The organism is Steroidobacter agaridevorans, from assembly GCF_009932555.1.
Classification (GTDB): Bacteria; Pseudomonadota; Gammaproteobacteria; order Steroidobacterales; family Steroidobacteraceae; genus Steroidobacter; species Steroidobacter agaridevorans.
In genome coordinates this window covers 136,962-194,632 of the sequence record NZ_BLJO01000004.1, presented here as the reverse complement: position 1 = coordinate 194,632, position 57,671 = coordinate 136,962, and the positions used below count along the sequence as shown (strand labels likewise).

The following is a 57,671-nucleotide window of genomic DNA, read 5'->3' as shown; positions in this document are numbered from 1 at the left end:
GCGGCAACCTTCGACTCCCTGGACAAGAACGGCGATGCGCAGCTGAGCAAGACCGAAGCGGCCGCCGACAAATCGCTGGCGGACAGCTTCGCCTCGGCCGACACCAATGGCGATGGCTATCTGAGCAAGACCGAATTCACGGCCCGCACCAAGAGCTAGAACGCTCTGCCATTCGTTCAGCAACCGGCCCTATCGCGCCTGGAGATGACGGTGCGGTAGGGCCTCGTCGTCTCTGCTACTCTTGATCCATGGCCGTACCCTGGTTACAGATCGTGCAGCTCGTGCCCTCCATCGTGGACGTGTCGCGCGAGCTACTGAAACGCACCAAACAAATGCCGCCGCCGGAAGTGGCGCCGGTGCCCCAAGACAGCGATGAGCTGATCCGGCGCGTGCTGCGCCTGGAAGAAAATGAGCGGCGTCAGGCCGAGCTGGTCAACGAGATGGCGCAGCAGCTCGCGAACATGACGCGAGCGCTCACCTCACTGCACCGCCAGTCGCTATGGCTGGGCGGCACCGCGGTGGTGGCCATCATCGTCGCCGTGATTGCGATCGGGATGGCCGCCAGCCAGTAGGTTACTTCGCGGCCGCCTGATACAACGGCAGCACCAGCGGCACATTCTTTTCGAGATCGCGAATGCGCGACTCGCCGGACGGGTGGGTGCTCAGGAATTCCGGCGGACCGCCGCCGCCCGCCTTGCTCATCTTCTGCCACAGCGTGACGGCCGCATTCGGGTCATAGCCCGCGCGCGCCATCAACTCCAGGCCGATGCGATCGGCCTCGGCTTCCTGCTCGCGACTATGCGGCAGCGTGAATGTCACAGCCGAAACCTGACTTGCGATTTGCATCGTCGTCGCTTCGGCGCCCGTGGCCACAGCAACACCGGCGAGCACCAGCTGTTCGGCATAGGCGCGAGACAAACGTTCGCGTGAGTGTTCACGCAGCGCGTGCGCGATTTCGTGACCGATGACGGCGGCGAGCTCCGCATCGGTGGGTTTGATCGTATCGATCAGGCCGGTGTAGACCATGATCTTGCCGCCGGGCATGCAGTACGCGTTCACGTCCTCGGACGACTGCACGTTGACCTCCCACTTCCAGCCGGGCGCGTCGGGACGAAACGTCCTGGTCTGCGGGATCAAGCGCTGCGAAATCTTCTGCACCCGGTCGTAGACCTGTTTGTCCTTGTTCAACGCGCCGGCCTGGCGCGCCTTGTTCACTTCCTGGTCGTAAGCAACCTTGGCGCCCTCGTCCACCTGCTCGGATGAGACCGCCATCATCTGCTTGCGAGTGACGCCGATCGCGCCGGGCTGAGTTGTCTGCACGGACTGACAGGCAGTCACCAGCACGGCGACAGCGGCGACGATCAGGGAGCGTATGCGCATGGGAATCCTCCGGGACGGGACAGATTTTAAATCTGTCCCCTTAAAATTCACTACTGCTTGGAGGGTTCCTGCTTGGGCGCTTCAGGATTGCCGTTGGTCACGTAACGCGCCAGGCGTTGCAGCTGCCCGCCGAGCACTTCGTCGACGATGGGAGCCCAGTCGGCCAGCGGCCGGTCGGCGAACCCACCGACGTTGTATGTGAACGTGATCCGCGAGCCGCCCGCCGCCGACTCGATCTGCCAGGTCATCACGCCGTTGACGCCGAATTCCTGCAATGGCCCGAGCGCGCCGTTGACTCGCAATGTTTTAGCAGGCTGCGCATACACGACGGTGCCGTGCTCGATGCCGGCATACAAGCTCAGCTTTTCGCAGAAACAACCGCGCACATAGGGCTCGAGCGAAAGATTGCGCGCATCGCCCGAGTAGGTGTGCTCGGGATCCCACCATTTCGCGACATCCGCGAGCGCAGCCCAAATGACCGGCGGCGCGACATTCGGTGTCTCGGCCGTGTGGCGCAGATTGAAGCCGCTGGGCCCGGCGCTGACGATCTCGGCGCGCGCCACGCCGGTCGCCGATAAAGCGCCCAGGACAGCCGTCGCGATCAGGCATGCACGCATTATTGTTTCCTCTCCAGGGACTCACCGCTGCAGGCGCGCATGGTAATGCCTGCGGGTGAAGGATGGTAACCTAGCGTCCATGAGCCAGAAAAAAAGCCATCGCGCCCGGAAATCCGCCAATAACGGCCTGCCCGAGGCCCATGTGCAGACTCCGACGGTGAGCGAACAGGACGCGCGTGAGGCGGTCGAGACGCTGTTGCGCTGGGCGGGGGAAGATCCGTTGCGGGAGGGCCTGCGTGACACGCCCAAGCGCGTCGTCCACGCGTATCGTGACTGGTTTTCCGGCTATCTGAGCGACCCGGCCGACTATCTGCGCCGCACCTTCGAGGAAGTGGCCGGTTACGACGAGATGGTGGTGTTGCGAAACATCGAGTTCGAATCCCACTGCGAGCATCACATGGCGCCCATCATCGGCCGTGCGCACGTGGGCTACCTGCCCACCAACAAGGTCGTGGGCATCAGCAAGCTGGCCCGTGTCGTCGACGGTTACGCACGGCGCTTCCAGGTCCAGGAGAAGCTCACCGCGCAGATCGCCCGCTGTATCGATGACGTGCTCAAGCCGCGTGGCGTGGGAGTCGTGATCGATGCGATCCATCAGTGCATGACCACGCGCGGCGTGCACAAGCGGGGCGTGTCGATGATCACGAGTAAGATGCTGGGCGACTTCCGCGAAGACGCGCGCACCCGCAACGAATTCCTGCGCTTCATCGACATCAACGGCGGGTGAGATTTAACACTCGACGTCGGGGACTCCCGCAATTCCTCACGGGCACGCCGCGAGTGTGACGGCGTTCTCGTTTGCAACTTCGTCACAGTCCTAGCATCCGAGGCCGGTCCCTTCGAAGAACAACGACGGTCGGATGCAGAGGTCAGATGTGAACGCGGTGGCAGACACGACGATGCAGGAGCCCGAACCCCGCCCTGTCCGCGTACGCGCAGAACACATATCCCTCGATACAGGTCATGACGACGACGGCCTCGTCGCGCCGAAGAAACGTCCCCATCGCCCGACGCGTATGAGCTATACGCTCGCCAGCAAACTGCGCGGGTGCACTACGCAACTGGGCTTGCTCGACGAACATTTCCTGTCCGTGCAGCTCACGCGGCCCGACATCGAGCCGCGCAAATACGATTTCGATCTGCGTTTCGCCAATGCAAAGCCGGTGATCGTGCGCCACATCGCCTGGTTCTGGCTGGCGCTCGCGATCAGTCTGGCCGCGCTCGCCACTTGCGCGCTGTGGATGCTATGGCCGGAGAGCGCGGCCGAATGGATTCATCCCGTGCCGCTGACCGCCGCAGCCGCCCTGCTCGCCTCGCTCGGCTCGGTGCTGATGTTTTTGCGACGGACCACCGAATCGCTCGAATTCACCAGTGTTCACGGCGGCGTGACATTGGTTAGCGTGACCGGTGCAATCGGCAGTGCGCGTGAAGGCAAGAAATTTTTCGTCGAGCTCATCAAGAGCATCAACGCCGCGAAGGCCGCCCGGCCGCAGCCGCCTCATCAGTTCCTGCGCGACGAAATGCGCGAGCATCATCGACTGCGCGAGCTGGGCGTACTGACAGAAGAGCAGTACGAAACGAGCAAGTCGCGGATCCTCGCGTCACATTAAGTCGGCGCGCGCAGGGCGAAGCGCTCCACATCGATCTCCGCTCGCAGCGGCAGATGATCCGATGCTCGCTTGGCGAGCGGCGTGCTGTGCGCTTTCACCGAAACGATGGCCTGCACCGGCCGCACCCAGATCCGGGTCAGCGCCAGGAACGGCCAGAACGACGGAAACTCCGGCGGCGCCAGCGCTTCACCCAGAATCTTGTGCGCGTCTCGCAGCGTGCCCGCGCGCGGAAACCATTCATTCATGTCGCCGAGCACGACGGTGGGATGTTCGGGCGGTGACGCAGCGATCGCCGCCAGCAACTGCCGCCATTGGAAGCGGCGCTCCGATCGGCTGAGCCCAAGATGCGTGGCGATCACACGTAACGCGCGGCCACCGACATCCAGCTCGACATCGATTGCGCCCCGCGGCTCCAACCATTTGCCATAGCTCAGATCGTGTCGGTGCACGCTGACGACGGGAAATCGAGTCAGCAACGCGTTGCCGTACTCGCCACTGTGTCGCACGATGCGCAGCCCGGGAATCGCGGCCATGTGCATCGCTTCGGATAAATATTCCAGCTGTTTCGAGTCCTCTTCGTCGCCGGGCTCGTTATCGACTTCCTGCAAAGCATAGATGTCGCAGTCCAACTCTCTGAGCACATCGGCGATGCGCGAGGGCGAGCGGTGCCGATCGAGTCCCACGCAGCTATGAATATTGTACGAGCCGATGGAAATCCGGCGCACGCCGGGCGCGGGCGCCTCGACCGCTTCGGCCGGGACTTCGGCTTCAGACAGCGCGCGGGTCGCTGACGCCATGTCGCGAGGACGTCGAGGCTGCCGATAGCAGCCAGCGCCGCACCAGCCAGGTGGCGCCGCCGAGCAGAATCAGCACCAACGCGATCGCCCAATAGTTGATGCGGCGAGGATCATCCAGCCAGGTCGAGAGCTGATCGCCGAACACCGTCGAGGTGAGCGTGCCTGGCAGGATACCGATCGCCGTCCCTAGCAAGAACTCCCACAGGCGCATGCGGATCGCGCCCGCCACCACCCCTTCGACGGCGAAGGGCGCCAGCGGCACCAGCCTCAGCGCAGTCATCGCCAGCAGGCCGCGACGACGCAGCACCTGCAGAATCTTGTCCAGCTTCGCGCCGGCCATGCGTCGCACGGTCACGGGATCGAGCCGCTTGCCCGCAACGTACGACGACCACGCGGCGACCTGGATGCCGGTCATGGCGATGACGAACCCCCAGATGGGTCCGTACGCAATGACAGCAAACAAAGTGATGAGCGGTCTTGGAAACATCACATACGACGCCGGCGTGAACGCGAGCACCGTCAGGATCGGCACCCACCAGGTCTGGCCGACCTCTCGGGCCCAACCCATGATGCGATTGCCTTCGAGATACACGTGCAGCGGCGTGAGCTTCCACAGCGCGGTCAGTGCAATCACGACGAGCGCGATTCCGGCGATCTTGCCCCACGCAGGGCCGGCGCCGAACTCTTCCGACGGCTCGATCTGTTCCGAACGATCGGTCACGAACGCGCCAGGATTTGCGTCCGCCATGCTCGCCTCGGGGCTGCGCGGACTGAAGATCTGCGCCAGGTCCGCGAGCCCGACCGGCTTTTCCGGATCGGCGACGCTGATGACATTCAGCAGCGTGTCGGAAACCTGCGGCAATTCATTCAGCGGTTTCAGCGTGCGGTCCTCGCGATGCAGCCGATCCATCGCATCGCGCAGGTTGCCGGCAGTCGCGATCGCTTCACTCACCTGCTGCACTTCGAAGCCCAGGTGCTCCGCCAACAGCAACGAACGCAGACCGCGGATCTGCTCTTGTATGTCTTTGCGCCCGCGCGCCTCGATAGTCAGATCGCACTCCGTATCCATGCCCATCGAACGATTCGCCAGATTCGCGGAGCCGATCCGCACCAGGTCGTCGTCGATCACGATCATCTTGGAATGAACGTCGATGCAGGTGCCTTCCTTCAATCCGGCGATGAAGGGATAGCAGGCGCGGAAACGATTGTATTTATCGGCCTCGCGCAATTTCTGGACCAGGCGCGTGCGCAGCGTCTGCATGGTGAGCTCTTCCAGCCAGCCATGGCTCAGCTCGCGCAACACGACGATGATCTCGGGACCGTCGGGCTCGGCGAGCCGCGCGGCCAACGCATCGCCGACCTTGTCGGCGGTGAAATACTGATTCTCGATATAGATGCTGTTCCTGGCGGCAGCGATCATGTCGAGATACAGCGCTTCGATTTCTCTGACGCCGGGATCGCCGTTGACCGCGGGCGCCGTGCGAGAGATGCCGACCTCTACATCGTTGAGATGTGCCGCCAGCGACTGCGGCCAACGCGATGTTTTCATTTCCTCCGCGGCCGCTTTGCGGCGGAACACACGCCGCTGCGCCGCCGGCGGCTGCAGCACCTCGCCCGTCGCCTTGCGCCAGCGTTCGCGCACGATATCGCCCAACGACCTCGCAACGTCGCCTTCCACCGCCATCATCAAATCGTGAAACGGCGGATAAGCGGTGCCTTTGACCTGTCGATACTCGTTGTCGGGCGAGTGATCGTTGGTATCCCAGCGTCGATAGGTCAGATCGATGCCGCCGTTGAAGGCGACCGCGTCGTCGATCACCACGATCTTCTGATGATGCGAGCCGCCGGTGGGATGGGTGTTGTCGTAGCGGAAATGCACGCGTCGGTACGGCTTCCAGCCCAGGCCGTAGAACGGCGCCCACTCGCGATCCAGTCCGAAAATCACCGGGTAGTCCCAGATCAGGATGTGGATATGCAGGTGGCGGTTGCGACGCGCCAGCTCGTTCAAGAAATCGCCCAGCTCCAGCTCGCAATCCTTCCGATCACGGCACAGCAGGCGCGTGCGGCTGTGGAAATCCCAGCCCGAGATCAGGATGGAGCGCTTCGCCTTGCGCGCGGCTTCGACGAAGGCGCGGAAGTAATCGTCGCCGTCGACCAGAAACGCCGCGCGCTGCGCCTTCTCCACGCGCCAGCAATTGCGGCCGGGCTGGAGCAAAGTCGATGGGGCAGCGGGCAGGGTCATGATCGCTGGCGGGGCTGGCAAAAATGCAAAAGGGTGCGATGTCGGCGAAACGCTCGCACCACGCAGCCGGTTCCGAAGAGGAGCGCTATCGGCGCTCAATAGCCTCGCGTTACGTCGACCACCGACAGCATCTTGTCGCCCGCCGAATACCGCTTCAGATTCTCGCGCACGACCGCCAGCTGCGCGCCGCTGCCCAGGTCCGAGTCGGCCGACACGTGCGGCGTGAGGATGAGATTCGGCGCCTTCCACAGCGGATGCCCGGCGGGCAGCGGCTCGGGATCGGTGACATCGAGCGCGGCGCCCGCAATTGTCTTGTTGTTGAGCGCATCGACCAGATCCGAGGTCACGACACTGCCGCCGCGCGCAATGTTGATGAAGTACGCCGTCGGCTTCATCTTCCCGAAGAAGGCCGCGTTGAACATTCCTTTGGTTTGCGGCGTGAGTGGCGCGGTGTTCACGACGAAATCAGCTTCGGCGGCGAGCTTGGGCAGCTCGTCCGATAAACCGACATAGCTCACAAAGTCAGGACCGCTGCGGCCGCTGTTGCGCGTCGCTGTGACTTTCATGCCGAGCGCATGTGCGCGCTTGGCTACTTCGCTGCCGATGCCGCCGAGACCGACAACCAACATCGTTTTGCCATCGACGGTGGTCGCGCGACCGGGCGGGAGGCGCGGAATCCATTGGCCTTGCGCTTGCGCGGGAATGTACACATCGAGGCCGCGAGCGAGCGCCATTGTCATCGCGATCACATGCTCGGCGATGATCGGGCCGGCGATGCGCTGCATGTTGGTGACCAGGATGTTTCTTTCCTTGATGGCCGGCAGGGACACGCAGTTCTCGACACCGGCGGTCACCATCTGAATCCATTGAATGGATTTACCGGCGCTGAGCGTGTCGGCGTCGCAGAAACCGAAGACGGCGTCGATGCTCGCGATCTTGGCTTTGGCCTCGGGCGTGCCCGCGGCGATGAATTCAACGTCCGGCGCAGCGGCTTTCAGCTCCGCACCGAGCCGCGACGCCATGCCGCCAACCAGAATGCGCTTGGGCTTGCGCCAGCCCTTGCGCTCCTTGACTGGAGTATCGGCCTCCTGCAGGTCGTAACGCTCGATCACATTGGCAGCGGAGCTCTCCGCGGCCTCGAGCGACGTTCCGAGCAATACCGACGCACAAGCGGCAGCCACGAGCCAGCGACACTTCATCCGAATCCTCCGCCGAAGCAGTTACCGATCAGGCCACGCCGTTCTTCTTGAACCACGCCAGCGCTTTTTGCCAGGCGTCCTTGGCATCGGCTTCGACGTACGACGGCCGATAGTCGGCGAAGAACGCATGCGGCGCCTCCGGATACACGACGATCTCCGAGGGCACCTTGGCCTTCTTGAGCGCCGTGCGCATCTGCTCGACGGTGTCGAGCGGAATGCCCTGATCCTTGCCGCCGTACAGACCGAGCACCGGCGCTTTCAAATCGGCGGCGATGTTGACCGGATGTTTCGGCTGATTCTCGCTGGGATCGCCGACCAGCCGGCCGTACCAGGCCACGCCTGCTTTGAGCTGCTTGCTGTGCTCGGCATACAACCACACGATGCGCCCGCCCCAACAGAACCCGGTGACGCCGAGCTTCGCGGTATCGCCCTTGCCGGACTTCTGCGCCAGTTCCACGGCCGCGTCCAGGTCCGCCATCACCTGCGCATCGGGCACTTTGGCGACAATGGGCCGGATCTCGTCGATGGACTTGAGCTTGGAAACATCGCCCTGGCGGTAATACAGCTCGGGCGCGATCGCGAAATAGCCCTGCTTGGCGAAGCGACGGCAAATATCCTTGATGTGCTCGTGCACGCCGAAGATTTCCTGCACGACCAGGATGACCGGGAACGGTCCGCCCTTGGCCGGCATGGCGCGATAGCCCGGGATAGTCTCGTCGCCGACCGGAATCTTCACGTCGCCCGCATCCAGGCCGGTCGTGTCGGTAGTGATGGTGGCTGCGCCGATCGGCTGCACGGCGAGCGCGAAACCGGCGGCCGCCAGGCTGCTGGCCATCATGTGGCGTCGGTTCAGCTCCATGCGCGAGAACACGTTGGCGATATCGGATTGCAGATCCCGGCTCATGGCGTTCCCCTGTTCGATGAAGGCAAGCGTCGGAGTGTAACGACGCGCTCCCGGCCTGCAAAGAATCGGCCCTTATCGCGACGCGCGCGAAAGTCAACAAACCCGCACCGAAGAGACCGCCCGCGACGCAGTCCGCGATGCCCCGCAATTGACTCCGCAATGACTCGTTCGAGCACCGAATAAGTGCACTGATTTTCTTGAAAACGAGTCGCGCAGGTTGCGACGTTCATGTCTCGCATTGGCTCGAATGGCAATTATTTCCATGTTGACAGCGTTGGCCAATTGCCCCATGTTCGCGCCGGCTCGAACAATGGAATGTCTCTCAGGGGGTCGTATCATGGAAGGACGACAAAGGTCCGAAGGACCTGCTGCGCGCTGGTTTTTTGCCCTGCTGCTGATCTGCAGTCTCGGGCTCACTTCACAAGCATTCGCTCAGGCAGCTGGCTGCCAGGTCACTTACACCAAGAGTTGGGAAGGCGGCACCGGCTTCGGCGCCAACATCGCCATCCTGAATACCGGTCCGGCGATCAGCAACGGCTGGACGCTGCAATTCACGTTCGCCAACGGCGAGCGCATCCAGAACGGCTGGCCCGTCGCGTTCGTGCAGCCTTCCGGCAGTGCTGTGGTGACAGTCTCCAGCAACGCCGCGTGGAATCAGAGCATCGGCAGCGGCGCGACCTTTACTGCCGGCTTCAACGGCACGTTCACGACGACGAACTCGACGCCCACCAACTTCACGCTGAACGGCACGGCCTGCAACGGCGGCGGCACCGGCAACACGGCGCCCATCGTCAGCCTGACCAGCCCGACCGGCGGTCAAACATTTCCCGCCGGCTCGACCGTCACGCTCGCCGCTAACGCCAGCGATCCAGGCGGCGCGGTGAGTCGCGTCGAGTTTCGAGTCGATGGCAACCTGGTGAATACGGACACCAGCTCGCCCTACAGCTTCAACGTGAGCGGCCTTGCTTCCGGCAGCCACACCGCGCAAGCCACCGCATTCGACAATGGCTCGCCGGCGCTGAGCACGGCAACGGCTGCTGTGCCATTTACGATTCAAGGAACGGTTCAGCCCACGATCACAGCGAGCCCCACGTCGCTGACAGTCGCAGGAGGCGCAAGCGGCACGGCAACGCTGCGACTCAACGCCGCGCCCACGAGCAACGTGACAGTCGCCCTCACCCGCTCGGGCAGCACAGCGATCACCGCGAGCCCGACGTCCATCACGTTCACCAGCAGCAACTGGCAAACCGGCGTGACGGTGACGTTTAGCGCCGCCAGTGGCACAGCTGCCGCAACCTCGACGTTCACCGCCGCGGCAACTGGCTACACATCGGCGACAGTGGCTGTAACACGCAGCGGCGTCGTGACCGGTCGCGTTGACAATCCTTATCTCAGCTCGGGCGTTTATAACAATCCGCAGTGGCGCGCGAATGCCGCCGCATCCGGCGGCAGCGCCATCGCCATGCAGCCCACCGGCGTGTGGATGGATCGCATCAGCTCGATCGCCGGCAATGGCAGCCCGACGACCGGCAGCATGGGCCTGGCCGATCACTTGAACGAAGCGCTGACGCAGGATCAAGCGAACGGCGCGACGCCCATGGTCATCCAGATCGTGATCTACAACCTGCCCGGCCGTGACTGCGCCGCGCTCGCCTCCAACGGTGAGCTCGGGCCCAACGATCTGCCTCGCTACAAGGCCGAGTACATCGACGTGATCGCCGGCATCCTGCGGCGCCCGGAGTACGCGAACCTGCGCATCGTGTTGATCATCGAGATCGATTCGCTGCCGAACCTGGTGACCAATGTCACGAGCCGCCCGACCGGCACCGCGCAATGTGACACGATGCTGCAGAATCGCGGCTACGTCGACGGCGTCGGCTACGCGCTCGCGACCTTCGGCGCGATCCCGAATGTTTATAACTACGTCGACGCCGGCCACCACGGCTGGCTCGGCTGGGATACGAACTTCGGCCCGTCCGTCGATATGATGCGCACGGCGGCGACTGCTTCTGGCAGCACGCTCGCGAATGTGCACGGCTTCATCACCAACACCGCGAACACCTCGGCGTTGCAGGAGCCATACATCGTCGTCGACAGCACCACGCGTCCGTCGACCTGGATCGACTGGAATCAATTCAACGATGAGCTGACGTACGCGCAGGCGTTCCGCCAGCGCGCGGTCCAGGCCGGCTTCGATGCAAACATCGGCATGCTGATCGATACCTCGCGCAACGGTTGGGGCGGTCCGAATCGACCGACCGGCCCGAGCACCGCAACGGATCTCAACACTCGCATCAACGCCTCGCGCATCGATCGCCGCATTCACAAAGGCAATTGGTGCAATCCGAGTGGCGCGGGTCTGGGTGAGCGTCCGCGCGCAGCTCCTGCGTCCGGCATCGATGCGTACGTCTGGATCAAGCCGCCCGGCGAGTCCGACGGCGCGAGCGAGGAGATTCCCAACGACGAAGGCAAGGGCTTCGACCGTATGTGCGATCCGACGTACGGCGGCAACCCGCGCAATAACAACAACATGACTGGAGCGCTGCCGAATGCGCCGCTGTCCGGGCACTGGTTCCCGGCGCAATTCCAGCAGTTGCTGCAGAACGCTTATCCGCCACTTTAGGAAACAAAGCTTCAGACCCGGCGTCGCCTCGTGCGCCGGGTCTGATCTGACAAGCGAGGGGGACTTCAGATGTTCAACGGAGGATGTATGAAGCTCGACGTGTTACGGACGATGCTGCTCGCAGGGCTGCTGATGATGATCGGCGGCGCTTACGGGCACGGACTGATTCAGGACCCACCCTCGCGCAACTGGTTCTGTGGCGCGATCACCAAACCCGATCAAGTTGCCAACGGCACTGCGCAGTACCCGGTCTGCGGCCAGGCATTCAGCGCCACCGGCGTCGATCCCAATGCCGGTTACAGCTTCATGAGCGTGCTCACGCACACGACCGGCCGCGCCGGCGTCGGCGTGCGCTCGAACGTTTGCAGCTTCAACTCGGAAACCTGGAACGGCAATGCAACCCCATGGGATCAGCCGATCAACTGGCCGACGGTGCCGATGACGGCCGGGTCGAAAACGTTCACCTGGAACATCTCGTGGGGCCCGCACTTCTCGGATACGCAGGAGTTCCGCTACTGGATCACCAAGCCCAGTTTCGTGTTCCAGACCGGCCGGGCGCTGTCGTTCAGCGATTTCGAGGATGCGCCGTTCTGCGTCCTCAACTACAACGACGCGACGCCCAACGCCAATCCGGATGTGATTCCCAATCCGGGCGCCGCGACCTTCCAAACGCGGTGTAACGTTCCGGCGCGCAGCGGCCGGCATGTGATCTACGCCGAGTGGGGTCGCAATCAGTGGACGTACGAACGTTTCCACGGCTGCATCGACGCCATGTTCCAAGGCGGCAACACACCGACCGTCGATGCGCAGATCGCTCTGTCGCCCGACGTGGCCGAGTTCCAGGGGGCCGGCTCGCTCACGCTCGATGGGCGCAGCTCGACTGGATCGAACCTGAGCTATCAATGGAGCGTCAGCTCGCAGAATCCGTCGCTCTACACGCTCACCAACGCCACCCAGTCGGTCGCAACCCTGACCTTGGGGAATCCGCAGGCATCCGCGAACGTCACCGTTTCATTGGTCGTGTCGGGCGGCGGATCTTCCGATAGCGCAACGCGCACGTTCGTTCATGCACCCGCGGTCGCGTCGCAGTGGTTCGATCTCGGCCCGCTGACTTCGGAGTCGCGCACGCTCACAGTCGGCGATCGCGTATCCGTTCGCACCGTCAACGGCAGCGGTCAGGACGCATACTGGCCAACGAGCCCGCTGGTCATCACGTCGTCCAACGCCGCCGCTACTGCTTGGCCATTGGCGCTAGCTCAAGCTGTGAATGCCGCTAACGGCGCAGTCCGCATCGGCGTACTCAATGCGCAGAGCCAGGTTGTCCCACAGAGCAGCGCGACCGCCAATCGCGTGTACTCACAAACTTCAGCAGATATCCAGAGCGCGTTCCTGCAGGTGACGCCGCCGACGACCGGTAATGGCGGAGTAACAGTGACGCCCGCGGTGGCCGCGAACAGCCCGTACTACAACGAACTGCAGCTGCGTCTGGCCAACACGGCCCCGGTCACTGCGCTGTCCGCGACGATCGTCGTGCAGAGAACTCAGGGTGTCAGCGTCAGCGGTCAGTACAACACGCTCGGCAGCCAGATCCAGCAAAGCAATTCGAGCACGACCTCGGCGATCACTTATCAGTACACGCTCGCGTCGGGAGTGACGCTCAGCGCTGGGACGAACCGCACCCTGGCCGCGCAATTCGGCGGCACGGGCACGGCTCATCCCACCGCTGGCGACACCTGGACGGTGACCTACACCAGCGGCGGCACGCAGTACACGCAAACCGGCACGTTCTGAAGCAGCAACACGGAGGAGATCATGCTTCGTTCACATTCTTATGTTCGGGATCCAGCGCTATTGCGCTGGATCCTATCGTTCATCGCAGTGGCCATTTGTTATCTGGCGGCGTCGCCCGGCGCCTTTGCGCAGGCTGCGGCGTGCCAGGTTACTTATACGAAGAGTTGGGAGGGCGGTAATGGCTACGGCGCCAACATCGCCATCCTCAACACCGGCCCGGCACTCACGAACTGGACCCTGGTATTCACATTCCAGAACGGCGAGCGCATCCAGAACGGTTGGCCGGTGTCGTTCTCACAGCCGACCGGCAGCGCGCAGGTCACGGCGTCCAGCAACGCGTCGTGGCAAGCCATCGGCAGCGGCGCTACGTTCAACATCGGCTTCAACGGCACGTTCACCACGACGAACTCCGCACCGAGCGGCTTCACGTTGAATGGCACTGCCTGCACGGGCGGCGGCACCGGCAACACGGCTCCGACCGTCAGCCTGACCAGCCCGACCAGCGGACAGATATTCCCTGCGGGTTCGGCCGTGACGCTCGCCGCTACGGCTAGCGATCCGGGCGGCGCTGTCACTCGCGTCGAGTTCCGCGTGGATGGCAACCTTGTGGCCACCGACACGAGCTCGCCCTACAGCTTCAATGCGACGGGCCTCGCCTCCGGCAACCACACGGCGCAAGCCACCGCATTCGACAACGGTTCGCCGTCGTTGAGTACGGCGACTGCCGCGGTACCGTTCACGATCCAGGGAACGCCGACGCTGTCGATCACCGCGACTCCCAGCACGTTGTCGCTGGCGGGTGGCGCGAGCGGCACGTCATCGATTCGCTTGAGTGCGGCGCCCACGAGCACGGTGCCCGTGACGATCACGCGCTCTGGCAGCACGGCGATCACGCACTCGCCCACGAGCGTCACGCTCACCAGCTCGAACTGGAACACGGGCGTCAATGTGACTTTCACCGCCGCTGCGGGAACAGGCACAGCAACGTCGACGTTCACGGCGGCTGCATCGGGCTACACCTCGGCGGCGATCACGGTCACGCGGACGACGAGCCCGGGCGGCGCGGTGTTCCGAGTCGATCCCACCGGCCGCATCACCAAGAATGGCACGGCGTTCCCGGTCCGCTGCGGATCCTGGTTCGGTTTGGAAGGACGTCATGAGCCTTCGGACGATCCCACCAATCCGAGCGGCGCACCGATGGAGCAATACATCGGCAACACCTTCTGGGCGAACGGCGGCTCCGGCACCGGCCGCACGATTCAACAGACGATGACCGAGATCAGCGGCATGGGCATCAACGTCATCCGCTTGCCCGTCGTGCCGCAGACTCTCAACGCCAACGATCCGCAGGGCCGCGATCCGTACCTGAAGAATCATCAGTCGGTGCGCGTCGCCAACTCACGGCTGGCGCTGGAGCAGTTCATCCGAGCGGCGGATCAGAACAACATCGAGGTCATGCTCGACGTGCACTCCTGCTCCAACTACGTCGGCTGGAGAAAGGGCCGCCTCGACGCACGTCCACCTTGGGTCGACGCCACTCGCGACAACTATGACTTCACGCGCGAGAACTATTCCTGCGCGGCCAGCGGCAATCCGAGCACGGTGACGACGACGCATCCGTACAACCAGACGCTGTGGCTGGATAACCTGCGCACGCTGGCGGGCCTCGGCACGCAACTGGGCGTGGATAACATCATCGGCATCGACATCTTCAACGAGCCGCACGACTACACGTGGGCCGAGTGGAAAACGCTGGTTGAATCCGCTTATACGGCGATCAACGCAGTGAACCCGAACACGTTGTTGTTCGTGCAGGGCATCGGCACGGTCGCCGGCACGCAGGACGGCACGCCGAACACCACCACTCAAGTACCGCACGGCGCGGCGGCGTCCAATCCGAACTGGGGTGAGAACCTGTTCGAGGCCGGCGCCAATCCGATCAATATTCCCAAAGAGCGGCTGGTGTTCTCACCGCACACCTACGGTCCGTCGGTGTTCGTGCAGCGGATGTTCATGGATCCGGCACAGCCGCAATGCGCCGGCCTGGAAGGCGATGAGGCTGGCGATGCGAACTGCAACATCGTGATCAATCCGACGCAGCTCGCCGCCGGTTGGGAAGAGCACTTCGGCTATCTCAAACAGCAGGGCTACGCCATCGTGGTCGGCGAGTTCGGCGGCAACCTGGATTGGCCGCAGGGCCAGGCCAGCATCCGCGACCGCGATCGTTGGAGTCACATCACCCCGGGCGTGGATGCGCAGTGGCAGGATGCGTTCGTGAACTACATGGTCAGCAAGAACATCGAGGGGTGTTACTGGTCGATCAATCCGGAGTCCGGCGATACGGCGGGCTGGTATGGCCACGCGTATGACCCGGTGTCGAACGAAGCCGGCTGGGGCGAATGGCGCACCTTCGATCAGCGCAAGACGAATCTGCTGAATCGGTTGTGGGGTCGCTAAGGGAGATTTTGCTTCAGGGAGAAGAACGGCACAGGGATTGTGCACGCCACGCCTCGGCATTACGCCGAGGCGTGAGCTCTTCGAGAGTCAGTTACACGAGCACGCGCTCGATTCCGCCCGCGTTGGCCTTCTGCACATACTCCGGCAGCCAGTTCTCACCGAGGATGTGCTTCGCGATCTCAACAACGATGTAATCCGCATCGACATCCGCATCGTCGTTGTAACGCTTCAGGCCCTGCATGCACGACGGGCACGACGTCAAGATCTTCACGTCACCCTTGAAGCCGTCGGCGCGTAACTTATCCGCGCCCTTCTTCATCTCGATTTCCTTGCGGAACCGAACCTGGGTCGCCACGTCGGGGCGCGTCACGGCGAACGTGCCGGACTCGCCGCAGCAGCGGTCGTTCTTTTCGATCTTGCCGTTCACCTGATCGTTGATGAGCGTGTTGACGACCTTCAGCGGGTCATAGCTCTTCATCGGCGTATGGCACGGGTCGTGATACATATAACGCACGCCCGTCACGCCCTCGAGCTTCACGTTGCGCTCCATCAGGAACTCGTGAATGTCGATGATGCGGCAGCCCGGGAAGATCTCGTCGAATTTATAGCCCTGCAGCTGATCGAAACAGGTGCCGCAGCTGACCACCACCGTCTTGATGTCGAGATAGTTCAGCGTGTTCGCGACGCGATGGAACAACACGCGATTGTCGGTGATGATCTTCTCGGCCTTGTCGAACTGCCCCGCGCCTCGCTGCGGGTAGCCACAGCAGAGATAACCAGGCGGCAGCACTGTCTGCACACCGACCTTCCACAGCATCGCCTGCGTCGCCAGGCCCACCTGCGAGAACAAACGTTCCGAGCCGCAGCCGGGGAAATAGAACACCGCTTCCGAATCGCTCGTCGTGCGCGCCGGATCGCGAATGATGGGCACGTAGTGACGATCCTCGATATCCAACAGCGCGCGGGCCGTCTTCTTCGGCAGTCCGCCCGGCATCTTCTTGTTGACGAAGTGGACCACCTGCTCGCGCACCGGCGGCTTGCCCGTCGTCGCAGGCGGACGCGCCGTCTGCGCATTGCCCACCACCTTCAACGCGCGATTGGCCATGCGCTGGACTTTGAAGCCCCATTCGAGCATCGCCGTGCGCGCGACCTTGATCGTCTGCGGATTCGTCGCGTTCAAGAAGAACATCGACGCCGCTGTGCCCGGATTGAAGCGCTTCTTGCCCATCCGGCGCAGCAGGTCGCGCATTGCCATCGAGACGTCGCCAAAGTCGATGTTCACCGGGCACGGCTTCTCGCACTTGTGACAGACCGTGCAGTGATCGGCCACGTCGGAGAACTCATCCCAGTGACGCAGCGACACGCCGCGACGCGTCTGCTCTTCGTACAGGAACGCTTCGATGAGCAGCGAGGTCGCCAGAATCTTGTTACGCGGCGAGTACAGCAAGTTCGCGCGTGGCACGTGCGTCGCGCACACTGGCTTGCACTTGCCACAACGCAAACAGTCCTTGATCGCGTCCGAGATCGAGTTGATGTCGGACTGCTGCATGATCAGGGACTCATGTCCCATCAGGTTGAAGCTGGGCGTATACGCGTTGCGCAGATCGCCGCCCGGCATCAGCTTGCCCTTGTTGAAGCGCCCGTCCGGATCGACGCGATCCTTGTATCGACGGAACTCCTCGGTCTCGGCGTCGGTCAGGAACTCGAGCTTCGTGATGCCGATGCCGTGCTCGCCCGAGATCACGCCGTTCAGGCTACGGGCAATCTCCATGATGCGCTCGACGGCGCGGTTCGCCGTTTGCAGCATCTCGTAGTCATCCGAGTTCACCGGAATATTGGTGTGCACGTTGCCGTCGCCGGCATGCATGTGCAACGCCACCCACACGCGACCCCGCAGCACGCGCTTGTGGATTTCCTCGACCGCTTCGAGGATCGGCAGACACGCGCCACCAACGAACAGGCGACGCAGATGCGCGCGCACTTCCGTCTTCCACGAAGTACGCAGCGAACGATCTTGAACCAGATCGAAGAGGCGAACGTTCGGCTCGCGTTCGACGCGCCGCTCGAAGTCGCCACGCAACGGCGCGAAGCCGAGCGTCGCCAACTCGGGCAACGCCTCCCTCAGCGGGGTATCCAGATGTTCGGCGAGATAGGTCCAACGCGCGAGCGTCTCCGCGATCACCTGCTGCGCCTGGATCTGCCGATCGCCGAGCAGTTCGGCTCGTGACACGCCGGAGAGATCGGGATCGTCGGTTTTGCCCAGCGGCAGCTCGGTTTCGAAGAAGTCCCGCAGCTCGCGCAGCATCTTGATCTTGTTGGCGAACGACAGCTCGATGTTGATGCGCTCGATGGCGTCGGTGTAGTCGCCCATGCGGTCGAGCGGAATCACCACGTCTTCGTTGATCTTGAAGGCGTTGGTGTGTTTCGCGATAGCAGCCGTGCGCGAGCGATCCAGCCAGAACTTCTTGCGCGCGTCGGGATTGACGGCGACAAAGCCTTCACCGGCGCGGCTGTTGGAAATACGCACGACTTCGGAAGTCGCACGCGCCACGGCGTCTTCGTTGTCACCAACGATGTCACCGAGCAGCACCATCTTCGGCAATGCGCCGCGCTTGGACTTGGTCGCATAGCCGACGGCGCGCAGATAGCGTTCGTCCAGATGTTCCAAGCCCGCGAGTTGCACACCCGTCGTACGCGCTTCGTTGTCGAGGAACGTCTTGATCTCGACGATGGACGGAATGGCGTGACGTGCATGACCGAAGAATTCCAGACACACGGTGCGCGTGTGTTTCGGCATGCGATGCAGGATCCAGCGGGCGGACGTAATCACGCCGTCGCAGCCTTCCTTCTGCACGCCCGGCAGGCCGCCCAGGAATTTATCGGTGACGTCTTTGCCCAGACCTTCCTTGCGGAACTTGCGACCTTCGATGTCGACACGCGCCGTGCGCAACACACGCGCACGCTGCGGATTGTCGCGACCGTCCTTCCAGGTCAGCTCGAACTTCGCGACTTCGACATCGTGAATCTTGCCGCGGTTGTGGTCGAGGCGAGTCACTTCGAGCCAGTTGCCGTCGGGATCGACCATCCGCCACCAGATGAGATTGTCGACCGCCGTGCCCCACAGCACTGCCTTCTTGCCGCCGGCATTCATCGCGACGTTGCCGCCGATGCAGGAGGCATCCGCGGAGGTGGGATCGACAGCAAACACCAGGCCCGCATGCTCGGCCGCATCGGAGACGCGACGAGTGACGACGCCGGCGCCGCTGAAAATCGTCGGCACCTTCGCATCGGGCGTGCTCGCGCCGGGGACGTCGATGATGTCGATCGGATCCAGCTGCTCCAACTTCTCCGTGTTGATCACCGCCGCGAGCGGCGTGAGCGGAATCGCGCCACCGGTGTAACCAGTACCGCCACCGCGCGGGATGATCGTGAGACCGAGCTCGATACAATCGCGCACCAGGGCGGGAATCTCCGCCTCGGTGTCCGGCGACAACACCAGGAAGGGATATTCGATACGCCAGTCGGTCGCGTCCGTCACATGCGAAACACGAGCAAACGCATCGAAGCGAATGTTGTCGTCGCGCGTGTGTCGCTCGAGCAGACGACGCGCGCGCTTGCGAAGCTGAACGAAGCGATCGAAATCGTTGGCGAACGATTCGACGGCACGCCGCGCCGCTTGCAGCAGCTCGCCCACTTTGCGATCGCGCTCCGGATCGGAAACATCGCGACGACGCTCGATCTCGTTGAGCCGGTGATGCAGAGCTTCGATCAGCAGGCGGCGACGTTTGGGATTGTCGACCAGGTCGTCCTGCAGATACGGATTACGCTGCACGACCCAGATGTCGCCCAGCACCTCGTACAACATGCGCGCCGAGCGGCCGGTCCGGCGCTCGCTGCGCAGTTCGTCCAGAATGGTCCACAACGACTCGCCCAACAGGCGGATGACGATTTCGCGATCCGAGAACGAGGTGTAGTTGTAAGGGATTTCGCGCAGACGAGCGGCCGGGCCCGCGACGGCGGCTTCCGGCTCCGTGGCAGCAATCGGTAGGGACAAGTTGCGCAAGGTAGTAAGGCTAAGAGCCCAAGCGAGGTATGGACCGTAATTGTACGCGGTTACAGTCCAGTCCAAGAAGGCAGAAATCAACGATAAGCCCTTGATCTCGCCAATCCTTTATATTCCCCAAACCAAACTGCATAAGGCCACGGCAGCCGAACTACCGCCATGAACACCCATCTGACCGCCCTGGAAGCCCGGTTGATCGGCAGCCTGATCGAGAAAGCCATCACCACCCCCGATCAGTATCCGCTGTCGCTAAACGCGCTGCTGAACGCCTGCAATCAGAAAAGCAATCGCGAGCCGGTGCTGAGCCTCGACGAACGCACCGTGCAAGACAGTGTCGAGGGCTTGGTGAAGAAGCATCTGGTGCTGGAAAAATCGGGCTTCGGCAGCCGCGTGCCCAAGTATCAGCACCGCTTCTGCAATACCGGCTTCGGCTCGTTCGAGTTCACGCCGGTGCAGACCGCGATCGTTTGTGAGCTGCTGCTGCGAGGACCGCAAACGCCGGGTGAGCTGCGCACTCGCGTGCCACGCATGGCTCAAGTGAGCGACCCCGCCGAGATCGAATCGGCGCTCGAAGACCTTGCGACCCGCCCCGACGGTCCTTTTGTAAAGCAGCTGCCGCGCGAGCCCGGGCGTCGCGATTCGCGTTATGCACATTTGTTCAGTGGTGAGGATGCGATCCCGGTGACGCCGGCCGAGACCGAGCACACCGCTGAACCGCAGCCAAACGCCGCGGCTGCCGACGCCCGAAATTCCTTGCAGGCGCGCATCGCTACTCTCGAAGCGCAGGTCGCCGCCCTACGTCAGGAATTGGAAGAACTACGCAGTAGCATTAAGTCCTCGTAATAGAGCGGCTTGGACGCAAACTTTGACTGCGAAGGGGCGTCTTACTGGCATTGCATTGGAAACCCACATTGGGAGGAGCATCCATGCTTGTCAGACAGAATCGAGCCCCCTTCAATCGTGCCCGCGCGACCGTGGTTTCCACCGCCACGTTGCTCGGTATCGCACTGGCTGGCTGCTCCGGCAGCTTCGCCGATAACAACCCAGCCGCTCAGGCCGCAGCCGCGGGCGCTGCGCCTGCCATCCAAACGGCGTCGCCGCGCAATGTCGCCGCTGCCCTGCCCGATTTCGCTGGCCTGGTCGATCACTACGGCCCCGCCGTGGTGAACGTCGCCGTGGTCGGCAAGTCACAGCCCGTCAGCAACGACATGCCCGGCATGTCGCCCAACGATCCGCTCAATGATTTCTTGCGCCGCTTCGGCCAGCCGATGCCTCGCGGCAATCAGCCGCCGCCGCGCGGTGAAGGTTCGGGTTTCATCGTCAGCGCCGATGGTTACATTCTGACCAACGCGCACGTGGTGGCCGAAGCCGAGGAAGTCACGGTGAAGACGACCGATCGTCGCGAGTACACCGCGAAGGTCATCGGTGTCGACGAAGCCACCGACGTCGCCGTGTTGAAGATCGACGCCAAGAATCTGCCGACCGTGAAGATCGGCGATCCATCCAAGCTGCGTCCCGGTGAGTGGGTGATCGCCATCGGCTCGCCGTTCGGCTTCGAGAACAGCGTCACCGCCGGCATCGTCAGCGCGACCTCGCGCTCCATGCCTGGCAGCAACTACGCGCCGTTCATTCAGACCGACGTGGCAGTGAACCCCGGCAACTCCGGCGGCCCGCTGTTCAACCTGCAGGGCGAAGTGGTCGGCATCAACTCGCAAATCTTCAGCCGCAGCGGCGGTTACATGGGCCTGTCATTCGCCATCCCGATCGATGTCGCGAACAACGTACAGACCCAGCTGGTCTCGACCGGCAAAGTCACCCGCAGCCGCATCGGCGTCTCGATCCAGGACGTGAATGCGCAGCTCGCCGAGTCGTTCGGCCTCGATCGGCCGAAGGGCGCGCTGGTCGGCATGGTCGAAGACGACGGCCCGGGCGCGAAGGCCGGCATCAAGGCGGGCGACGTGATCCTGAAGGTCGACGGCACCGAGATCGATCAGTCCTCGCAATTGCCTGGCCTGATCGCCTCGAAGAAGCCCGGCACCACCGTCAATCTCGAGGTGTGGCGTGACGGCGGCGTCAAGCGCCTGAGCGCGAAGCCGGTCGAGATCGCGGAGAAAGGCGTGAAGGTCGCCAATCGTGACAGCGCGGATGCCGACGAGACGGCCAAGCTCGGCCTGGTCGTACGCCCGCTGCAGAAGCAGGAGAAGCAGCAGGTCGAGACCGACGGCGATCTCGTGGTCGAAGACTCCGATGGACCGGCGGCCGCCGCCGGCGTGCAGCGGGGCGACATCATCCTCGGCGTCAACGGCAAGCCGGTGAAGTCGGTGGAAGAGCTGAAGACCGCGGCACGCAAGTCCAAGGGCAAGGTCGTGGCGCTGCTGATCGAACGCGACAGCGCGCAGATCTTCGTCCCGGTGCGGACTGGCTAAGGATGTAGCTATGGTGAGCGACCGGCGAATGGCGGAAACTCGTCCATCCCTGTTGCCGTCGTCGGTCGGCTCACCGGTTACCCGAATGAAACTACTGCTCATCGAAGACGATCTGCAGGCCGCCGAATATCTGCTGAAAAGCCTGCGCGAAATCGGCTACAGCGTCGATCACAGCCCGGACGGGCGTGACGGCCTGGAGAAGGCGACGCAGCGTCATTACGACGTGATCATCGCCGACCGCCAGCTGCCGCACCTCGACGGGCTGACCATCATCACCTCCCTGCGCGAGCGCAACGATCGCACCCCGGTGCTGATCCTGTCCGCGCTCGGCACGGTCGACGACCGCGTCCATGGCCTGAAAGCCGGCGGCGACGACTACCTCACCAAACCTTTTGCCTTCGCCGAACTGCTCGCGCGCATCGAGGCGTTGAGCCGCCGTGGCACGGCGCTGGCCGAATCGAGCCGGCTCAAGGTCGCGGACCTGGAGCTGGACCTGCTGGCCCGCAAAGTCACGCGCGCCGGCCAGAACATCGATCTCACCACCAAGGAATTCCAGTTGCTGGAGTTCCTGATGCGCCGGCCCGGCCAGGTGGTCACGCGCACCATGCTGCTCGAAGGCGTGTGGAACCTGCACTTCGATCCGCAGACCAATATCACCGACGTGCACATGAGCCGCCTGCGCAATGCCGTCGACAAAGGATTTTCCCGGCCACTGATCCATACGGTGCGCGGCGCCGGGTACGTACTCAAGGAATAGCCCTGTTCGGATGTATCGGGGCGGCGGCGCGGGACGTCGTACAATGGCCGCCACTTCAGAGGTTCTTCAGAGCAGCGAACGCATGACCGAGGCCGGCCGTCCGGATGCCGTCGGGCCGACCACGCGCCCGCGACCGCGCATGCGACTGTCCACGTCGCGGCTCGCGACCCTGTTCATCGTGATTTTCGCCGTCGGCGTCACGCTGGTGCTGACCGCCGTTTATTTCCTCACCGCGCGCGTGCTCGACAATGAAGTCGATGCCGTCATCAACTCGGAAGTCAACAATCTGGTCGATGACTATTCACGCGGCGGCCTGCTGCAGCTCGTAGCGACATTGCATCGTCGCGCGGACGGTTGGGGTCGCACTGGCGCCGTTTATCTGCTGGTCGAGAACAATGGCTTTCCCATCGCGGGCAACCTCGCCCGCTGGCCGCAGGTCGTCAGTCGATACAACGATTGGGTGGAATTCGAGATCGATGCCAGCGACGCCGGCGGCTCGGTCTCGCATCCGGTGCGCGCGCAGATCATTCGCTTGCCCGGCAATCGCTGGCTGCTCGTCGGCACGGACATTCTCGATCGCAGCCGCCTCGCTTCGCGCTTGCGGACGGCCATGTTCTGGGGCGTCGGCGCGAGCGTGCTGCTCGCCACTTTGTTTGGTTTGAGTTACAGCCGGCGCATTCGAAGGCGCGTCAAAGCCGTCGCGGCGACGTGCGAATCCATCATGGCCGGCAACTTGTCACAACGCCTGCCCGTCGAACCCGCGCACGACGAGTTCGACGCGCTCGCAACCGCCGTGAACCGCATGCTCGAAACCATCGAGCAACAGACCGAGACGCTGCGCACGACCTTCGATAGCGCCGCTCACGATTTGCGCGCTCCGCTGTATCGCGCCCGCGTGCGAATCGAAGAATCCCTTCAGCACGAGGGGCTTGCCGATAATGTTCGCGAGACGATGGATGCAACCCTCGCCGAACTGGACCGCGTGCAGCGAACGTTAGGCACGTTGCTGCAAATCGCCCAAACCGACGGCCGCGGCCGCGACGTGCCCACCGAAGACGTCGACGTCGCCGCGCTCGCTCAAGAACTCGTCGAGTTGTATCAGCCCGAAGCGGGCAATAGAAACATCAGCCTCGACTATCGAGGCGACGCGACCGCCTCGGTGCACGGCAATCGTCAGCTGCTCGCGCAAGCCGTGGTCAATCTGCTGGAGAATGCAATCAAGTACGTCCCCGAGGGCGGCAAAGTCGAAGCCAGCGTCCGCACCATCGGCGACTCCCTCACCCTGACCGTCGCCGACAACGGCCCCGGCATTCCGGAAGCCGACCGCGCCCGCATCCTGCAACCGTTCGTCCGCCTCGACAGAGATCGCGATCAAGTCGGCAGCGGCCTCGGGCTGAGCCTGGTCGCCGCGGTGATGCGATTACATCGAGCGACGATCGAGCTGCTCGACAATCATCCGGGGCTGCTGGTGCGATGTGTGTTGCCGGTGCGCAAAGAGGTTGCCACCGGCGTCGCTTTCGTTACCCCGTAATCGGCGCCATCGCCGCGGTGACAGGCGCGCCGCCGCCGCCGGAGTCGCTACCGCCATCGGCAGGCGCAACGGCGCCAGCTTCACCGCCTTCACTCTCAGCCACCGGCGTCGACCCCGCTTCCGTCGCGCCGGGAGGCATCACGCTGAGCAGTGTGCCGTTCTCATGCATGATCGCTTCTTCGGTGCGGCGGTTCATCACGATGATGCTGATACGCCGATTCACCGGGCTATCCGGCACCGCGCTATCGAGCAGCACGCTCGACGCAAGGCCCACGACGCGACCCACCTTCTCCTGCGGCAAGCCGCCGGTGATCAACGCGCGACGGGCTGCGTTGGCGCGGTCCGCGGACAACTCCCAGTTGCTGTAATTGTTGGCGATGTACGGTTTGATGTCCGTGTGACCGCTGATGCTGATGCGGTTCGGCACGTTGTTGATGATGTTCGACAGCTCATAAAGAATCCTGGCGCTGTACTCCTCGAGTCGCGAGCTGCCGAGCGGGAACATCGGACGGCGCTCGTGATCGACGATCTGAATGCGCACGCCTTCCGGCGTGATATCGAGCAGGATCTGATCCTTGAATTTCGCGAGCGCCTCGCGCGCATCGATAGCTTCTTTCAACTCTCGCAACAGCGAATTCAAACGTTCCCGATCAAGCTGTTCGGCGCGCTTCTCTGCCTCGTCGTCGTTGACGACTTGCGCGGGCGGCGCATCCGGATTGTCGCTGGAGGTGTGCAGCTCCATGCCGCCGCCCAGCTGGATCATGCTGGTGCTGGCGCCGCCGGGACCTGGCATAGAGGTGGCCGCAGGCACCGTGCTCGTGCCCGGCACGGCGGAAGGATTGTTGAAATATTCCGAGATCGCGCCCTTCTGCTCCTGAGTGGTGGAACCCATCAGCCACATGAGCAGGAAGAACGCCATCATCGCAGTCGCGAAGTCGGCGAACGCGACCTTCCAGGAGCCGCCATGGTGGCCATGGCCGCCTTTCTTGACCTTCTTGATGATGATCGGCGCGAGCGCCTCGCCGTCTTTGCCCTTGCGTGCCATGGCGTATCCCGGTTACGAGATCAGGCCTTCTTGCCGCGCAACTGGGCTTCGAGATCCTTGAAGCTCGGACGCAGATCCGCCGGCGTCGACTTGCGGCCGAACTCGATCGCGATCTGCGGCGGGTGACCCTGCAGGAATCCCATGATGCAGGTCTTGATGGCGGTGTAGAAAGCGGTCTCATCGCGCGCGCGGCGTTCCATGGCCGTGCTCATCGGGCCGAGCAGACCGTACGCGAGCAGAATGCCGAGGAAGGTGCCGACGAGCGCCGCCGCGACCTTGATGCCGATCTCTTCCGGCGGGCCGCCGAGCGCACCCATGGTGTTCACGATGCCGAGCACCGCGGCCACGATGCCGAAACCCGGCATCGCGTCGGACACTTTGTTGAGCGCCTGCGCCGGCTCTTCGCCGCTGTGATGATGGGTCTCGATTTCCAGATCCATCAGCGCTTCGAGCTGATGCTGGTCCATGTCGCCGCTGATGATGAGGCGCAGATAATCCTGGATGAATTCGACCGCGTGATGATCCTTGAGGATCAGCGGACGCTTCTTGAACAGATCGCTCTTCTCCGGCTCCTCGATGACGCGCTCCAGGCCCATCATGCCTTCCTTGCGCGCGATCGACAGCAGCTCGTACATGACCGAGAACAGCGCGAGGTAATGATCCCTGTTGTAAGGCGAGCCTTTCAGCAGCGCCGGAATGCCGGCGGCGATCTTCTTGGTGACGCTGAACGGATTGGCAATGATCATCGCGCCGACCGCGGCGCCGCCGATGATCAGCAGCTCGGAGGGCTGCCACAGGGCGCCCAATTGGCCGCCGTGGACGGCAAAGCCGCCCAGCACGCAGCCAAACACCACGACGATGCCGAGGATCAGGTTCATTGATTATCCGTAGGAACGATCAGCTCGCGGCCCGCGGGCCGCACAGTCACTGATTCGGCATAATCCCGCGCGGCTTGAGGCGCGACCGGCGTGGCAAATCCGCGGTTTCCTCCTAGGCGAATGCCTTAGAGGGTTGTTAAATCAGCGCCAGACAGGCACTTAGCGGCGTTCGACGAGGCTTTATGAATATTTCGAGAAGGCAATTTCGCGGCTTGCAGCGATGGTCCTGGCTCGGCATCGCGGCCTGTCTGATGGCGGCGGTGAGCTGGGCGCAGTCGCTGACGGTCATCGATTTGAAGTACCGGCGCGCCGACGAGCTGATCCCGGTATTGCAGCCCTTGCTCGAACAGGGCGGCGCGCTGACCGGGCAGGATTACAAACTGTTCGTCCGCACCAGCAGCGGCAATCTCTCGCAGCTGCGCTCCGCAGTCGCCCAGTTGGATAAGCAACAGCGACAGATGTTGGTTTCTGTGCGCCGGAGCACAGCGTCGGATATTCAACAGGAGCAGGCATCGGCGTCCGGAACGTTGAGCACGCGCGATGGCGTTTCAGCGACGGTGCGCGCCGGCCAGCGGAACTTGCAGACCAACGACTCGAGTGTTTCCAGTGTGCAGGTGCTCGAAGGCAATTCCGCCTTCATTGCCACGGGCACGAGCGTACCGATTGTGACGGCGTTCGCAGTCGGCGGCGGCAAACGCCCATTCGTCGCGGGCGCAGTCGAGCATCGCAATCTGCAACGCGGCTTCATGGTTACGCCGCGCGTGAACGGCGATCAGGTGATCCTGCAGATCGATCAACAGGACGAGCGCGTCGGCGGCAACGGTATCGAGACGCAGTCGTTGAATACGCAAGTCATCGGCCGGCTGGGAACGTGGATCCAGCTCGGCGCGGTGAGTGAATCGTCCAGCGGCACCCAAAGCGGCATCCTCAGCCGCAGCTACAGCACCGGCGGCAACGAGCTGGCGGTATGGGTGAAGGTCGACGCCCAGTGATCCGGGTCACATCGACCCGTCGAATGTTTCTTCACTGTCAACCTTGATGTGATGCGCGCACTGCGGGCGCTGGCAACCGCCCAGTACCCTGCGCGTCATGTTTGCTCATTGGCGAGTCGTCGTGGCATTGGGCGCCGTCGGTGCGGGTATCGCCGCGCTGGTGGAAGGCCGCGCCATCGATCATCCGCCGGGAGTCTTGGTTCCCGATGAGCCGACGCAGCGCCTGGTGCAACAGGCGCCGTTTGCCCACGGGGAATATGAGCTGACTCCGCTAGCCGACTTCGATCTGGAAGCACGTGTGCTGTCGGTCGAGGAATACAGCATGGACGGCGGCGCTCGCGTCTCGCCCATCGATTTCGCGCTCGGCTGGGGCCCGATGTCCGACAGCGCCGTGCTCTCTCACTTTCGCATCAGCCAGGGCGCGCGCTTCTTTACGATCTATCCCGACGAGCAGGCCATCGATCTGAAAACGGCCATGCTCAACGCCTCCAACATGCATCTGATTCCCGCCAACGGTCTGCTCGAAGACCGCCTGAAGGACGTGAAGCCGGGCAACATCGTGCGCCTGCGCGGCCAGCTCGTCAGCGTACTCGGGCCGAATAATTTCACGTGGAGGAGCTCGCTGAGCCGCACCGACCGGGGCAATGGCGCGTGCGAGCTGTTCTACGTGGAGTCGATGGAGAAGCGCTGAGCCTCAGCTCCGCCGCATCCATTCCGGATCGGGAATCTCGTGAAACGCATGGCGCAGGCTCTCGCTCCAGCGCGTGCGGATCATCCGGAAGTACGCGTGGTTCTCGTCGATGTTCACGTGGCTGTGGATCTTCAGCTCATCGCGCTTGATCGATAGCAGATCCAACGGCACACCGACCGAGAGATTCGATCTGATCGTCGAGTCCATCGAGATCAGCGCGCACTTGGCGCCTTGCGCGAGGCTGGTGCTGCGGGAAATGACCCGGTCCAGAATCGGCTTGCCATACTTCGACTCGCCGATCTGGAAATACGGCGTCTCCGGCGTGGCCTCGATGAAATTGCCGGCCGCGTAGATACAAAACAGCCGCGGCTCTTCGCCGCCGATCTGGCCGCCGAAGATCAGCGAGGCGTTGAACTCGATGTGATGATCCTTGAGCGCTTCGGCATCGCGCTTGTGAACCTCCCGTAGCGCCTCGCCGACCGCGAGCGACGCCTCGAACATGTTCTTGGAGGTCCAGATCCCCTTGATGCCCGGCTCGTTCTCGTGTTCGTGCAAAACATTCACGACCGCCTGGGAGATCGCGAGATTGCCGGCGCCCATCAGCACCATGACCCGATCGCCCGGCCGTTCGAAGATGGTCACCTTGCGGAACGTGCTGATCTGGTCCACGCCCGCGTTGGTGCGCGAGTCGGAAAGGAACACCAGCCCGGCATCCAGCAGCATGCCTACGCAATACGTCATAGCTACAACCGCAGTCAGTGGGCGGCAGTGCCCAGGAAACGCGAACTATAGACTCCATTGCAAAACATTGGCATCACTGTTGCGCGGCTGCCGCGATCCGCACCGCGACCTGCATTTCCTCCGCTCCGCCGCCGCGACGGACACCACGCACCGGGCAGGCATCGAGGTAATCGCGACCTACCGCCAGCCGGCAATGCCGCCCGTCGGTGGGCGTGCGATGAGTCACGTCGATGGACATCCAGCCTTGCTCGTGGCCGGTCCAAACATCCACCCACGCATGACTGGCGATCTCGCCCTCCGGACCTGCGTAAAAGTAACCGCTGACATAGCGTGCTGGAATGCCGGCGCTGCGGCAGCTGGCTATGTAGATGTGCGAATGATCCTGGCAGACGCCCGCACCACGCGCGAACGCTCGCGACGCGGATTCGTGCACGTCGGTGGCGCCTTTTTCATAGCGCACTTCTTCACACACGGCGTCCGCCAGCTCGAGCAACTTGCCTCGCACGTCGCCGCCCGCTTGCAAGCGAGCGCGCGCGAAGCTTGCGATAGCCTCATCCGGACGAGTCAGCGGCGTTTCGGCCAGAAACGCCAGCGGCGAGAGCTGACCCTCGTCAGGCACCGACACGGCGGGATGATCCTCGGTCTCGACGATGCCGTTCACGACGATGCGAATTTCCTTGTGCGGCTCATCGAGCGTGAGCAAATGCACGATGTTGCCGTACGCATCGACTTGCGAGCGACAATGCCCCGGCGTCGCCATGTTCCAGCTGAGCGCGCGTTGCATGGGATCGCGACGAGGCGTCAGCCGCAGGTTCTGCACGCTGCGTTTCACCGGCTCGCCGTAGCGATAGAACGTTTCGTGTCGGATATGCAGTTGCATGCCGTCTCCTAGTCGGTGGCCGACACCAGGAAGTCTCGGGACACCCGATCGCCGAGATCGCGCACCTGACCGAGGAATCGCACCAGGTATTCGTGCAGCCCGATCTCGAACACGCTGTCGATGCGACCGAAATGCAGCGACGCCTGCAGCTCACCGGCCCGCCGCTCGGTCTCCGCCGACTGCGCATTCCGCACCGATTGCAGATGCATGTGTACTTGAGACATGCATCGACGCAGCGAGCGAGGCATGTCGTCGCGCAGAACGAGCAGTTCTGCCACGCGCCTTGGCGTAATCAAGTCGCGATACACACGACGATAGATTTCGAACGCGGACACCGAGTGCAAGAGCGCGCTCCACTGGTAGTAATCCGCCGCTCCGCCCGCTTGCTCGCCGCGAGGGAGCAGCAAGTGATACTTCACATCGAGAATGCGAGCAGTGCTGTCGGCGCGTTCGAGATAAGTGCCGAGCCAGGCGAAGTGCCAGGCTTCATCGCGCAACATCGTGCCTTGAATGACGCCCCGCGCGACGTGCGAACGATATTTCACCCACTCGAAGAAGTTGCCCACTTCCGTCTCGTTGGCGGAGCGCAGGCTCATGCCACGCATTTCCAGCCAGGTCGCGTTCAACGTTTCCCAGATCTCTGAAGTGAGCGTGCCTCGCACGGCTCGCGCGTTTTCACGGGCGGCGTGGACGCAGCTGCAGATGCTCAGAGGGTTGTCGCGGTCGAATGCCATGAATGCGATGACGTTCGATGAAGTCACGGAGTCATAGCGCTGCCGGAATGCTTCCATCAGGCCGATGATGGTGAGGGTGGCGATCCAGCCCTGCTCGAGGATTTCAGCCCCTTGAGGAAGCAGCGACATGCGCGAGTTGACGTCGAGCATGCGAGCGAGGTTTTCGGCACGCTCCGTGTAGCGCGCCATCCAGTAGAGATGATCGGCGGTGCGGCTCAGCATGCGCGTACGCCCTGCGGGCTGCCTGCGTTCATCGCTCCAACACCCACGTATCTTTCGTCCCGCCGCCCTGCGACGAATTCACCACCAGCGATCCTTCTCTCAACGCGACTCTGGTCAGCCCACCCGGCACCAACGTAACTTCGCGGCCTGACAACACGAACGGTCGCAAATCGATGTGCCTCGGCGCGATGCCGGCATCTACAAACGTCGGGCATGCCGACAACGTGAGTGTCGGTTGTGCGATGTATTTCTCCGGCGAGCGCAGGATCCGCTGACGGAACGCTTCCAGCTCAGCCTTGCTGGCCGCGGGGCCGATCAACATTCCATAGCCGCCGGCCCCATGAACCTCCTTGACGACCAGCTCCCGCAGGTGCGCGAGCGTATACGCCAGATCCTCTTTCCGCCGGAGAACAAACGTCGGCACGTTCGACAGCAACGGTTCTTCGCCGAGATAGAAGCGCACCATCTCCGGCACATAGGGATAAATGGATTTGTCGTCCGCCACACCCGTGCCAATCGCATTCGCAATCGTCACGCGCCCCGCGCGATACGCGGCCAACAGTCCCGGAATGCCCAGCATCGAATCCGGCCGAAACACCAGCGGATCCAGGAAGTCGTCGTCGATGCGCCGATAAATCACATCCACTCGTTGTGGGCCGCGGGTGGTGCGCATGTAGACGAACTCGTCGTCGACGAACAGATCCTGTCCCTCGACCAGCTCGATGCCCATCTGCTGCGCCAGAAACGCGTGCTCGAAGTACGCGCTGTTATAAGCACCCGGCGTCAGCAGCACGACCGTCGGATCGTTCACACCCGACGGCGCGACGCTGCGCAGGTTCTCCAGCAGCAGATCGGGATAGTGCTCGACCGGCGCCACCGAATGCAGCGCGAACAGCTCGGGAAACAATCGCATCATCATGCGCCGGTCTTCGAGCATGTAGGACACGCCCGAGGGTACGCGCAGGTTGTCTTCGAGAACGTAAAACTCGCCCTCGCCGGCACGCACCACATCGACGCCGGCGATGTGCGCGTAGATCGAGCCCGGCACGTCGATGCCCTGCATCTCGGGCCGGTACTGCCCATTGCACAGCACCTGCTCGGCGGGAATGCGGCCGGCCTTCAAGATCTCCTGCGAGTGATAGATATCGTTGGTGAACGCGTTCAACGCGCGCACGCGTTGTTTCAAGCCGGCGGCGAGGTGCTTCCATTCGTTGGCCGGAATGATGCGAGGAACGATGTCGAAGGGAATCAGGCGCTCGGTGCCCGCGTCCTCGCCATAAACGGTGAACGTGATGCCGACCCGATGAAACAACGTGTCGGCCTCGGCGCGCTTGTGAGCCACGCGCTCGCTCGGCGTGCGCGCGAGCCAGGAAGCGAAGGTCTTGTAGTGCTCGCGCACGCCGCCGTCGCTGGCATGCATTTCATCGTACGGAGTCGCCAACATCCCGACCTCTGTTGTAGCCGGGCAGCGATGCCACGACTCGGGCTTGATGTCGGACGACGGAGCGAAAAACGTGCCAGCGCCAAAAGCAGCTGGTTATGCGTGATTTACGGGCACCGGGAGGCGGAACGCACCAGCATAAGGCCCCTTCGACGGGCCCCACGCACGAGGATGGGGCGGGCGCCCCATCCTCCGATCGGCTCAAGGCATCTGGATCTTGCCGCCGCCCCGGCCGCCGGTGATGCCCGGCACCGGGCCCTGCGGAACCACGAGCTGCGAAGCCTGCTGGCGGCGCATTTCCTGGATCTGCTGGACGGTGCGCTCGATGGCGACCTGGGCCGCCGGGGCAAAGCCGATGACGGCATCGGCCAGCGTCTGGCCCTCGATCTCGAAGTTGATGGGCACCGGGCCCATGTTGGTCATGATCTCGGCCTGGCCGATGAACAGCACTGGCCGGCCGGGGTCGGCGGAGCCGTCGGCGCGCACCGGGGAGAGGCGGCGGATCGCACCGACGCGGCGGTCGGTGAAATTGTCCTCCTGGTAGAGCCCCTCGGCGTCCATCTGCGGGTCTTGATTGCGGTCTTCGGCCATGTGAAACCTCTAATGAATTCGCCCGCTTGCAGCAGGCTACGGTAGCTGCGAGTGCTTTATGACAGTAGACCAGTCGGCGGCTCTGTCTTCAAGGCGAACGGTCTTCGTCAGGGGGCACAACGCCGTTACAATGGGGCCATCTTCAATGAGAGCAACGGGCGCCCCGCCGCCTCGAGTGACGACCCATGCAGGAACCCGATAACCCCTTCAGCGAGGCCTTCGGCAAGGCCGTCGATCTGGGCAACCGGATCGCCGACACGGATGACAAGGCCGATATCTGGGACATCGCCGACGGCTTGCTGGCGGGAGCCGTGCAGTACTGGTTGTACTCCCGGCAGCCCTGCTCGGATCCCGAATGCGAAGAATGCCAGCCGATCAGCACCGCCGAGGGCCGGATCGAGGAGCTGCGCAAACTGATGCGTCAATTCGCCGAAGAAAGCGAATATTTCCATTCGCCCACGGACCGCAATGTGGGCCGCGCATAAGTAGCGCGGTCCGAAGCTCACGCCCGTTGCCCGCGTGGCGAATTTTTCGCCACGCGCCCAGCATCACGACAGTTGCTCATTGTCAACGGCGCGCGCGTGAATTTTTCGCAGCAAAAAATAGTTTGCGTGTACGTGTTTGATCCGTAATGCGGCGTAAATACAACGCCGAAATACGACCCCGTTTTGCGATCTGGCGCACACCGTGGAATTCGTGTCGCCCTTCACACTTTCGCCCGCGACCTTCGTGCGGGAGACCGATGCGGTGGGAATGTTGAAGAACTTGAAGCTCAGACATCGCGCGTACGTGTGCGCATACAACTCGTTTCGCTTCGCCGCGCGCCTGCGCGGGGACTTGAGCGAGTTCGCGCCCTCGATCGCCGAAACCCTGGAGAGCGTGGGCGATGAGCTCGCTGCGCTGGCCCGTGACAGCTGTCCGACGGAGAACGAGCGTCGCCAGCTGATCGAGGGCCTGGAAGGCGCGCTGCGTGCGCTCGGCCTGTCCGATGCCGCCCAGGTCCATATCGTTTCTCAGCTCGCGCCACGCATCATGGCGGGCGAGCCGGCGAGCGCCAGCAAGGAAGCCTGGACGCGCATGGCGGTGTAAAGCAGCCCCGGCAAAACAGCTGAATGAGACATAAGCTCAAGGCCGGGCCAGCCAGTCACCTGTCGCCAATCGCCATGTCTGCTGAAAGCGACCGTACTGCTTGACTTATGCCTTCAGCGTGCCGATGATCAAAACGTTCCTACAAAGAAATTTCTTGGTCGATTTTTTCTGGGCAAACTCGCCGAAAGGCGAGGACGCAAAGCTTCCGGTCTAACGGATTCATTTCCTAAGACAGCGGGGTTGCCACGGGGCCGCGACATGATGCGGCAACGGTTTCGCCACAAAAGACAACAGCGAAACTGCCGTGAACGAGCGCGATGCGCATAAGCGCGCTCACTCCCCCCGCCGAAATGAAGAATCCGTTCAGCTGGAGTGCGTCCACCGCAAGCGGGCGGTATTCGGCGGCGCAACGGGTCGGGGAAGAAACGTGGAAGACAATACCAGCAAGGTCTATGTGGAGCCGGAACGCTCACAGCCGCCGCTCGTCTCCCAGAACGCAGGGAGCGGCACGCAGCTGTTTGTCATCAACCTGTGCGCGTCGATCGCGCCGGTGTCGACGACGGGCCGTAACATTCCCGGGCTCGAGAATTACAAGCTTTATCAGGTCGCGCGCGTCGAAGACGGCCGCACGCGGCATCGTTTGCGCCTCGGTTTCTTTACCAATGAAGCGCATGCCGAACGCGTGCTCACCGTCGTTCGCCAGCAGTATCCGACCGCCTTCACGACCAGCCTGAGCGATGAAGACCGCCGCTTCGCTCGCGGCTATTTGCCGGCCGCCGCGCCGGCGCCTGCACCGCGCCCCGCTGTTGCTGTCGTCAATGCACCGCCGCCTGCTCCTGTTGCCCCAGCCCCCGCTGCGAAAGCCGCACCCGCTCCGAAGGCAGCGCCCGCGCCACAGGCCGCTGCGAAACCCGCTGCGACGAAACCCGCTCAACCGGCGAAACCCGCCGCGAAGAAGGCGCCGAACGACGAAATCGTCGAGATGACCTGGGAGCCGGACGAAGCCACCAAGGCCGCGGTCACTTCGGCCTCGTTGCCGAAGATCAAAGCGCTCACCGAAGCGCCTGGCCTCGATGAGATGAGCTGGAACGACGATCCCGCCCCCGCGGCTGCAGCGTCGAAAGAGCCGCTGGCCGTGGGTTTGTTGAGCGGCAAGTTCGCCGCACTCGACACCGGCAAGCTGAAGATCAAGACCACTCCAGCGGCGCCTGCGTCCGCTGCGAACAAGGCAGCTACTCCGCCCGCCCCTGTCGCCGTCCCGCCGAAGCTGGATACGGCAGCGAGCGTGCGCGTGCCCGCGCTGACGTTCTCCGATCCGCAACCGACTCCCGCCGCTGCACAGAAGAGCAAAGCGTCGAATGAGCCGTATCACGTCGGCAAGGGCATCGACATCGAAGAAATCGATGCGTTCGAGCTCGACCTGCGCGACGACCCGCCGGCGAAGGTCGCCGCACCCGCCGCAGCTGTGAAGCCGGCGCCCGCTGTAACAAACAAAGCGGCCGCTGCGCCGAAGCCCGCCGCTGCAAAGCCTGCGGCGCCGACGGTTGCCAAGAAGGCGGAGCCAGCCAAGCCCTCGGTTCCTGCTGTGGCAAACAAGGCCGCCGTGCCGCTGCCGAAACAAGTGCCGCCCGCACTGGTTCGCGGCTCGTCGCACGCGCATCCGAATCTCGACAGCACGCAGACCATTCGCGCGCTGACCAACGATGAGCTGAACGACAACGCGCAGGAGAAGTGGTTTGCGATTCAACTGGCCGCGTCCGAGCAGCCGGTGAACCTGGACATCCTGCCACACCTCGATATCTTCGAGGCCTATCGTTTGTATTCGGTCGCGACCGCGGGCAGCGGCAAGATCGTGCACTCGCTGCGCCTGGGCTTCTTCAAGGAAGCCGTGTCGGCCGAAGCAGTCTCGGGATATCTGAAGACATTCTTCCCAGCGCCGTCCGTGCTGCGCATCAGCGTCGCCGAACAGGCGCGCTTCAAGGATGCTCCGCAGCCACGTCGCGCCGAGCCGGAAGAGCCGAAGAACAACGTCGTCGAGCTCAACAACGCCCGCGCCAATCGCGCGCCGGTTGTGCCGACCATCACCATGGAAGTCGATACGTCGGCGACCGGTGCATTCCGTCCCAACGCGACCGGTGCGTTCCGACCGAACGCTACCGGCGCGCTGAACTCCGCCACTGGCACGTTCAAGCCTGGCGCGACCGGCGCGTTCAAAGCCAATGCCACGGGCGCGTTCAAGCTGAACTCCACCGGCGTGCATAAGGCGCTGGACAGCAGAGTCGCCGCCAAATCCGCCTCCCCAGCCACCAGGCGCTCCGAGCCGACTCGCGCCGGTAACACCGGCAAGCACAAGCAGCTCAAGAAGAGCCTGGCCGAGGAGCTGATGGAAGAGGCGCGCGAAGTCGAGTTGTCCGAGAGCGGCGTTCGCAAGCTGCCGCAAAACAACTCGTTGTTGTCGCGCCTGCTAGGCAAAAAGAAGTAACTGCGGCATTTCGGCGCGCCCTCTCGCGCCGGCCCTCCGGCCTGCGGCACACTGCCTCGTCCCATCCTGACGAGGCTGCGCCGTGGATATCAGAACCGCCGACCTTTGCGATCAATTCAGCGACGAATTGGAAATCTGCGAGCCCTTGTTCGGCGACTTCGGCGGACAGCTCCAGTTCGGCGGGCCGATCGCCACCATCAAATGCTTCGAAGATAACTCGCTGGTCCGCGAGCTGACCGCCGAGGCCGGCAACGGCCGCGTGCTCGTGATCGATGCCGGCGGATCCATGCGTCGCGCAGTGGTCGGCGATATGCTCGCCAAGAAAGCAGTCGATAACGGCTGGGCCGGCATCGTGGTCTACGGCTGCATTCGCGACTCCGCCGCGATGGCCGACATGCCCATCGGCGTCAAAGCGCTCGGCACGCATCCCCTGAAGACCGACAAGCGCGGCGAAGGCCAGCGCGACCTCGTCGTTCGCTTCGGCGGCGTAACGTTCCGTCCCGGCGATTGGTTGTATGCGGACGAGGATGGCGTCATCGTCGCGCGCCGGCCGTTGGTCAAGTAACGACCATCGATAGCGGAGCGTCTACTTGTAACCGGTGAAATGGCAGGCAGAGCGGCGCCCGGTGTGTTCGCATTCGATGCCGGAGACGTAGAAACAGAACATCAGGAGCCCGACGGCGATACCCGCGATCATCGATATTCGCCAGGCCAGCACGCTCATGGCGAACGGCGGCACTTCGAATGTCACGAGGCTGAGGATCCCTGCCGTGACGATGACGGCTCCCGCGACCGACAACGGTTCGTGCATGGACGTCGGCGTCCCGGCACGAATGACCTCGCCGACCTGAGCAAGCAATACCACGGCGACCGTCAAACCGACGAACACGCCAATGTAAGTTAACAACGTCCTCATTGGCCGGAAGCATAAGCGCGGACCCACGGGCCCGGCGCGTGCAGCGCTCACATCCCGGCCGGCGGGGCGGCCTGGGCCAGGAAAACGTTGGCGGACGTTACAAGCGCATCTTCCCTGCGTAGCCCGTCAGCTCCAGATACCCGCGACCTATGGGTTTGTCGCCTTCGAACGCACGGACGGCGCCCTCCCAATAGATCGTTCCAGTGCTGCCGCGGGCGTCGTTTTCCTGGTCGTCCATGAGCGGCTTCAACGTGATCACGCGGTCGCCGACCGTCACTTGCCACTCAACCGGATAGCGAACGCCCGTGCGGGACGAGCGCCAGTAACGCACGGGCTTCCATGCCACCGCTTCGGGCTTATATGAAACACCTTCGCTTGAACCGGCCGCACGCCACTTCGCGGCGGCCCACAGCTCGCTATCCTGGGTGCCGCGCATTTGAAACATCATCAACGCGCCACCATCGTCAAGGTTGAGCCCGACCCAATCCCAACCCTGCGCACGCTCGTCCACGATGGCGCCGGACCATTCGTGATCGAACCAGGCGACGCCGCGCACGGACTGATCCTTTCCGTCGATGCCGATACTTCCCGTGACGGCGAGTTGCGGCAGGCTGTAGTAATACGATGCCGAGCTTGGGCTCGGGCCTTTTTGGCTGAAGCCTTGCTCGCCCTGAAGTAACGGCGGCGCTTTCGGCTGCAACTTCAAATCGAGTTGCAAGTCAGCGGCTTTGGCCACGGCAACATAGCCGTCGCCGTCGCGACGCAGCTGCCAATCGTCGATGAAAACATCGAGCGATCCTTCGGCTGCTTCGGCGAGACCAAATCCAGGGCGGGCGGATTTCTCGTGATGTAGCAACGAGCCTCGCTTCGGATCGCTGATCGCCAGGTGAGCGAACAAGGCCTGGCGCAAGGCGAATCGCGAAGGATTGTCGTCGTCGATGCCGGTGCGTGAGCGAAAGAAAGTCAGTTGAAAGCCGAGCGGCGCGCCGGAGGCGTCTTCGACCCAGCCGGTGACATACCACCACTCAGTCTTGAACAGCGGATGACTGCCCTCGTCGCGAGGCAGCTGGATCCGATAACCCGGCTCTACTGAAGGATAGACCACATACGCACGTGCGCCGGCAACCACGAGGATCGCAACCGACAGCGCCATGCACACACGCGCAGAAATGCGCGCCAGCACGCGCTGCGCATCTGACAAAGACGCGTTGGGCCGGCGCATCACCAATCCTCCCTGACTGCGCGCACGACTTCGCCACCCATCGCCTGCCGGCCACTGACCACCGCAATCAATGCAGCGGCCGCGACCAGGGCCGCACTCAAGCCAGCGAGCAATCCGACCGGCGCACTCAAATCCATGCTCCAGTGAAACGACTGCCGGTTCACGACATAGATCAAAATCAAGCTGATCACAGTGCCGGCGAGCAAACCGACGATCACGCCGAGCGCGCCGAGCACCGAGCCTTCGATCGCCAGCATCGTCGCCACCTGGCTGCGTGTAAAGCCCAGATGCCTGAGTGCGCCGAACTCGCTTCGCCGCGCCAACACTTGAGCACTGATGCCGGCGGCAATGCCGAACAGACCGATAGTCACCGCGACCAGTTCCAACAAATAAGTGATCGCAAACGTTCGATCGAACGCCGCGAGCGACAGCTTGCGCAACTCGCCAGGCGTTCGCATATCGTGATCCGTGCCCGGCGGCATCAGGTCGCGAATCGCATTGCCGACCTTGCCGATGTCCGCCCCGTCGTCGAGCCAGAACCACACCGTGTTCACAGCGCGGTCGCCGGTCAAGGCCACGTATTCGTCGCGCCCCATGACGATGGCGCCGTTCTGATGCTCATAGTCGCGCCACACGCCTCGCACCGAACCAACAACTTGTTTGCCGGCGAGCTCGAACCTGAGCTCATCGCCCGCCGAGATCGCGAACAGATCCGACGCCGCCTCGCTCACCCATACCGGCAGCGCTCCACTCGGAACGTCGTTGCTCGCAGTGCTCATCATCCACAACGTCTTATCGGGGTGATCGCGATTCATCGACCGGGCAATCAAGGTCAACGCCGGGCGATCGGGCGACAATTGCACGCGAGCAAAGCGGTTGTATTCCACATGCTCGACACCCGGTATCCGCGCCATCGATTGCGCCAGCGACTCGTCCAGATACGACGACTGACCGACATAACCGACGCGCACATACAAATCCGCCGGCAGCACCTTCTGCGTCCATTGATCCAGCGAGTCGCGGAACGACGTGACCATGATGGCCATCGACGCCATCAAGCTGAAGCTGACGATGATGGAGGAGACACTGAGCGTCGCGTACTTCGCGGTGCCTGCGATCTGCGCAATGGCAATCTCATACGGAATGCGACGCCAGCGCGGCGCGTGGCGCAGTACGAAGCGGACGACCGATGGCATCGCCACCACGCACGCAATAAGGAACAAAGCGATAGCAACGAAGCCAGGCAACGGCAGCCCCGCAATCGGCGGCAAACTCACGGTGATCGCCGCCAGCGCGCCGAGCGTCAACACCGTCCAGCCATGCGGACGAATTTCCCCACTAGTGATGTCGCCCGCCTTCAGCGCACTGGCCGTCGAAACGCGAGCCGCGTCGAGTGCAGGCCGCAGGGCTCCCGCAACAGCCACGCCGATGCCCAGCAACGAGAACACCGTGACTTCGGCGATATGAACATTCAACCCAGGCGCGAGCCCACGAAAGTAACCCGCGCCCAGGTCCGCACCGAGCGCGCTCAGTCCGATCCTCGCGATCATCACCCCGAGCACGATGCCTAGCGCGGCGCCGAGCACCCCGACGATTACGCTGCTCGAAAGCATCAATAGCAACTGCTCCGTGCGAGTCACGCCAATCGCATGCATGACCGCGAACTCGCGACGCCGACGCAGCGCCGCCAGCGACTGCGTGGAATAAACAAAGAAGCCGCCGGTGAACAATGCGACCAGCGCCAGTGCGGTGAGATTGGATCGATACGCGCGCGACAATCTCAAAGCATCGTCGGTGGCTTGACCCGGCGTGGTAACCCGCACCGTCGGTGGCAGCAGCTCCGCGAGCGCTGCTTTCACTTGCTCCGGACTCGAACCTGTCGCGAGGCGCAGATTGATGCGCGACAGCTTGCCGAGTCGTTCGAACACCCACTGAGCCGTCGCGATGTCGACGACACCGCCAAAATCCTGTAGCGCCGCCGGCGGCAGCACACCGGACACCTTCAGTCGCTCGCGTTTCACGCCGACTTGGAATTCGACGAAGTCGCCACGCTGCAGCTGCAACTCACGAGCTGCGCTTGCGCTCAGAAGAATCGAGCGACTGTCAAACCGGTCGTCAGCCTCTTCGTCGTGCGGTTCACCGCCCGATCTGTCTTCATCGGAGCCGGCGCCCACCACCGACGCCGCGAACGCCGGCTGCAATAGCTTCGAGCGAAAGCCATCCATCCCGAGCACCAGCAACGGGCCGCGACGACCAACGATCTTCGCCTCGACTTCGACGACCGGGCTGGCCACCGCCACACCGGGTGTCCGAGCGACGCGCGGATATAAATTTTCGTCGAAGCCTTCTGCGCCGGCTTCAATGGCGAGATCGGCGAGCCCATACAGGCTGCGCGCCGCCAATGAAATCTCATCGGCTGCGGAGCGATTGATCAGATAGATCGCGAGGCCGAGCGCCACGCCCAAGGCAATGGCGAGAACGGCAAGCAATGTGCGCCCAGGGGAGCGCCGCATGGGGCCGGTGATCGCGGCCTCGATGAGCAGCGGGGCGATCACGACTGACGGGAGGAACCTGCAGCGCGCGGCGCCAATCCTTGCCGGGAAAGTTGCAGGATGCGATCGGTGGTGCCGGCCGCCAGCTCCGAATGTGTGACCAGAATGCCGGCCGCATTGTCACGTTTGAGTTGCGCGGCCAGCAGCTCGAGGACTTCAGCCGCGGAGTCGGAATCGAGATTGCCGGTGGGCTCATCCGCCAGCACCAATGCCGGACGATGCGCCAGCGCGCGAGCTACAGCCACTCGTTGCATTTCGCCACCAGAGAGTTGGGACGGCGCGGCGTTGGCACGTTCCAACATGCCAACGGCATCCAGCAACTCACGCACTCGATCGGCAGCTTCACGACCTTGCTGACCATTGAGAGCCAGCGGCAACGCGACGTTGCGCTCGACGCTCAAGTGCGGCAACAAATGGAAGGCTTGAAACACAAAGCCCATGCGCGCCCGACGCAGGCGCGTGCGGGCATCGTCATCGAGCGCGCCGATGTCCCGACCGTCGAGCGAGATCCGCCCGGCGTCCGGCGTGTCGAGGCCGGCAATCAGATTGAGCAATGTGGATTTGCCCGTGCCCGACTCGCCCATGACGGCGACGTACTCTCCCGGCGCGAGCTGCAAAGAAACGCCGCCGAGCACTTGTCGCGGCGGCGTTCCTCCGAAGGATTTGCTGATGTTCTCGACCTGCAGCATCAGAAGCCGATGATGACTCCGAGCGCAGCCTGGTACTGCACGAACGTATCGGACTTGGTGCGAATCCCACAGGTGCCCACGCCGTTATCGGATACGCAGAAGGCATTGCCGCTGCTATCGAACAGCGATACGAAGGCACGCGCATCGAAGCGCACGCCGAAGTGATCCGTGACCGGCACCTTGAAACCGCCGCCCACCGTGAACGCGAACTTGGTCTCGTCATCCAGGCCCGGACCGTCCGGGCTGAAGCGCGCGCCGCCGATCGTCATGCCGAAATAGGGAATGACGGTCTTGGCGTCCTGGTACATGACGGTACCGCCGATCTGCAGATACTCCACGTCCAGATCGAACGGCACGGCGCCATCGACCGAGCTGCCCTGCTTGGCGTAAATCAGCTCGTAGTGCCGCCATTGATCGGCGGCGGCATTGATGAAGAGGCCGAAGCTGCTGTCCCCTTCCAGGTCGCGGTCGGTATTGGTGGTCGGGTCTTCGAATTCGCCGCCGGCCATGTATCCATAGAACGGGGTGAACTCCCAGTTCGCATATTTATCGGGCGCCCGTTGCGCAGAAGCGCTGGCCGCGGCCGCCAGCAGGGTTACGCCGAGCGCGGCGCGCATCCAGTTGCGCAGAGAAATCTGTCGTGGAAAGAACCACTTACCAATGTGCCAATGCATAGCCTAAAGACTCCTTCGGTGCGGCTGCGGACCGGCTTCGGCTGACCGTCGCGCCGGCTAAGTTAACATGTCGCAGGTTCGTTGCCTGAACGTTGCCCTTCACCACCTATTCGCCCCCACGCCGCCAATCGAGTCACAATGAAGTGGTCGGGTTTTCTGGTTGCGGCTGTCTTCGCCGCGCTCACGTTCGGCCTGTGGGCTTACGTGAACCGGCCGACCGCCGAGCCGCCCTGGCCCGCGCGCGTGCAGGGCATGGCGTTCTCGCCGTTCCAGGCGGGGCAGGATCCGTTCGTCCAGGCGCTGCCTGACGAGCAACAGATCGACAGCGATCTGCGATTGTTGGCCGGCAAGGTTACCGCCGTCCGCTCCTATTCCACGCTGAAGAGCCTGGGCCGGATTCCGGAGCTCGCCGCCCGTTACGATTTGAAAGTCACGGTGGGCGCCTGGCTCGATCGACGTCTCGCCACCAACGATAAGGAAGTGGCGGCCGCCATCGAGCTGGCCAGGCAGCATCCCAATGTGATCCGCCTGGTGATTGGCAATGAAGCCATCCTGCGCGGCGACCTCAATGTCGCTCAGTTAACCCAGCAGTTGGATCGCGTACGAGAAGCCGTGGCGCAGCCCGTCAGCACTGCGGAGCCGTGGCATGTCTGGCTGAAATATCCCGAGCTGGTCGAGCACGTCGACTATCTGGCCGTGCATTTATTGCCTTATTGGGAAGGCATCCCGGTCGATCGCGCCATCGAGTACGTGGTCTCGAACATGGAGCAATTGCATCGCGCCTATCCGAGCAAGCCCATCGTGATCGCCGAGGTGGGCTGGCCATCGGATGGGCGCACGCGCGGCGGCGCGGTCGCTTCGACCAGCAATCAGGCGATGTTTCTTCGGCGCTTTCTCGATCTCGCCAGACGCGAGGGCTATGTCTACTACCTGATGGAAGCCTTCGATCAGCCTTGGAAGGCCCGCTACCAAGGCGCAGTCGAAGCGTACTGGGGCGTGTATGACGTGTATCGCCAGCCCAAGTTCGCATTCGTCGAGCCCATCGTCCGCATTCCCCAGTGGCAAACCCTGGCCGCGGTGTCCGTGGCGATCTCGACCGTGATCCTGGCCCTGCTCTACATCCACAGCCTCGCCCTCGGCACGCGGGGCCGCAGTTTGCTGGCCGTCGTCGTGTATGGCGTCGCCACGACCTTGGTCTGGATCATTTATGACTATTCGCGGCGCTATCTCACCGTGTCCAGCATCTTGATCGGGACCTTGCTGATCCTGGGCATGCTCGGCGTCATCGCGGTGCTGATCACGGAAGCATTGGAATGGGCCGAGGCGCGCTGGGGCAAGCCGCGTAAACGGCCGTTCGATCTATCGGCGATCGACATGCCCGTGCTGCCCAAGGTTTCGATTCATGTGCCGGCGTTCAACGAACCGCCGGAGATGTTGATCGACACGCTCGACGCGCTCGCCGCCCTCGACTATCCCGACTACGAAGTCATCGTCGTCGACAACAACACACCCGATCTCGCCACCTGGCGGCCCGTCGAAGAGCATTGCCGGACACTCGGCGAGCGCTTCAAGTTCTATCACGTCGCGCCACTCAAGGGCTTCAAGGCCGGCGCGCTGAATTACGCACTCAAACACACGGCCACCGATGCTCGCGTGGTCGCGGTGATCGACAGCGATTACAAGGTCGAGCCGCATTGGTTGCGCACGCTCGTGCCGGCGTTCGCGGACGACAATCTCGCGATCGTGCAGTCACCGCAGGATTATCGTGACGCCGAAGAGAGCGCCTTCAAGGCGATGTGCTACGCCGAGTACCGCGGCTTCTTTCACATCGGCATGGTCGTGCGCAACGAGCGCAACGCCATCATTCAACACGGCACGATGACCTTGGTCCGGCACTCCGCGCTGACCAGGGTGGGCGGCTGGGCCGAGTGGTGCATCACCGAAGATGCCGAGCTCGGGCTGCGTTTATTCGAGCATGGCTACGAAGCGCAGTACTTGCCTGCGACTTATGGGCGCGGACTGATGCCCGAGACCTTCATCGACTATAAGAAACAACGCTTCCGCTGGGCCTACGGCGCGGTTCAGATCCTGCGTGCGCATGCGGATGTGCTGTTGAGCTCCGATGCGCGTCTGACCAAAGGCCAGCGATACCACTTCATCGCGGGGTGGCTGCCATGGATGATGGATGGCCTGAACCTGGTCTTCAATTTGTTCGCTCTGGTGTGGTCGGCCGCGATGATCGTCGCGCCCCATCGCTTCGATCCCCCGCTGATGATGTTCTCGGTGCTGCCGCTCGCGCTGTTCGCATTCAAGCTCGCCAAGCTGGCGCATCTCTATGCGTCGCGCGTCGGCGCGAACATTCGTCAGACATTGGCCGCCGCGCTGGCGGGCCTGGCGTTGTCGCATGTCGTCAGCGTCGCTGTCGTGCAAGGGTTGCTGACACGCAGCCAACCTTTCTTCCGAACACCCAAAGGCAAACAGCCGCACGCATTGATCGAAGGCTTCGCCGCTGCGCGCGCCGAAACGGCTTGGATGGTTGTACTGGTGCTCGCCGCAGTTGGCCTGACAGGCCAGTACACGATCGCCCCCGGCCTGGTGGTCGGAATTCCAGAGGAATTGAAGGCGCCGGATGTATCGCTATGGGTGGCGGTGCTGCTCATTCAGGCAATCCCTCATGCGGCGTCCCTGGTCATGTCGCTGATCAGCGCCCTGTCGCTGCCGGCCCGTTGGTTGGGCCGCCCTCCGATGAGCACGGGCGTGCCAGCCGCCACGCCATTTCGTGCCCAGGATTCCGCTGACTAGTTCCTGAAAGCGCGAAATTTCCGCCTTGTGAGGCCGGCGGCCCCGCCTATAATGCCTGCCCAGGCAGTCATTGCCGAGGCAAGCAATGCCCAAGTCGCACTACAAGCCCGATTCCTTTCACCTGCGCGACAGCATCGGCTATCTCATCAAGCGCTCGCAGCGCTTGATGCAGGAACGCATCGAAGGTCTGTTCGAGCAGCAGAATTTCACCCTGCAGCAGTGGGCAGTGCTCATGTACTTGCGCGACGGTCTCGCAACGACGACCGCCGACATGTGCCGCAACCTGCATCACGACAGCGGCGCGATGACCCGCCTCGTCGATCAGCTCGAATCCCGCAAGCTCATCGAGCGACGCCGTAGTGCCGACGATCGACGCGTCGTCGAGCTGTCGCTGACCGAGGCCGGCGCCGAAGTTCTCGACACCCTGATTCCAACCGCATGCGATGCGCTGAACAGCGCGTTGGATGGATTCACGCGTGAAGAAGTGAAGACGTTGCAGTCGATGTTGAGGCGTCTGATCGGCCGGATGGAAGAGCTGATGCCGAACTCCGCAGCAGCATCGGACAAGGAGAAGGTGTCATGAAGGCAGCTGCTCGCACGAGCGCATTGCTGCTCGGAATCGCCGCCGCGCTCAGCGGCTGCGTGACCCCGCCGAAGACCGAGCCGCAGGTGCAATCGATCGCCGATGAGAGTGTCGGCCTCGGCGCTACAACTGCGCCGACGGTGACCGACCGTTGGTGGGAACAGTACGGCGATCCGCAGTTCGATCAGCTCGTCAGCACCGCGCTCGAGCGCAACCCGAACTTGCAGCAAACATTGGCTCGCGTGCGCGCCGCTCAATCTCAAGTGACGCTGGCCGTTGCCCAGCGCACGCCCGGCGTGACGTTGAACGGTGCAGAACAACGCGCCCGCTGGCCCGAGGAATATATTTACCCACCGCCGTTCGGCGGCGGCACTTACTGGTCAGGCCAACTGCTCGCCAACCTGTCCTGGGACCTGGATTTCTGGGGCAAGCAGGCCGCACTGATCGACGCTGCCAAATCGACTGTCGAAGCCGCGAGGCTTGACTCGGAGGCCGCGCGGCTCGCGACGACCGTGGCAATGTCACAAACCTATCTAGATCTGAATCGCGCCATCGCGCTCGCGGACATCGCGCGGCAGTCTCTGGAACAGAGAAAGCGAATTCTCGACATTACACGTAAGCGCATCGACGCCGGTCTCGACACAAATGTCGAGCTGCGTGAAGCCGAGTCCGCCGTACCGCAGGCCGAGCTTGCTCGACTGCAGGCCGAAGCCGCGCGCGAAGTCGCTGTACATCGTCTGGCTGCATTGGCCGGCGACGGCGCGGACGCTTACGAGAAGATCGGCAAGCCCACGCTGAATCTCGAAGCCGCACTGTCGATTCCCACGCAGTTGCCGGCCGATCTGCTGGGCCGTCGCCCCGACATCCTCGCGGCTCGCGCACGAGTAGAAGCCGCCACCTCGGAAAGAGCTGCAGCTCGCGCGGCGTTCTATCCAAATGTGAATCTAAGTGCGTTCGCGGGCTTCCAGGCGATCGGCCTGGACAACTTGTTCGAAGCGAACAATCGCACTTATGGCATCGGCCCGGCAATCAGCTTGCCGCTGTTCGAATCGAAACGCCTCAAGTCCCAATTCAACACCGCGACAGCGCTGCAGGACGAAGCTGTGAGCTCTTATAACGGCGTCGTGCTCTCCGCCGTCCAGCAGGTCGCCGATCAGCTGACCCAGGTGAACTACAGCGCGCAGCAGCTACAACAGGCGCGCGCCACGCTTACCGCTGCGGAAGAAGCCTATCGGTTGGCACAGAAGCGCTACGAAGCGGGGCTCGCGAATTATCTGTCGGTGCTGACCACCGAGACGCAGGTGCTGAACGCACGCACCACGTTTGTCGACATCCTTCATCAACAAGCGCTCGCTCGCGTGTCGCTGCTGCTGGCTGTCGGCGGCAACTTCACCGCCGCCAGCTGATCGTTACTCATCAACGGAATTCCTATGAGCGACACCCCTGCTCCTGCTGCCAACGGCAACGGCGCCCGCAAGCGAGGCCTGCTGATCCTGGCGGCCGTCGTCGCGCTCGGCGCCATCGGCTACACCACCTACTGGCTGACGGTCGGGCGCTATTACGAAAGCACCGACGACGCTTACGTCGCCAGCGACATCGTGCAGATCACCAGCGAAGTGTCGGGCGCCGTGCTGGGCGTGCACGTCGATGACACGCAAAGCGTCGAGCGCGGCCAGGTGCTCGTCGAGCTCGATCCGGCCGATGCAAACATCGCCGTATCCGCTGCGGAAGCAGAACTCGCACGCACCGTTCGTCAAGTTCGCGCACTCTACTCGCAGGCCGATCAGCTGCGCGCCCAGATCGCTGAGCGTCAAACGGATCTGAATAAGTCACAGAACGATTACGCTCGCCGTCAGGCGTTGGTCGCCGATGGCGCCGTGTCCGGTGAAGAACTCGCGCACGCTCAGGACACGATTGCTCAAACGCGCGCCTCACTGCAGGCCGCGCAACGTCAGCTCGATGCCACGCTCGCGCAGATCGAAGGCACGACGCTCGAAGATCATCCCAATGTGCTCGCCGCTGCGGCTCAGCTTCGCGATGCATCGCTTGCTCTGCGTCGTACGACCATTCGATCGCCGGTGTCCGGCACGATCGCCAAGCGCGGCGTTCAGCTCGGTCAGCATGTGAATCCGGGTGCGCCGCTGCTCGCGGTCGTGCCGCTCGACGATGTTTGGATCGACGCGAACTTCAAGGAGAGCCAGCTGAAGAGCGTGCGCGTCGGCCAGCCGGTCACCGTCCATGCCGACATTTACGGCAAGGATGTCGAATACAAAGGCGCCGTCGCCGGCCTCGCCGCCGGCAGCGGCAGCGCGTTCGCACTGCTGCCTGCACAGAACGCGTCGGGCAACTGGATCAAGATCGTTCAACGCGTGCCGGTGCGCATCACGCTCGATCCCGAACAACTGAAGCAGAATCCGCTGCGTGTCGGCTTGTCGATGCACGCGGAGATCGAAGTGCGCGACACATCGGGTCCGTTGGTGGCATCGCAGGTTCGCAACACGCCGCAACCGGTGCAGAAGAGCGTCGGTGAGGATACGGGCATCGAGCAGCGCATCGCCGAGATCATCCATCAGAACGCGACGGCCAATAGCGCGGTCGCGAGCAGCCCTCGGAATACTCGCGGCGCCACGGTCGCGTCGATCGACTCCGCCGGCGTGCGGGCCAGCCGCTAATCGAGGGAACCTCCAGTGAGCACGAACGCTGCGGCCGCATCCGAGCACGCGCCCATGACGGGCGGCGCACTCGCCGTGACCTCACTGGCACTGGCGCTGGGCACCTTCATGCAGGTGCTGGACACGACCATCGCCAACGTTTCCATTCCGACCATCGCCGGCAATCTCGGCGCATCGGCGGACCAGGGTACGTGGGTCATCACTTCGTTCGCCGTCGCGAACGGCATCAGCGTGCCGCTCACCGGCTGGCTCATGCAACGCTTCGGCATCGTGCGGACGTTCGTTGCCGCCGTGCTGGCGTTCACCGTCGCATCGTTCCTGTGCGGCGTGGCCTGGAATCTGGAATCGCTGGTCTTCTTCCGCGTCCTGCAAGGCGCCGTGTCCGGGCCGATGGTGCCCGGCTCGCAGGCGCTGATGCTGATGCTGTTTGCGCCCAACAAGAAAGGGCTGGCGCTGGCGCTCTGGTCGATGACCACGCTGGTCGCGCCCATCATGGGCCCGATGCTAGGCGGCTGGATCTCGGACAACGCCACCTGGCCGTGGATTTTCTATATCAACATTCCGGTCGGCATCTTCACCTTCGCGGTGTGCTGGTTCCAGTTGCGCAACCGCGAGACGCCGACGCGCAAGCTGCCGGTCGACACGATCGGCCTGTCGCTGCTGGTGGTGTGGGTCGGCGCGCTGCAGATCATGCTGGACAAGGGCAAGGATGAAGACTGGTTCTCCTCGCCGTTCATCGTCGTGCTCACCATCGTCTCGGTGATCGCATTCGCCGCCTGGCTGATCTGGGAGCTGACCGAGAAGCATCCCATCGTCGACCTGTCGCTGTTCAAACATCGCAACTTCACGTTCGCGCTGATCCCGATGTGCCTGGGCTACGCGGTGTTCTTCGGCAACATCGTGTTGCTGCCGCTGTGGATGCAGACGCAGCTTGGCTACACGGCGACGTGGGCCGGATTGCTGGCCGCCCCAGGCGGCCTGATCGCGGTGATTGTCTCGCCGCTGGCAGCGCGCTTTCTGGCGAGATACGACGCTCGCTGGCTGACCTCGATGGCGTTCGTCGCGTTCGCCGTTTCTTATTACATGCGGGCGCAGCTGACCGCCGAAGCCGCCGTCATGGACTTCATCATCCCGCAGCTGATTCAGGGCCTGGCGATGGGCACGTTCTTCGTCGCCATTCTGACCATCATGCTCGACGGCATCGAGCCGCAGCGAGTGCCGGCGGCCTCGGGTCTTGCGATCTTCCTGCGCACCATCGCGGCAAGCTTCGCCACGTCGATCACGACGACGTTCTGGGATCGTCGCGAGGCGTTCCATCAAGCGCATCTTGCGAACAGCTCGAGCGTGTATGACGCCCCGATGCAGCAGGCGCTGGAACACATGCATTCGCTTGGCATGTCCGATAGCGCCGCATTGGCGGCGCTCAACAAACAAATGGTGAACCAGGCGTACTTGCTGTCGTCGCTGGATTATTTCTGGATCTCGTCGTGGCTGACGCTGGCCATGATCGCGCTGGTCTGGCTCGCGCGCCGGCCGCACACCGGCGGCGCGGCGCACGTCGCAGCGGACTGATCCGTCGCCGCAATCACGCTGGCATGGATCGTTTCGGGAAAAAACCTTATTAAATAAAGGTAAGTTCCCCCTCCCGTCTGCGGGAGGGGGTTAGGGGGTGGGTCTTCTCTTAAATCTTCACCGCCCGGCCGGTGCGGATGGACTCGTAAATCGCCGACATGATCTTCACGTCCTGCATGCCCTCTTCGCCGGACACGACGGTCGGACGCTTCTCCAGGACGCAGCGGGCAAAGTCGTCGAGCTCGGCGGCGAACATGTCGACCTGAGGAAACGACAGCGGCTTGCCGTCGCTGCGCATGCCCTTGATCCCGCCGTAGTAGTAAGCGGGATCAAGCTCGAACCAGCCGCGATCGGCGGTCGCGCGAAAGTTCTTGATCCCCCCGACTTTGAAGCTGGCCGTGCAGTACGCGTTCGCACCACCCGGGAACTGCGCCGTCCAGGTCACAGTCTCGTCGACTTCCGCGAACTTCACTGGATCGGTCTTGGTTTCAGTCGCCGACACCAGCACCGGCTCTTCGCCGGTGAGATAACGCGTCGCCTGCAACGCATAGATGCCAACGTCCATCAACGCGCCGCCACCCGACAACGCACGCTTGACTCGCCACTGATCGGCCGCGCCCACGTCGATACCAAATCCCGCTTCGATGATGCGCACCGGCCCCAACTCCTGCTCGCGCGCGATCCGAATGCATTCGAGGTGATGCGGCTCGAACCGGCAGCGGTAAGCGGTGCCGAGCATGCGATCCGCCGCCTTGCAGGCATCGATCATCTGCTGGCAGCGCTCCACCGAGATTTCCAACGGCTTTTCGCAGAACACATGCTTGCCGGCCTTGGCGGCCGCGACGGTATGTTCCAGATGAAGCGCGTTGGGAGTGACGACATACACAATGTCGATGTCGTCGTTGTCAGCCATGCGATGCATGGTGTCGTATGTATAAACGCTGCGCGCCGGCAGGTTGTATTTCTTGCGCCATGTGTCGACTTTGCCGCTCGAGCCCGTAACGATGCCGGCGAGTCGGCAGTGCTGGGTCTTTTGCAAGGCTGGCGCGATCTGGTCGGTACTGAGCTTGCCGAGTCCGCACAGGGCGACGCCCAGTTTTTTATTGGGACCGGCCTTCTCTCGTGTGGCGGCGGTGCTGATGAATGGCGCCGCAAACGTGGCCGCGGCCGCGCCCTTCATGAAGTGACGGCGGGAAAGTTCATGCATGTGTGCTCACTCCTTTTGCAGTGAGCTTACGATGATGTGAGCGTTACCTCCACTACGAAAACCGCGAGGCGGTATCGTTTGACTCGGAACGGGGGAACGCTAGGATAGCGGCAGCTATTCCCTGGCCGGCGTGAACGGCCTGACGCTGCGGCCGACGCCGCCGCCGCCATACAAGCCTTTGGCGTATTGAGATTCGTCGCGTTGTTCTTTACACATGGACTCATCCCTTGCACGTAGTACCGGCGAGAGGATAGTTGCACAAGCCAGGCGGGCCAACAACTGATCGTTGGTACGGACCGCCCGGAGCCTCAATCGACCATGACCAAGACTCGCAAAGGCGTGGGGCATCGGTTCCTCGAGAAGGCGAGCGCCCTCCTGCGCGACGATTCGTCGCAGTCGGCCGGCGCCAGCAATGAGCAGAGCGATCCGTTGCTGCCGAATAGTGTCGGGTCGCTCGATGCGCCGTTCGATGAGCTCGGTTCGCAACCCGATCCCGCCGGGTCGATCATCGGCTCCTATCGATTGATTCGCAGCCTGGGCCGCGGCGGCATGGGCGAGGTATTTCTCGCCGAGCGCGCCGACGCTCAGTTCCGTCAGAACGTCGCCATCAAGCTGGTGCGGCGGGGCTTGCTGTCAGGGCAGGTGCAAGGCCGGCTGCGCCAGGAGCGGCAGATCCTCGCTTCGCTCGATCATCCGAATATCGCCCGGCTGTATGACGGCGGCACGACGCCGGACGGCACTCCATACATCGTGATGGAGTACATCGACGGCGAGCCGATCGATATTCATTGCGACCGGCGCCAGCTGACCGTCGCGCAGCGACTCCGGCTGTTCATCACAGTCTGCTCCGCGGTGCATCGCGCTCATCAGAATCTGATCGTTCACCGCGATCTGAAGCCCTCCAACATTCTGGTCACTCGCGACGGCGTGCCGAAGCTGCTGGATTTCGGAATTGCGAAACGGCTGGATCTGGATGAACAGGCTGCGATGTACACGATGGCGGTGACACAAGCCGACATGCGGGTCATGACACCGGATCACGCCAGCCCCGAACAAGTCCGCGGCGACTTGATCTCGACCGCGAGCGACATCTATGTGCTGGGCGTGTTGTTGTATGAATTGTTGACCGGCTACAAGCCGTTCTCCTTGCGCGGCAAACACTTCGGAGAAGTCGAGCGGACCATCTGCGAGGACGTGCCGGCGATGCCGAGCGAGGTGATCGCAACGGCCGAGCGGCAGGAAGACAGCGGCATCGGCGCCGTCGCGGCTCAACGCTCCACCGGCATCGCCAAGCTGCGACGCGAACTGCAAGGCGACCTGGACAACATCGTCGCCATGGCGATGCGCAAGGAGCCCGAGCGCAGATATTCCTCGGCCGAGCAGCTGGCCGGCGATGTCGATCGCTATCTGCGGGGGATGCCGGTGCTGGCCCGCCCGGATTCGTGGAACTATCGGGCCGGCAAGTTCGTGCAGCGTTACGCACTCGGTGTGGCGCTATCGGCGGCGCTGGTCGCAACGCTGATCGGCTTCACGGTCACGGTTTATATGCAATCGTTGCGCATCGAGCAGGAGCGCGACCTGGCGCAAGCCCAGCGCAACATCGCCGATTCGCAGCGCGAGCGCGCTGAAACGGTCTCCCAGTTTCTCATCGACTCTTTCAAAGTCGTCGATCCGATTGCCGAGGGCAGCAAAGTGATCACTGCGCGCCAGATTCTGGACAATGGCGCCGCACGCATCGCGCACGAGCTCAACGACCAGCAGGCGATCAAGGCCGACGTCCTCGACACGATCGGCAGCGCCTATCTCGGGCTCGGCTTGCCAGATCAGGCCCGGCCGCTGATCGAACAAGGTCTCGCCGTGCGTCGGCAGTTGTTCGGGGAGGACAGCGCGGCGGTAGCGAGCAGCCTGAACACGCTGAATCAGGTCTACGAAAAAGAGGACAATCTGGACCTCGCCGAACAGCTGGCGAGTCAGGCCCTGGCCATCAATCGGCGCCAGACCGGCCCGGCGAGCACGGCCACGGCCACCAGCATGTGTCGACTGGGCATCATCAAAAAAATGCGAGGAGAGTTCGCCGCGGCCGAGAAGCTGCTGCAGTCCTGCCTCGACATCCAGCGAGTGCGCCTCGGCCCGCATGACGCGCTCATCACCATACCGATCGACAACCTCGCGCACATCGCTTCACAGCGCGGCGACAGCCAGCTGGCAAAAGCCTATCTCGCCGAAGCCCTCGAGATCGATCGCAGGACGCGCAGCGAAGAACATCCGCAATACATTCGTCATTTGATACGGCTCGCGGAAGTGACGCACGATCTGGGCGAAACGTCCGAGGCGGAAGCTCTGTACCGCAAGGTGGTCGCGTTGAATCAGCGCGTGCTGGGCCCCGAGCATCCCGACAGCATCGATACATTGAGTGCTTTCGGCACATTTCTGTTGGAAACCGATCGACTGGCCGAAGCACAGAAAGTGCTCACGACGGTACTCGAAACCAACCGGCGCGTGCGCGGCGCCACGCACAGCTACATCGGCAACGACCTGGAAAACCTGGGCCGGCTCGCCTATCGGCGGGGCGATTTCGCCGGCGCCGAGCGCTATCTCGAGGACGCGCTCGAAATCTATCGCCAGCGCCTGCCGCCGACCCATGGTTTCATCGCGACCTCGCTCACCACGCTGGGCCGGACGCAGCTGGCGCTACGTCGGCCCGCAGAGGCGCAACAGTCGTTGCTCGAGGCCGTGAAGATCTGGCAGGTCGAGTATGGCCAGGACAGCTCCGGCTATCACATCGCCAACGCCGCGCTGGCGTGGGCCAAGGCATTACAAGGCAATTACACGGAGGCCGAGCCGGCCCTGCTCAAATCCTATCCCAAGCTCAGCGCTTCGACCCGCAAGAGCGATCGAGAAATGGCGGCCGACGTCCGCAGATGGATCGAGAAGTTATATTCGGACACAGGGCGGCCGACGGCAGCCACGGAATATTTCTCCTCTTTGCAGCAGCGCTAGCGACTAGTGCATTCGTCCGGTTGCAACGAGGGACGGGAGACTGCAGTATCCGCTGCGACCAGCGCTCCCCACCTTCCGAACAACGAGAGAAGCTGCTGTGCGAATCCTGATCGCGGACGATGAAGTCGCTCAATCCAAAACGCTGCGCCCGCTGTTCGCAGCCGGCGGCAAGGGAAAATCGAAGATTCGCGCCACCGCCGGCGCTCCCGACATCGGCCGATTGATCCTTGCTCGAGCACCGCGCAAGGGCGCGGGCAAAGTCAGCAAAGGTCGCGCCGGCAGTGCGCAGCCCGGCAGTAACAGCCTCGACCTCGGCGACGAACCTGAACACGCCGCCACGATTCTCGATGCGCTGGGCATTACGCTGCTGAACAGCGGCATGCTGAACGAAGGCGCGAGGCTCATCGAGCTTGCCCTGCGGATCCGGCGCAAATTTTTCGGCAACGATCATCCCGCCACCGGCCTGAGCCTGAACAGCTATTCCCGGGTACAACGCGAGCGCGGCGACTATGAAGCAGCCGTGATAGCGGTGCAGGACGCGCTGCGGATCAATCGCAAGGTCTATGGCGAGCGCGGCCTGCCGGTAGCGGTGAGCCTCAAGGAGCTGGGGCTCGCGCAACTGTTGCAAGGTCTGTTCGCCGATGCGCGCAGCGCTGCGAGCGAGGGTCTCGAGATCCTGAAACATACCGGTTTGTACGAAACCGATCCGAATACGACACGCCTGCTGGACGTGCTGGGCCGTGCGCAATGCGCACTCCATGAGCTGGACGCCGCGGAAGAAACATACAAGTCGCTGCTGCCGATCGATCAAAAACAACTCGGCACCCGCAAACATCCCAAGTACGCCACTCACCTGGCGAACTTCGGCCTGGTGCTCGAACAGCGAGGCAAGCGCGCCGGCGCGGTCCGCGCCTACAAGAACGCCATCGATCTCTATGCTGGCACGCTGAACTGGGACCGCCACCCGAATCTCATCGACACCTACGCCAACCTGGGCTCGCTGCTACGGTCGCTGCCCAAACAGGCCAAAGAAGCCGGCAAGTACCTGCAGAAGGCGCTGGACCTCGGCCTGCAGATCCGAGGCGAGTCGCACGTGCTGGTGGGCAACGACTACGCCAACCTGGCGCGCTGGCAGTACGACAGCGGCGCCCGGGACGGAGCGACCAAGGGTTTTGTCCAAGCGCTCGCCATCTACTCCAGCAACGTTCGCAAGCGCGCGTTGCCGGCCAATCATTTCTTCATTGCCGAAACCCTCACCTGGCAGGGCCGGATCGCGGTCGAGCGCGACACCGCGGCGGGCGGCAAGGAAGGCGAGCCCCTGCTGCGCAAAGCCCTCGAGATCTGGCCGGCCCAACTCGGCCCGAACACCCCGGGCGAGAATCTGGCCAAGGCCTACCTGGGCCGCGCCATCGGACTGCAACGGAGCGACGATACGGAAGCCTGCCGCCTGCTGTGCGAGGGGTATCAGAGGCTGAAGCAGGACCCGCAAGCCAGCCCCGAGGTCCTCCGCCGGCTGCGCGGCTGGCTGAAGGAACAGCGCTGTAGCTGTGAGGAATCCCCAGCGTCAAGCAAATGACGCGCTCTGGCACGAAAGGGTCATTGCCCACCCCCTAGCGCAGAAGTACGATGGCTCCCGATCCAGTTCGGGAATACAACCGATCCGCACGGCGACGGACCGCCCGCACGTACTTCTGGTAGGCAACTGGTTTTGGGGCAGTGTCATGAAAATCCTCATCGTCGATGACCATCCGTTGTTTCGCGCCGGTTTCCATGCGGTGCTCGAGCAGAGCGACCTGGATGCCGGTGTGCTGAGCGTGTCCTCGGTCCCCGAGGCGCTGCAGTCCCTGCAGACAGATGGTGACATCGGCCTGGTGCTGCTCGACATCCACCTGAAGGGCGAGGACGGTTTCAACGCCCTGAAGGTGATCGGCGAGCGCTTCCCGACCACCGCCTGCATCATGATTTCCGGCGACGATCAGCAAGCCGTCGCGGCCCGCGCGGTTGCCGCCGGGGCTTCCGGTTTCATTCCCAAGTCGTTCACCGCCGACGAGATGATTGCGTCGATCCGCAAGGTGCTCGCCGGCGAAGTCTTCGTCCCCGAGACCACCAATCTCACCGCCGCCGAGCAGCCCAACGGGCTCACGCTGCGTCAGTTGGAAGTCATCAGCATGTTGGGCCGCGGTTTTTCCAACAAAGAAATCGCCCGGGCGCTCGATGTTGCCGAACGTACGGTGAAGGCACACGTGAGCGCGGTGTTCGAGGCGCTCAATGTGCGCAATCGGACTCAAGCAGTGCTGGTCGCGCAGAAGCGGGGCTTCCTGCCGTCGGCGCCGGCTTACGCCAACGCGCGCTAACTCGTTTCTCTAACAAACCCGCCTCCCCATGGACGCCGCACTGTTGCGACGCGTTGAGCAGCAGCGCGTGGAAATGTTGTATGGGAATGCGCTGGCCGTCTCCGGCTCCGCATTGCTCATGGTCGCGATGATTGCGGTCATCACCTGGCCGCACACTTCTCACACACGAATCGTCGGCTGGTCGATCGCGACCCTGCTCGTGCAGGTCGGCAGCCTGGTGCTGACCACGGGCTTTCGACACGCAGACGATCGCGCGACCGCGTCGAGCTCGTGGGGCTGGCGCTTCGCGGCCGCTTCGGGCATCGCGGGTTGCGTGTGGGGCTCTTCGGCGTTCGTATTGGTTGACTCGAACCAGTCGCTGACGTTGGCACTAATTGCAGCCTGCCTGGCTGCCCGTGCGACGATCAGCGTCATTACTCACGCTCACTTCCCCCCGGCGCTGCATGCATTCACCGCGCCGGTGTTTGGCTTGTTGGCGCTTCGTTACATCATGCTCGGCGGTTATGGGAATGCCGCGCTCGGCGTGATGTGGTTCGCGGTGCTCGGCTACTTGTTGTTGTTCGGCGATCGCCAGGCCCGAGAGCTCGTTGCGCAAATCCGCTTGCGCTATGAAAACGAGCAGCTCGTCGGTCAGTTACAGCAGCAATATGCGCTCGCCGACCAGGCCCGCGCCCGCGCCGAATCCGCGAGCCGATCGAAATCTTTGTTCTTCGCGGCTGCGAATCACGACCTGCGGCAGCCACTGCATTCGCTCGGCTTGTTCGCGACAGCTCTGCGCAATGGCAAGGTGGACGAACAAGGACGCCGCATGATCGATCAGATCCTGCAAGCCACCGAATCGCTGGAGCAGCTGTTCGATAACCTGCTCGATATTTCCAAGCTCGATGCCGGCCAGGTCGAAGTCAAGAAAGAAATCGTGCCGGCGAACCTGGTGCTCGACCGTCTGCGCAGCACGTTCGCCAAGTCTGCGGAAGAAAAGGGACTCAAGTTCGTCGTGCGCCGCTCGCGAGGCGTGCTGTACACGGATCCCACCCTGCTGTTCCGAGTGCTGTCCAATCTGGTCTCGAATGCGCTTCGCTACACCGAGCGAGGCGGCGTGATCGTTGCGTGCCGCAAGCGGCGCAACGGCGTGAGCATCGAAGTGTGGGACTCGGGCATCGGCATTCCGCCCGAACAGCACGAGCGCATCTTCGAAGAGTTCTACCAGCTCAACAATCCGGCGCGCGACCGCTCACGCGGCCTGGG

Annotated in this window: 46 protein-coding genes, 1 pseudogene and 1 riboswitch (1 of these 48 only partly in view); of the genes and pseudogenes, 27 read left to right on the top strand and 20 right to left on the bottom strand. The window is 63.1% G+C overall.

Annotated elements, in window-relative coordinates; all coding sequences use genetic code 11:
• Together GYH35_RS15495 and GYH35_RS15490 are read left to right on the top strand one after the other, a co-directional pair.
• Nucleotides 1–159, top strand: partial view of an EF-hand domain-containing protein gene (locus tag GYH35_RS15495; protein WP_161810812.1) — the 3' portion only. 96 nt of this gene lie to the left of the window's left edge; only the last 159 of its 255 coding nucleotides appear in the window; its start codon lies beyond the left edge, outside the window; it ends in the stop codon at nt 157–159.
• A gap of 89 nt (nt 160–248) precedes the next feature.
• A complete protein-coding gene (locus tag GYH35_RS15490) occupies nt 249–572 on the top strand; it encodes a hypothetical protein (RefSeq protein ID WP_161810811.1) in 324 nt (107 codons plus the stop codon).
• A 1-nt stretch (nt 573) separates the two neighbouring features.
• Here the strand turns inward: GYH35_RS15490 and GYH35_RS15485 are convergent, their stop codons facing one another.
• Both GYH35_RS15485 and GYH35_RS15480 read right to left on the bottom strand, forming a co-directional pair.
• The gene (locus GYH35_RS15485) at nt 574–1,380 is read right to left on the bottom strand and encodes a M48 family metallopeptidase (protein ID WP_161810810.1); all 807 of its coding nucleotides are present in this window, start codon (nt 1,378–1,380) and stop codon (nt 574–576) included.
• 50 nt (nt 1,381–1,430) lie between these two features.
• Nucleotides 1,431–1,997 (bottom strand): SRPBCC family protein, encoded by a 567-nt coding sequence (locus tag GYH35_RS15480; RefSeq protein ID WP_161810809.1) that lies wholly within the window; start codon nt 1,995–1,997, stop codon nt 1,431–1,433.
• Between the two features lie 79 nt (nt 1,998–2,076).
• Between GYH35_RS15480 and folE the strand changes: the two genes are divergently transcribed.
• Both folE and GYH35_RS15470 read left to right on the top strand, forming a co-directional pair.
• The gene (gene folE / locus GYH35_RS15475; RefSeq protein ID WP_161810808.1) at nt 2,077–2,724 is read left to right on the top strand and encodes a GTP cyclohydrolase I FolE; all 648 of its coding nucleotides are present in this window, start codon (nt 2,077–2,079) and stop codon (nt 2,722–2,724) included.
• Nucleotides 2,725–3,013: 289 nt separating this feature from the next.
• On the top strand, nt 3,014–3,607 hold the full coding sequence (locus tag GYH35_RS15470; RefSeq protein WP_161810807.1) for a hypothetical protein: 594 nt from the start codon (nt 3,014–3,016) through the stop codon (nt 3,605–3,607).
• On the opposite strand, the gene GYH35_RS15465 is transcribed toward GYH35_RS15470, so the two are convergent.
• From GYH35_RS15465 to GYH35_RS15450, 4 genes are all read right to left on the bottom strand, one after another.
• Nucleotides 3,604–4,404: an endonuclease/exonuclease/phosphatase family protein gene (locus GYH35_RS15465; protein ID WP_161810806.1), complete on the bottom strand. Its 801-nt coding sequence runs from the start codon at nt 4,402–4,404 to the stop codon at nt 3,604–3,606. The genes GYH35_RS15470 and GYH35_RS15465 overlap by 4 nt on opposite strands.
• The gene (locus GYH35_RS15460; protein WP_161810805.1) at nt 4,376–6,646 is read right to left on the bottom strand and encodes a VTT domain-containing protein; all 2,271 of its coding nucleotides are present in this window, start codon (nt 6,644–6,646) and stop codon (nt 4,376–4,378) included. Before GYH35_RS15460 ends, GYH35_RS15465 begins: the two co-directional genes overlap by 29 nt.
• Before the next feature lie 95 nt (nt 6,647–6,741).
• A complete protein-coding gene (locus GYH35_RS15455; protein WP_161810804.1) occupies nt 6,742–7,845 on the bottom strand; it encodes a D-2-hydroxyacid dehydrogenase in 1,104 nt (367 codons plus the stop codon).
• A gap of 28 nt (nt 7,846–7,873) precedes the next feature.
• Nucleotides 7,874–8,749: a dienelactone hydrolase family protein gene (locus GYH35_RS15450; RefSeq protein ID WP_202624344.1), complete on the bottom strand. Its 876-nt coding sequence runs from the start codon at nt 8,747–8,749 to the stop codon at nt 7,874–7,876.
• Nucleotides 8,750–8,996: 247 nt separating this feature from the next.
• Between GYH35_RS15450 and GYH35_RS35470 the strand changes: the two are divergent.
• The 4 genes and pseudogenes from GYH35_RS35470 to GYH35_RS15435 all read left to right on the top strand — a co-directional run.
• Nucleotides 8,997–9,494 (top strand): annotated as a pseudogene (locus GYH35_RS35470) (cellulose binding domain-containing protein); the annotation flags it as partial.
• A complete protein-coding gene (locus GYH35_RS15445) occupies nt 9,489–11,372 on the top strand; it encodes a glycoside hydrolase family 6 protein (RefSeq protein WP_407700216.1) in 1,884 nt (627 codons plus the stop codon). The pseudogene GYH35_RS35470 and the gene GYH35_RS15445, both read left to right, overlap by 6 nt.
• An 87-nt stretch (nt 11,373–11,459) precedes the next feature.
• Nucleotides 11,460–13,163, top strand: coding sequence for a lytic polysaccharide monooxygenase (locus tag GYH35_RS15440; protein ID WP_161828921.1), 1,704 nt, complete (start codon nt 11,460–11,462; stop codon nt 13,161–13,163).
• 21 nt (nt 13,164–13,184) lie between these two features.
• Nucleotides 13,185–15,620, top strand: coding sequence for a cellulase family glycosylhydrolase (locus GYH35_RS15435; protein ID WP_161810801.1), 2,436 nt, complete (start codon nt 13,185–13,187; stop codon nt 15,618–15,620).
• Between the two features lie 91 nt (nt 15,621–15,711).
• Here GYH35_RS15435 and GYH35_RS15430 read toward each other — a convergent pair whose 3' ends face one another.
• A complete protein-coding gene (locus GYH35_RS15430) occupies nt 15,712–19,674 on the bottom strand; it encodes a DUF3683 domain-containing protein (RefSeq protein WP_202626632.1) in 3,963 nt (1,320 codons plus the stop codon).
• 168 nt (nt 19,675–19,842) lie between these two features.
• Between GYH35_RS15430 and GYH35_RS15425 the strand changes: the two genes are divergently transcribed.
• The 4 genes from GYH35_RS15425 (at nt 19,843) to GYH35_RS15410 (ending at nt 24,397) form a co-directional block, all read left to right on the top strand.
• Nucleotides 19,843–20,526 carry a YceH family protein gene (locus tag GYH35_RS15425; protein ID WP_161810800.1) on the top strand — a complete coding sequence of 228 codons (684 nt, stop codon included), beginning with the start codon at nt 19,843–19,845 and terminating at the stop codon, nt 20,524–20,526.
• An 83-nt stretch (nt 20,527–20,609) separates the two neighbouring features.
• Nucleotides 20,610–22,109, top strand: coding sequence for a DegQ family serine endoprotease (locus GYH35_RS15420; RefSeq protein WP_161810799.1), 1,500 nt, complete (start codon nt 20,610–20,612; stop codon nt 22,107–22,109).
• Nucleotides 22,110–22,194: 85 nt separating this feature from the next.
• On the top strand, nt 22,195–22,866 hold the full coding sequence (locus GYH35_RS15415; RefSeq protein ID WP_161811376.1) for a winged helix-turn-helix domain-containing protein: 672 nt from the start codon (nt 22,195–22,197) through the stop codon (nt 22,864–22,866).
• A 43-nt stretch (nt 22,867–22,909) separates the two neighbouring features.
• Nucleotides 22,910–24,397 carry a sensor histidine kinase gene (locus GYH35_RS15410; RefSeq protein ID WP_161810798.1) on the top strand — a complete coding sequence of 496 codons (1,488 nt, stop codon included), beginning with the start codon at nt 22,910–22,912 and terminating at the stop codon, nt 24,395–24,397.
• Here the strand turns inward: GYH35_RS15410 and motB are convergent.
• Complete coding sequence (gene motB / locus GYH35_RS15405) at nt 24,387–25,442, bottom strand: flagellar motor protein MotB (RefSeq protein ID WP_161810797.1); 1,056 nt, start codon at nt 25,440–25,442, stop codon at nt 24,387–24,389. The genes GYH35_RS15410 and motB overlap by 11 nt on opposite strands.
• A 20-nt stretch (nt 25,443–25,462) precedes the next feature.
• Nucleotides 25,463–26,320 carry a flagellar motor stator protein MotA gene (gene motA / locus GYH35_RS15400; RefSeq protein WP_161810796.1) on the bottom strand — a complete coding sequence of 286 codons (858 nt, stop codon included), beginning with the start codon at nt 26,318–26,320 and terminating at the stop codon, nt 25,463–25,465.
• Between the two features lie 182 nt (nt 26,321–26,502).
• Between motA and GYH35_RS15395 the strand changes: the two genes are divergently transcribed.
• Both GYH35_RS15395 and GYH35_RS15390 read left to right on the top strand, forming a co-directional pair.
• Nucleotides 26,503–27,312, top strand: a complete 810-nt coding sequence (locus tag GYH35_RS15395; RefSeq protein ID WP_161810795.1) for a hypothetical protein — start codon at nt 26,503–26,505, stop codon at nt 27,310–27,312.
• A gap of 121 nt (nt 27,313–27,433) precedes the next feature.
• A complete protein-coding gene (locus tag GYH35_RS15390) occupies nt 27,434–28,003 on the top strand; it encodes a hypothetical protein (protein ID WP_161811375.1) in 570 nt (189 codons plus the stop codon).
• Nucleotides 28,004–28,006: 3 nt separating this feature from the next.
• Here the strand turns inward: GYH35_RS15390 and GYH35_RS15385 are convergent, their stop codons facing one another.
• The 5 genes from GYH35_RS15385 to GYH35_RS15365 all read right to left on the bottom strand — a co-directional run bounded on the left by GYH35_RS15385 (nt 28,007) and on the right by GYH35_RS15365 (nt 32,612).
• Nucleotides 28,007–28,744 (bottom strand): proteasome-type protease, encoded by a 738-nt coding sequence (locus GYH35_RS15385; protein ID WP_161810794.1) that lies wholly within the window; start codon nt 28,742–28,744, stop codon nt 28,007–28,009.
• Nucleotides 28,745–28,817: 73 nt separating this feature from the next.
• Nucleotides 28,818–29,624, bottom strand: coding sequence for a transglutaminase family protein (locus GYH35_RS15380; RefSeq protein ID WP_161828920.1), 807 nt, complete (start codon nt 29,622–29,624; stop codon nt 28,818–28,820).
• Nucleotides 29,625–29,632: 8 nt separating this feature from the next.
• Entirely contained in the window at nt 29,633–30,580 is a 948-nt protein-coding gene (locus tag GYH35_RS15375) for an alpha-E domain-containing protein (RefSeq protein ID WP_161810792.1), read from the bottom strand.
• Nucleotides 30,581–30,608: 28 nt separating this feature from the next.
• On the bottom strand, nt 30,609–32,024 hold the full coding sequence (locus GYH35_RS15370) for a circularly permuted type 2 ATP-grasp protein (RefSeq protein ID WP_161810791.1): 1,416 nt from the start codon (nt 32,022–32,024) through the stop codon (nt 30,609–30,611).
• A gap of 198 nt (nt 32,025–32,222) precedes the next feature.
• Nucleotides 32,223–32,612: a hypothetical protein gene (locus GYH35_RS15365; protein WP_202624342.1), complete on the bottom strand. Its 390-nt coding sequence runs from the start codon at nt 32,610–32,612 to the stop codon at nt 32,223–32,225.
• Nucleotides 32,613–32,797: 185 nt separating this feature from the next.
• Here GYH35_RS15365 and GYH35_RS15360 point away from each other — a divergent pair, with 185 nt between their 5' ends.
• From GYH35_RS15360 to rraA, 4 genes are all read left to right on the top strand, one after another.
• Nucleotides 32,798–33,097 carry a hypothetical protein gene (locus GYH35_RS15360; RefSeq protein WP_116807048.1) on the top strand — a complete coding sequence of 100 codons (300 nt, stop codon included), beginning with the start codon at nt 32,798–32,800 and terminating at the stop codon, nt 33,095–33,097.
• A 202-nt stretch (nt 33,098–33,299) separates the two neighbouring features.
• Nucleotides 33,300–33,701, top strand: a complete 402-nt coding sequence (locus GYH35_RS15355; protein WP_161810790.1) for a hypothetical protein — start codon at nt 33,300–33,302, stop codon at nt 33,699–33,701.
• 161 nt (nt 33,702–33,862) lie between these two features.
• Nucleotides 33,863–33,949: riboswitch (cyclic di-GMP riboswitch) on the top strand.
• 179 nt (nt 33,950–34,128) lie between these two features.
• On the top strand, nt 34,129–36,183 hold the full coding sequence (locus GYH35_RS15350) for a hypothetical protein (RefSeq protein ID WP_161810789.1): 2,055 nt from the start codon (nt 34,129–34,131) through the stop codon (nt 36,181–36,183).
• An 82-nt stretch (nt 36,184–36,265) separates the two neighbouring features.
• A complete protein-coding gene (gene rraA, locus GYH35_RS15345) occupies nt 36,266–36,748 on the top strand; it encodes a ribonuclease E activity regulator RraA (RefSeq protein WP_161810788.1) in 483 nt (160 codons plus the stop codon).
• A 21-nt stretch (nt 36,749–36,769) separates the two neighbouring features.
• On the opposite strand, the gene GYH35_RS15340 is transcribed toward rraA, so the two are convergent.
• The 5 genes from GYH35_RS15340 to GYH35_RS15320 all read right to left on the bottom strand — a co-directional run bounded on the left by GYH35_RS15340 (nt 36,770) and on the right by GYH35_RS15320 (nt 42,236).
• Nucleotides 36,770–37,099, bottom strand: a complete 330-nt coding sequence (locus GYH35_RS15340) for a hypothetical protein (protein WP_161810787.1) — start codon at nt 37,097–37,099, stop codon at nt 36,770–36,772.
• A gap of 97 nt (nt 37,100–37,196) precedes the next feature.
• Nucleotides 37,197–38,321: a lipocalin-like domain-containing protein gene (locus tag GYH35_RS15335; RefSeq protein WP_202624341.1), complete on the bottom strand. Its 1,125-nt coding sequence runs from the start codon at nt 38,319–38,321 to the stop codon at nt 37,197–37,199.
• Nucleotides 38,321–40,876 (bottom strand): FtsX-like permease family protein, encoded by a 2,556-nt coding sequence (locus GYH35_RS15330; RefSeq protein ID WP_161810786.1) that lies wholly within the window; start codon nt 40,874–40,876, stop codon nt 38,321–38,323. Before GYH35_RS15330 ends, GYH35_RS15335 begins: the two co-directional genes overlap by 1 nt.
• The gene (locus GYH35_RS15325; protein ID WP_161810785.1) at nt 40,873–41,562 is read right to left on the bottom strand and encodes an ABC transporter ATP-binding protein; all 690 of its coding nucleotides are present in this window, start codon (nt 41,560–41,562) and stop codon (nt 40,873–40,875) included. The genes GYH35_RS15330 and GYH35_RS15325 overlap by 4 nt, the downstream gene beginning before the upstream one ends.
• Entirely contained in the window at nt 41,562–42,236 is a 675-nt protein-coding gene (locus GYH35_RS15320) for an outer membrane beta-barrel protein (RefSeq protein WP_161810784.1), read from the bottom strand. The genes GYH35_RS15325 and GYH35_RS15320 overlap by 1 nt, the downstream gene beginning before the upstream one ends.
• 138 nt (nt 42,237–42,374) lie before the next feature.
• Between GYH35_RS15320 and GYH35_RS15315 the strand changes: the two genes are divergently transcribed.
• From GYH35_RS15315 to GYH35_RS15295, 5 genes are all read left to right on the top strand, one after another.
• Nucleotides 42,375–45,038 carry a glycosyltransferase gene (locus tag GYH35_RS15315; protein ID WP_161828919.1) on the top strand — a complete coding sequence of 888 codons (2,664 nt, stop codon included), beginning with the start codon at nt 42,375–42,377 and terminating at the stop codon, nt 45,036–45,038.
• A gap of 85 nt (nt 45,039–45,123) precedes the next feature.
• Nucleotides 45,124–45,621, top strand: a complete 498-nt coding sequence (locus GYH35_RS15310) for a MarR family winged helix-turn-helix transcriptional regulator (protein ID WP_161828918.1) — start codon at nt 45,124–45,126, stop codon at nt 45,619–45,621.
• Nucleotides 45,618–47,027: an efflux transporter outer membrane subunit gene (locus GYH35_RS15305; RefSeq protein ID WP_161828917.1), complete on the top strand. Its 1,410-nt coding sequence runs from the start codon at nt 45,618–45,620 to the stop codon at nt 47,025–47,027. The genes GYH35_RS15310 and GYH35_RS15305 overlap by 4 nt, the downstream gene beginning before the upstream one ends.
• Nucleotides 47,028–47,051: 24 nt before the next feature.
• Nucleotides 47,052–48,293 carry an HlyD family efflux transporter periplasmic adaptor subunit gene (locus GYH35_RS15300; protein ID WP_161828916.1) on the top strand — a complete coding sequence of 414 codons (1,242 nt, stop codon included), beginning with the start codon at nt 47,052–47,054 and terminating at the stop codon, nt 48,291–48,293.
• A 54-nt stretch (nt 48,294–48,347) separates the two neighbouring features.
• Nucleotides 48,348–49,865: a DHA2 family efflux MFS transporter permease subunit gene (locus tag GYH35_RS15295; protein WP_161811372.1), complete on the top strand. Its 1,518-nt coding sequence runs from the start codon at nt 48,348–48,350 to the stop codon at nt 49,863–49,865.
• A 109-nt stretch (nt 49,866–49,974) separates the two neighbouring features.
• Here the strand turns inward: GYH35_RS15295 and GYH35_RS15290 are convergent, their stop codons facing one another.
• The gene (locus GYH35_RS15290) at nt 49,975–51,072 is read right to left on the bottom strand and encodes a Gfo/Idh/MocA family protein (protein WP_161828915.1); all 1,098 of its coding nucleotides are present in this window, start codon (nt 51,070–51,072) and stop codon (nt 49,975–49,977) included.
• A gap of 318 nt (nt 51,073–51,390) precedes the next feature.
• On the opposite strand from GYH35_RS15290, the gene GYH35_RS15285 reads away from it, so the two are divergent.
• The 4 genes from GYH35_RS15285 to GYH35_RS15270 form a co-directional block, all read left to right on the top strand.
• Nucleotides 51,391–54,072 (top strand): tetratricopeptide repeat protein, encoded by a 2,682-nt coding sequence (locus tag GYH35_RS15285; protein WP_161810778.1) that lies wholly within the window; start codon nt 51,391–51,393, stop codon nt 54,070–54,072.
• Nucleotides 54,073–54,169: 97 nt separating this feature from the next.
• Nucleotides 54,170–55,648 carry a tetratricopeptide repeat protein gene (locus GYH35_RS15280; RefSeq protein WP_161828914.1) on the top strand — a complete coding sequence of 493 codons (1,479 nt, stop codon included), beginning with the start codon at nt 54,170–54,172 and terminating at the stop codon, nt 55,646–55,648.
• Nucleotides 55,649–55,793: 145 nt separating this feature from the next.
• The gene (locus GYH35_RS15275) at nt 55,794–56,426 is read left to right on the top strand and encodes a response regulator transcription factor (protein WP_129641000.1); all 633 of its coding nucleotides are present in this window, start codon (nt 55,794–55,796) and stop codon (nt 56,424–56,426) included.
• Nucleotides 56,427–56,454: 28 nt separating this feature from the next.
• The coding region (locus GYH35_RS15270; RefSeq protein ID WP_161828913.1) for a sensor histidine kinase at nt 56,455–57,671 on the top strand (1,217 nt) is incomplete at its 3' end.

What these genes read in the sequence shown, in the direction of transcription:
- motA (WP_161810796.1), bottom strand. Translation starts at nt 26,320, where the DNA reads ATGAACCTGATCCTCGGCATCGTCGTGGTGTTTGGCTGCGTGCTGGGC.
- GYH35_RS15455 (WP_161810804.1), bottom strand. Translation starts at nt 7,845, where the DNA reads ATGAAGTGTCGCTGGCTCGTGGCTGCCGCTTGTGCGTCGGTATTGCTC.
- GYH35_RS15425 (WP_161810800.1), top strand. Translation starts at nt 19,843, where the DNA reads ATGAACACCCATCTGACCGCCCTGGAAGCCCGGTTGATCGGCAGCCTG.
- GYH35_RS15470 (WP_161810807.1), top strand. Translation starts at nt 3,014, where the DNA reads ATGAGCTATACGCTCGCCAGCAAACTGCGCGGGTGCACTACGCAACTG.
- GYH35_RS15300 (WP_161828916.1), top strand. Translation starts at nt 47,052, where the DNA reads ATGAGCGACACCCCTGCTCCTGCTGCCAACGGCAACGGCGCCCGCAAG.
- GYH35_RS15480 (WP_161810809.1), bottom strand. Translation starts at nt 1,997, where the DNA reads ATGCGTGCATGCCTGATCGCGACGGCTGTCCTGGGCGCTTTATCGGCG.
- GYH35_RS15380 (WP_161828920.1), bottom strand. Translation starts at nt 29,624, where the DNA reads ATGCAACTGCATATCCGACACGAAACGTTCTATCGCTACGGCGAGCCG.
- GYH35_RS15485 (WP_161810810.1), bottom strand. Translation starts at nt 1,380, where the DNA reads ATGCGCATACGCTCCCTGATCGTCGCCGCTGTCGCCGTGCTGGTGACT.
- GYH35_RS15335 (WP_202624341.1), bottom strand. Translation starts at nt 38,321, where the DNA reads ATGCGCCGGCCCAACGCGTCTTTGTCAGATGCGCAGCGCGTGCTGGCG.
- motB (WP_161810797.1), bottom strand. Translation starts at nt 25,442, where the DNA reads ATGGCACGCAAGGGCAAAGACGGCGAGGCGCTCGCGCCGATCATCATC.
- GYH35_RS15460 (WP_161810805.1), bottom strand. Translation starts at nt 6,646, where the DNA reads ATGACCCTGCCCGCTGCCCCATCGACTTTGCTCCAGCCCGGCCGCAAT.
- GYH35_RS15420 (WP_161810799.1), top strand. Translation starts at nt 20,610, where the DNA reads ATGCTTGTCAGACAGAATCGAGCCCCCTTCAATCGTGCCCGCGCGACC.
- GYH35_RS15295 (WP_161811372.1), top strand. Translation starts at nt 48,348, where the DNA reads ATGACGGGCGGCGCACTCGCCGTGACCTCACTGGCACTGGCGCTGGGC.
- GYH35_RS15415 (WP_161811376.1), top strand. Translation starts at nt 22,195, where the DNA reads ATGAAACTACTGCTCATCGAAGACGATCTGCAGGCCGCCGAATATCTG.
- GYH35_RS15410 (WP_161810798.1), top strand. Translation starts at nt 22,910, where the DNA reads ATGGCCGCCACTTCAGAGGTTCTTCAGAGCAGCGAACGCATGACCGAG.
- GYH35_RS15275 (WP_129641000.1), top strand. Translation starts at nt 55,794, where the DNA reads ATGAAAATCCTCATCGTCGATGACCATCCGTTGTTTCGCGCCGGTTTC.
- GYH35_RS15325 (WP_161810785.1), bottom strand. Translation starts at nt 41,562, where the DNA reads ATGCTGCAGGTCGAGAACATCAGCAAATCCTTCGGAGGAACGCCGCCG.
- GYH35_RS15490 (WP_161810811.1), top strand. Translation starts at nt 249, where the DNA reads ATGGCCGTACCCTGGTTACAGATCGTGCAGCTCGTGCCCTCCATCGTG.
- GYH35_RS15315 (WP_161828919.1), top strand. Translation starts at nt 42,375, where the DNA reads ATGAAGTGGTCGGGTTTTCTGGTTGCGGCTGTCTTCGCCGCGCTCACG.
- GYH35_RS15385 (WP_161810794.1), bottom strand. Translation starts at nt 28,744, where the DNA reads ATGACGTATTGCGTAGGCATGCTGCTGGATGCCGGGCTGGTGTTCCTT.
- GYH35_RS15360 (WP_116807048.1), top strand. Translation starts at nt 32,798, where the DNA reads ATGCAGGAACCCGATAACCCCTTCAGCGAGGCCTTCGGCAAGGCCGTC.
- GYH35_RS15340 (WP_161810787.1), bottom strand. Translation starts at nt 37,099, where the DNA reads ATGAGGACGTTGTTAACTTACATTGGCGTGTTCGTCGGTTTGACGGTC.
- GYH35_RS15375 (WP_161810792.1), bottom strand. Translation starts at nt 30,580, where the DNA reads ATGCTGAGCCGCACCGCCGATCATCTCTACTGGATGGCGCGCTACACG.
- GYH35_RS15285 (WP_161810778.1), top strand. Translation starts at nt 51,391, where the DNA reads ATGACCAAGACTCGCAAAGGCGTGGGGCATCGGTTCCTCGAGAAGGCG.
- GYH35_RS15320 (WP_161810784.1), bottom strand. Translation starts at nt 42,236, where the DNA reads ATGCATTGGCACATTGGTAAGTGGTTCTTTCCACGACAGATTTCTCTG.
- GYH35_RS15305 (WP_161828917.1), top strand. Translation starts at nt 45,618, where the DNA reads ATGAAGGCAGCTGCTCGCACGAGCGCATTGCTGCTCGGAATCGCCGCC.
- folE (WP_161810808.1), top strand. Translation starts at nt 2,077, where the DNA reads ATGAGCCAGAAAAAAAGCCATCGCGCCCGGAAATCCGCCAATAACGGC.
- GYH35_RS15310 (WP_161828918.1), top strand. Translation starts at nt 45,124, where the DNA reads ATGCCCAAGTCGCACTACAAGCCCGATTCCTTTCACCTGCGCGACAGC.
- GYH35_RS15395 (WP_161810795.1), top strand. Translation starts at nt 26,503, where the DNA reads ATGAATATTTCGAGAAGGCAATTTCGCGGCTTGCAGCGATGGTCCTGG.
- GYH35_RS15290 (WP_161828915.1), bottom strand. Translation starts at nt 51,072, where the DNA reads ATGCATGAACTTTCCCGCCGTCACTTCATGAAGGGCGCGGCCGCGGCC.
- GYH35_RS15435 (WP_161810801.1), top strand. Translation starts at nt 13,185, where the DNA reads ATGCTTCGTTCACATTCTTATGTTCGGGATCCAGCGCTATTGCGCTGG.
- GYH35_RS15465 (WP_161810806.1), bottom strand. Translation starts at nt 4,404, where the DNA reads ATGGCGTCAGCGACCCGCGCGCTGTCTGAAGCCGAAGTCCCGGCCGAA.
- GYH35_RS15365 (WP_202624342.1), bottom strand. Translation starts at nt 32,612, where the DNA reads ATGGCCGAAGACCGCAATCAAGACCCGCAGATGGACGCCGAGGGGCTC.
- GYH35_RS15450 (WP_202624344.1), bottom strand. Translation starts at nt 8,749, where the DNA reads ATGAGCCGGGATCTGCAATCCGATATCGCCAACGTGTTCTCGCGCATG.
- GYH35_RS15370 (WP_161810791.1), bottom strand. Translation starts at nt 32,024, where the DNA reads ATGTTGGCGACTCCGTACGATGAAATGCATGCCAGCGACGGCGGCGTG.
- GYH35_RS15440 (WP_161828921.1), top strand. Translation starts at nt 11,460, where the DNA reads ATGAAGCTCGACGTGTTACGGACGATGCTGCTCGCAGGGCTGCTGATG.